Source organism: Lancefieldella sp. (assembly GCF_057237245.1).
Genome location: NZ_DBHHJM010000001.1, coordinates 346,030 through 402,833, shown reverse-complemented (window position 1 = coordinate 402,833; position 56,804 = coordinate 346,030). Strand labels below are relative to the sequence as shown.

The 56,804-nt window shown below is 53.8% G+C and carries 52 protein-coding genes (1 of these 52 running past the window's edge); 30 read left to right on the top strand and 22 right to left on the bottom strand.

All coding sequences use genetic code 11. The annotated features are described in order from the left end of the window. Nucleotides 1-100: 100 nt before the first annotated feature. From ACO5GU_RS01915 to ACO5GU_RS01895, 5 genes are all read right to left on the bottom strand, one after another. Complete coding sequence (locus tag ACO5GU_RS01915; RefSeq protein WP_484929841.1) at nucleotides 101-1,021, bottom strand: nucleotidyl transferase AbiEii/AbiGii toxin family protein; 921 nt, start codon at nucleotides 1,019-1,021, stop codon at nucleotides 101-103. Then, complete coding sequence (locus ACO5GU_RS01910; RefSeq protein ID WP_484929825.1) at nucleotides 1,018-1,851, bottom strand: type IV toxin-antitoxin system AbiEi family antitoxin domain-containing protein; 834 nt, start codon at nucleotides 1,849-1,851, stop codon at nucleotides 1,018-1,020. The genes ACO5GU_RS01915 and ACO5GU_RS01910 overlap by 4 nt, the downstream gene beginning before the upstream one ends. A 4-nt stretch (nucleotides 1,852-1,855) precedes the next feature. Next, a complete protein-coding gene (locus ACO5GU_RS01905; RefSeq protein WP_484929823.1) occupies nucleotides 1,856-2,272 on the bottom strand; it encodes a tyrosine-type recombinase/integrase in 417 nt (138 codons plus the stop codon). A gap of 28 nt (nucleotides 2,273-2,300) precedes the next feature. Further along, nucleotides 2,301-2,828 (bottom strand): hypothetical protein, encoded by a 528-nt coding sequence (locus tag ACO5GU_RS01900; RefSeq protein ID WP_484929821.1) that lies wholly within the window; start codon nucleotides 2,826-2,828, stop codon nucleotides 2,301-2,303. 334 nt (nucleotides 2,829-3,162) lie between these two features. Beyond that, nucleotides 3,163-3,849 carry an alpha/beta hydrolase gene (locus ACO5GU_RS01895; RefSeq protein ID WP_484929819.1) on the bottom strand — a complete coding sequence of 229 codons (687 nt, stop codon included), beginning with the start codon at nucleotides 3,847-3,849 and terminating at the stop codon, nucleotides 3,163-3,165. A 247-nt stretch (nucleotides 3,850-4,096) separates the two neighbouring features. Between ACO5GU_RS01895 and ACO5GU_RS01890 the strand changes: the two genes are divergently transcribed. From ACO5GU_RS01890 to ACO5GU_RS01880, 3 genes are all read left to right on the top strand, one after another. Continuing rightward, nucleotides 4,097-5,158: a FecCD family ABC transporter permease gene (locus tag ACO5GU_RS01890; protein WP_484929817.1), complete on the top strand. Its 1,062-nt coding sequence runs from the start codon at nucleotides 4,097-4,099 to the stop codon at nucleotides 5,156-5,158. Nucleotide 5,159: 1 nt separating this feature from the next. Then, a complete protein-coding gene (locus tag ACO5GU_RS01885; protein ID WP_484929815.1) occupies nucleotides 5,160-5,921 on the top strand; it encodes an ABC transporter ATP-binding protein in 762 nt (253 codons plus the stop codon). Nucleotides 5,922-6,006: 85 nt separating this feature from the next. Next, a complete protein-coding gene (locus ACO5GU_RS01880; protein WP_484929813.1) occupies nucleotides 6,007-7,023 on the top strand; it encodes an ABC transporter substrate-binding protein in 1,017 nt (338 codons plus the stop codon). 186 nt (nucleotides 7,024-7,209) lie between these two features. Here the strand turns inward: ACO5GU_RS01880 and ACO5GU_RS01875 are convergent, their stop codons facing one another. From ACO5GU_RS01875 to ACO5GU_RS01850, 6 genes are all read right to left on the bottom strand, one after another. Continuing rightward, nucleotides 7,210-8,694 (bottom strand): ABC transporter ATP-binding protein, encoded by a 1,485-nt coding sequence (locus ACO5GU_RS01875; RefSeq protein ID WP_484929811.1) that lies wholly within the window; start codon nucleotides 8,692-8,694, stop codon nucleotides 7,210-7,212. Nucleotides 8,695-8,698: 4 nt separating this feature from the next. After that, the gene (locus ACO5GU_RS01870; RefSeq protein ID WP_035436413.1) at nucleotides 8,699-9,451 is read right to left on the bottom strand and encodes an energy-coupling factor transporter transmembrane component T; all 753 of its coding nucleotides are present in this window, start codon (nucleotides 9,449-9,451) and stop codon (nucleotides 8,699-8,701) included. Further along, on the bottom strand, nucleotides 9,448-10,044 hold the full coding sequence (locus ACO5GU_RS01865) for an MptD family putative ECF transporter S component (RefSeq protein ID WP_484854649.1): 597 nt from the start codon (nucleotides 10,042-10,044) through the stop codon (nucleotides 9,448-9,450). Before ACO5GU_RS01865 ends, ACO5GU_RS01870 begins: the two co-directional genes overlap by 4 nt. A gap of 50 nt (nucleotides 10,045-10,094) precedes the next feature. Further along, nucleotides 10,095-11,858, bottom strand: a complete 1,764-nt coding sequence (locus ACO5GU_RS01860; protein WP_484929808.1) for an ABC transporter ATP-binding protein — start codon at nucleotides 11,856-11,858, stop codon at nucleotides 10,095-10,097. Then, nucleotides 11,855-13,699 carry an ABC transporter ATP-binding protein gene (locus tag ACO5GU_RS01855; RefSeq protein WP_484929806.1) on the bottom strand — a complete coding sequence of 615 codons (1,845 nt, stop codon included), beginning with the start codon at nucleotides 13,697-13,699 and terminating at the stop codon, nucleotides 11,855-11,857. The genes ACO5GU_RS01860 and ACO5GU_RS01855 overlap by 4 nt, the downstream gene beginning before the upstream one ends. Before the next feature lie 145 nt (nucleotides 13,700-13,844). After that, nucleotides 13,845-14,447: a TetR/AcrR family transcriptional regulator gene (locus ACO5GU_RS01850; RefSeq protein ID WP_484807622.1), complete on the bottom strand. Its 603-nt coding sequence runs from the start codon at nucleotides 14,445-14,447 to the stop codon at nucleotides 13,845-13,847. 671 nt (nucleotides 14,448-15,118) lie between these two features. Between ACO5GU_RS01850 and ACO5GU_RS01845 the strand changes: the two genes are divergently transcribed. The 4 genes from ACO5GU_RS01845 (at nucleotide 15,119) to ACO5GU_RS01830 (ending at nucleotide 19,875) form a co-directional block, all read left to right on the top strand. Beyond that, nucleotides 15,119-16,069 carry a TDT family transporter gene (locus ACO5GU_RS01845; protein WP_484929804.1) on the top strand — a complete coding sequence of 317 codons (951 nt, stop codon included), beginning with the start codon at nucleotides 15,119-15,121 and terminating at the stop codon, nucleotides 16,067-16,069. 357 nt (nucleotides 16,070-16,426) lie between these two features. Continuing rightward, a complete protein-coding gene (locus tag ACO5GU_RS01840; RefSeq protein WP_313995546.1) occupies nucleotides 16,427-16,801 on the top strand; it encodes a GntR family transcriptional regulator in 375 nt (124 codons plus the stop codon). A 14-nt stretch (nucleotides 16,802-16,815) separates the two neighbouring features. Continuing rightward, nucleotides 16,816-18,192: a hypothetical protein gene (locus ACO5GU_RS01835; RefSeq protein ID WP_484929802.1), complete on the top strand. Its 1,377-nt coding sequence runs from the start codon at nucleotides 16,816-16,818 to the stop codon at nucleotides 18,190-18,192. 357 nt (nucleotides 18,193-18,549) lie between these two features. Next, a complete protein-coding gene (locus ACO5GU_RS01830; protein WP_484929800.1) occupies nucleotides 18,550-19,875 on the top strand; it encodes an ATP-binding protein in 1,326 nt (441 codons plus the stop codon). A 37-nt stretch (nucleotides 19,876-19,912) separates the two neighbouring features. On the opposite strand, the gene ACO5GU_RS01825 is transcribed toward ACO5GU_RS01830, so the two are convergent. Both ACO5GU_RS01825 and ACO5GU_RS01820 read right to left on the bottom strand, forming a co-directional pair. Beyond that, complete coding sequence (locus ACO5GU_RS01825; protein WP_484854637.1) at nucleotides 19,913-20,980, bottom strand: hypothetical protein; 1,068 nt, start codon at nucleotides 20,978-20,980, stop codon at nucleotides 19,913-19,915. Beyond that, nucleotides 20,973-21,521, bottom strand: coding sequence for an RNA polymerase sigma factor (locus ACO5GU_RS01820; RefSeq protein ID WP_051479374.1), 549 nt, complete (start codon nucleotides 21,519-21,521; stop codon nucleotides 20,973-20,975). The genes ACO5GU_RS01825 and ACO5GU_RS01820 overlap by 8 nt, the downstream gene beginning before the upstream one ends. A 355-nt stretch (nucleotides 21,522-21,876) precedes the next feature. Between ACO5GU_RS01820 and ACO5GU_RS01815 the strand changes: the two genes are divergently transcribed. The 4 genes from ACO5GU_RS01815 to ACO5GU_RS01800 all read left to right on the top strand — a co-directional run bounded on the left by ACO5GU_RS01815 (nucleotide 21,877) and on the right by ACO5GU_RS01800 (nucleotide 23,539). Further along, nucleotides 21,877-22,155, top strand: a complete 279-nt coding sequence (locus tag ACO5GU_RS01815) for a hypothetical protein (protein WP_484893350.1) — start codon at nucleotides 21,877-21,879, stop codon at nucleotides 22,153-22,155. Between the two features lie 73 nt (nucleotides 22,156-22,228). Further along, nucleotides 22,229-22,540, top strand: coding sequence for a GrpB family protein (locus tag ACO5GU_RS01810; protein ID WP_484893352.1), 312 nt, complete (start codon nucleotides 22,229-22,231; stop codon nucleotides 22,538-22,540). Next, the gene (locus tag ACO5GU_RS01805) at nucleotides 22,537-22,878 is read left to right on the top strand and encodes a GrpB family protein (RefSeq protein WP_484929798.1); all 342 of its coding nucleotides are present in this window, start codon (nucleotides 22,537-22,539) and stop codon (nucleotides 22,876-22,878) included. The genes ACO5GU_RS01810 and ACO5GU_RS01805 overlap by 4 nt, the downstream gene beginning before the upstream one ends. A gap of 4 nt (nucleotides 22,879-22,882) precedes the next feature. After that, nucleotides 22,883-23,539, top strand: a complete 657-nt coding sequence (locus ACO5GU_RS01800; RefSeq protein ID WP_484929796.1) for a DUF1648 domain-containing protein — start codon at nucleotides 22,883-22,885, stop codon at nucleotides 23,537-23,539. A 92-nt stretch (nucleotides 23,540-23,631) separates the two neighbouring features. On the opposite strand, the gene ACO5GU_RS01795 is transcribed toward ACO5GU_RS01800, so the two are convergent. Next, nucleotides 23,632-24,180 (bottom strand): hypothetical protein, encoded by a 549-nt coding sequence (locus ACO5GU_RS01795; RefSeq protein ID WP_484893358.1) that lies wholly within the window; start codon nucleotides 24,178-24,180, stop codon nucleotides 23,632-23,634. Further along, on the bottom strand, nucleotides 24,158-24,334 hold the full coding sequence (locus tag ACO5GU_RS01790) for a hypothetical protein (RefSeq protein ID WP_484929794.1): 177 nt from the start codon (nucleotides 24,332-24,334) through the stop codon (nucleotides 24,158-24,160). The genes ACO5GU_RS01795 and ACO5GU_RS01790 overlap by 23 nt, the downstream gene beginning before the upstream one ends. A gap of 609 nt (nucleotides 24,335-24,943) precedes the next feature. On the opposite strand from ACO5GU_RS01790, the gene ACO5GU_RS01785 reads away from it, so the two are divergent. The 10 genes from ACO5GU_RS01785 to ACO5GU_RS01740 all read left to right on the top strand — a co-directional run bounded on the left by ACO5GU_RS01785 (nucleotide 24,944) and on the right by ACO5GU_RS01740 (nucleotide 36,132). Further along, nucleotides 24,944-25,690, top strand: a complete 747-nt coding sequence (locus ACO5GU_RS01785) for an MptD family putative ECF transporter S component (protein WP_484929792.1) — start codon at nucleotides 24,944-24,946, stop codon at nucleotides 25,688-25,690. Continuing rightward, complete coding sequence (locus ACO5GU_RS01780; protein ID WP_484929790.1) at nucleotides 25,687-26,376, top strand: energy-coupling factor transporter transmembrane component T; 690 nt, start codon at nucleotides 25,687-25,689, stop codon at nucleotides 26,374-26,376. The genes ACO5GU_RS01785 and ACO5GU_RS01780 overlap by 4 nt, the downstream gene beginning before the upstream one ends. A gap of 122 nt (nucleotides 26,377-26,498) precedes the next feature. Next, a complete protein-coding gene (locus ACO5GU_RS01775) occupies nucleotides 26,499-27,857 on the top strand; it encodes an ABC transporter ATP-binding protein (protein WP_484929788.1) in 1,359 nt (452 codons plus the stop codon). An 11-nt stretch (nucleotides 27,858-27,868) separates the two neighbouring features. Further along, a complete protein-coding gene (locus ACO5GU_RS01770) occupies nucleotides 27,869-28,846 on the top strand; it encodes a helix-turn-helix domain-containing protein (RefSeq protein ID WP_278775270.1) in 978 nt (325 codons plus the stop codon). A 4-nt stretch (nucleotides 28,847-28,850) separates the two neighbouring features. Next, the gene (locus ACO5GU_RS01765; protein ID WP_484929786.1) at nucleotides 28,851-30,818 is read left to right on the top strand and encodes an ABC transporter ATP-binding protein; all 1,968 of its coding nucleotides are present in this window, start codon (nucleotides 28,851-28,853) and stop codon (nucleotides 30,816-30,818) included. Further along, a complete protein-coding gene (locus ACO5GU_RS01760; RefSeq protein ID WP_484929784.1) occupies nucleotides 30,815-32,563 on the top strand; it encodes an ABC transporter ATP-binding protein in 1,749 nt (582 codons plus the stop codon). Before ACO5GU_RS01765 ends, ACO5GU_RS01760 begins: the two co-directional genes overlap by 4 nt. A 153-nt stretch (nucleotides 32,564-32,716) precedes the next feature. Then, on the top strand, nucleotides 32,717-34,510 hold the full coding sequence (pepF, locus tag ACO5GU_RS01755) for an oligoendopeptidase F (RefSeq protein WP_484929782.1): 1,794 nt from the start codon (nucleotides 32,717-32,719) through the stop codon (nucleotides 34,508-34,510). Between the two features lie 32 nt (nucleotides 34,511-34,542). Beyond that, nucleotides 34,543-34,911, top strand: a complete 369-nt coding sequence (locus ACO5GU_RS01750) for a VOC family protein (RefSeq protein WP_035427021.1) — start codon at nucleotides 34,543-34,545, stop codon at nucleotides 34,909-34,911. 2 nt (nucleotides 34,912-34,913) lie between these two features. Next, complete coding sequence (locus tag ACO5GU_RS01745; protein ID WP_484929780.1) at nucleotides 34,914-35,483, top strand: GAF domain-containing protein; 570 nt, start codon at nucleotides 34,914-34,916, stop codon at nucleotides 35,481-35,483. A 100-nt stretch (nucleotides 35,484-35,583) separates the two neighbouring features. Continuing rightward, nucleotides 35,584-36,132, top strand: a complete 549-nt coding sequence (locus ACO5GU_RS01740; RefSeq protein ID WP_484929778.1) for an NADPH-dependent FMN reductase — start codon at nucleotides 35,584-35,586, stop codon at nucleotides 36,130-36,132. Nucleotides 36,133-36,490: 358 nt separating this feature from the next. Here ACO5GU_RS01740 and pbp4b read toward each other — a convergent pair whose 3' ends face one another. Then, nucleotides 36,491-38,488, bottom strand: a complete 1,998-nt coding sequence (gene pbp4b, locus ACO5GU_RS01735; RefSeq protein ID WP_484929777.1) for a penicillin binding protein PBP4B — start codon at nucleotides 38,486-38,488, stop codon at nucleotides 36,491-36,493. Between the two features lie 487 nt (nucleotides 38,489-38,975). Here pbp4b and ACO5GU_RS01730 point away from each other — a divergent pair, with 487 nt between their 5' ends. The 4 genes from ACO5GU_RS01730 (at nucleotide 38,976) to ACO5GU_RS01715 (ending at nucleotide 43,808) form a co-directional block, all read left to right on the top strand. Further along, nucleotides 38,976-39,890: a MurR/RpiR family transcriptional regulator gene (locus tag ACO5GU_RS01730; RefSeq protein WP_484846479.1), complete on the top strand. Its 915-nt coding sequence runs from the start codon at nucleotides 38,976-38,978 to the stop codon at nucleotides 39,888-39,890. A 25-nt stretch (nucleotides 39,891-39,915) separates the two neighbouring features. Then, complete coding sequence (gene murQ / locus ACO5GU_RS01725; protein ID WP_484881169.1) at nucleotides 39,916-40,806, top strand: N-acetylmuramic acid 6-phosphate etherase; 891 nt, start codon at nucleotides 39,916-39,918, stop codon at nucleotides 40,804-40,806. Nucleotides 40,807-41,075: 269 nt separating this feature from the next. After that, a complete protein-coding gene (locus tag ACO5GU_RS01720; protein ID WP_484804687.1) occupies nucleotides 41,076-42,563 on the top strand; it encodes a PTS transporter subunit EIIC in 1,488 nt (495 codons plus the stop codon). 189 nt (nucleotides 42,564-42,752) lie between these two features. Continuing rightward, nucleotides 42,753-43,808 carry a MupG family TIM beta-alpha barrel fold protein gene (locus tag ACO5GU_RS01715; protein ID WP_484929774.1) on the top strand — a complete coding sequence of 352 codons (1,056 nt, stop codon included), beginning with the start codon at nucleotides 42,753-42,755 and terminating at the stop codon, nucleotides 43,806-43,808. Between the two features lie 653 nt (nucleotides 43,809-44,461). Here the strand turns inward: ACO5GU_RS01715 and ACO5GU_RS01710 are convergent. The 3 genes from ACO5GU_RS01710 to mgtA form a co-directional block, all read right to left on the bottom strand. Further along, nucleotides 44,462-45,169, bottom strand: coding sequence for an NAD(P)H-dependent oxidoreductase (locus ACO5GU_RS01710; RefSeq protein WP_314018755.1), 708 nt, complete (start codon nucleotides 45,167-45,169; stop codon nucleotides 44,462-44,464). A 155-nt stretch (nucleotides 45,170-45,324) separates the two neighbouring features. After that, complete coding sequence (locus ACO5GU_RS01705; protein WP_484929772.1) at nucleotides 45,325-46,146, bottom strand: nitroreductase family protein; 822 nt, start codon at nucleotides 46,144-46,146, stop codon at nucleotides 45,325-45,327. Further along, nucleotides 46,118-49,045, bottom strand: a complete 2,928-nt coding sequence (gene mgtA / locus ACO5GU_RS01700) for a magnesium-translocating P-type ATPase (RefSeq protein WP_484929770.1) — start codon at nucleotides 49,043-49,045, stop codon at nucleotides 46,118-46,120. Before mgtA ends, ACO5GU_RS01705 begins: the two co-directional genes overlap by 29 nt. 590 nt (nucleotides 49,046-49,635) lie before the next feature. Here mgtA and ACO5GU_RS01695 point away from each other — a divergent pair. Next, nucleotides 49,636-50,556, top strand: a complete 921-nt coding sequence (locus ACO5GU_RS01695; RefSeq protein ID WP_484929768.1) for a ribokinase — start codon at nucleotides 49,636-49,638, stop codon at nucleotides 50,554-50,556. Between the two features lie 70 nt (nucleotides 50,557-50,626). Next, nucleotides 50,627-51,613 carry a ribonucleoside hydrolase RihC gene (gene rihC, locus ACO5GU_RS01690; protein WP_484929766.1) on the top strand — a complete coding sequence of 329 codons (987 nt, stop codon included), beginning with the start codon at nucleotides 50,627-50,629 and terminating at the stop codon, nucleotides 51,611-51,613. Nucleotides 51,614-51,720: 107 nt separating this feature from the next. Here rihC and ACO5GU_RS01685 read toward each other — a convergent pair whose 3' ends face one another. The 3 genes from ACO5GU_RS01685 to ACO5GU_RS01675 all read right to left on the bottom strand — a co-directional run bounded on the left by ACO5GU_RS01685 (nucleotide 51,721) and on the right by ACO5GU_RS01675 (nucleotide 55,688). After that, a complete protein-coding gene (locus tag ACO5GU_RS01685; RefSeq protein WP_484929764.1) occupies nucleotides 51,721-52,695 on the bottom strand; it encodes an AEC family transporter in 975 nt (324 codons plus the stop codon). 1 nt (nucleotide 52,696) lies between these two features. Then, the gene (locus ACO5GU_RS01680) at nucleotides 52,697-54,337 is read right to left on the bottom strand and encodes a malolactic enzyme (protein WP_484929762.1); all 1,641 of its coding nucleotides are present in this window, start codon (nucleotides 54,335-54,337) and stop codon (nucleotides 52,697-52,699) included. Nucleotides 54,338-54,968: 631 nt separating this feature from the next. After that, nucleotides 54,969-55,688 carry a spermidine synthase gene (locus ACO5GU_RS01675; protein WP_484926461.1) on the bottom strand — a complete coding sequence of 240 codons (720 nt, stop codon included), beginning with the start codon at nucleotides 55,686-55,688 and terminating at the stop codon, nucleotides 54,969-54,971. 207 nt (nucleotides 55,689-55,895) lie between these two features. Between ACO5GU_RS01675 and tatA the strand changes: the two genes are divergently transcribed. The 3 genes from tatA to lysS all read left to right on the top strand — a co-directional run. Continuing rightward, nucleotides 55,896-56,105 carry a twin-arginine translocase TatA/TatE family subunit gene (gene tatA / locus ACO5GU_RS01670; RefSeq protein ID WP_484814313.1) on the top strand — a complete coding sequence of 70 codons (210 nt, stop codon included), beginning with the start codon at nucleotides 55,896-55,898 and terminating at the stop codon, nucleotides 56,103-56,105. Nucleotides 56,106-56,154: 49 nt separating this feature from the next. Then, the gene (gene greA / locus ACO5GU_RS01665) at nucleotides 56,155-56,634 is read left to right on the top strand and encodes a transcription elongation factor GreA (protein WP_035426995.1); all 480 of its coding nucleotides are present in this window, start codon (nucleotides 56,155-56,157) and stop codon (nucleotides 56,632-56,634) included. A gap of 66 nt (nucleotides 56,635-56,700) precedes the next feature. After that, nucleotides 56,701-56,804 carry the 5' portion of a lysine--tRNA ligase gene (lysS, locus tag ACO5GU_RS01660; protein ID WP_484847863.1) on the top strand. 1,477 nt of this gene lie beyond the right edge of the window, so 104 of the gene's 1,581 nt are visible here — the first part of the coding sequence; the start codon lies at nucleotides 56,701-56,703; the stop codon falls past the right edge of the window.

Genomic DNA, 56,804 nt, shown 5'->3' with positions numbered 1-56,804 from the left:
GCGGATAAAGAAGATCGCCAGTGTGCATGTTCAAAAGTAGGGGCCAGGTGGGTTTACTGGTTAGAGTTAATTGCATTCAACGGATGCGGATCTGGTCACGCTACCTCTGCATCTTCCTGAGGTTCTCGACCTTCCACAGCGCTTCGGGGTTCACGGCAGCGGCCTTGGCCATTGACTCGTCTGGGAAGATGAGCTCTGGGCGGTAGTCTCCATCTGCAAGGAGCTCAAGATATTCGCGTTCTCCGTCCGTCCTGGGCAGGACCCACTGCACTATGAAGCTCTTGGCGTTATTCATAAGCCCCTCAAGGGTCGGGCGTTCGGTCGAGGAACGCAGCATCGGATAGAGCTGGTCCGCGAGCTCGGAGAACCTGTTCGCAAAGCGTTGTTCCCTGCCTTCGAACGGCTTTGGGAAGCATGCGGAGAGCGAGGCGTAGTAGAGCGCGAGCTGGTGCGTCCTTTCCTGTTCACTGGGTTCGAGCGACTCGTAGACGCCCTGCAGGTTGGAGATGTCGTAGAGGTCGCGGACCTTTATGCGGTCGAAGAACGCCTTCACCTTGCTGGCGGCGAGCTCGGCGTCCGCGAACGTGCGGACCTTTGCGCCTGGCCTCATGGACGTCTCGCGTATGACGGGTGGAAGGATGGGCGAGCGGTTCATGTAGATGCAGTCGATCTTCACGTGGTCGACTTCCCAGTCCCCGTGATAGCGCAGCAGGAAGGTGCGTCCAGCATGCCCGCCCGGATGAGCCTCCACCGTGTAGTCTAGCGCCTGCGCCACGGCTTCTATGCCCGCCTCAACGCGCGGCCTGTCGGCGAGCATATCCTCCTGTGAGACGCTGCCTATGTAGGAAACGTCGATATCAACCGAGAGCCTCGGTACGTCGAGCATGAAGAGGTTGATGGCCGTGCCTCCGTGGAGCGCCAGTTTGCCCTTGAGGGCGGGATGGCGCTCCATTTCGTCTAGGAGGTCAAGCAGACGTTCAACCTTGTCAACGGTCCTTGGCTCGAACTCGTCGGTGCTCATGATATCCACGAGAGGACCTCCTCTTCCATCTCGGGAAGGTACAGCTTCCAGCGAGGGCTCCAGCCCCTGTTCTCTTTCGCCTTAGGGTCGAGTTTGGACGGGCCATTTCCGAGTCTCGCTTCGAGCGACAGGAGCGTCTCGTCAGCCACGCCCCAGTCTGCTTGCTTTGCCTCGAGGAGCCAGCCCGTGCGGGCGACAACGGCTGCAGGCGCACTGCCGAGGGTCTCGAGCAGAACATTGACATCTAGGTAAGGAAACGCCGAACAGGACCGTACGGCCTCCTCAACGCCGCCGACCCTCCCGGGGTATGTGAAGCAGTCGACGAGAGTCTGCTCTCGCGTGGTCACACTAACCGTCCCATACGACTTTGAGTGCATGGTCTGCGTCTGCGGGTTATCGTCGAGGTCGTACGGGATGTAGCGGACGCCCCCGTACTCGAACAGCGAACGTACCTTTGCGGACCTGAACGAGCACTCGAAACCGACGTTGTGGGCGACGCCGTGGGCGACGAGGGCGGAGTGGTACGAGATTACGACCTCTGGGTCGACTGTCCTAGCCACAAGGAACGGGTCGGGTGTCTCGCCGGTAAACCTGCCGGTCTTGGACACGTAGATACCGCGGCGCACGCGCTCCACCTCGCCTGACTTGACGGCGCGCTGCAGCTGAGTGTGCGCGGCCTCCCCCGCCGCTATGACGTAGATGTCCTCCGTCGTGAACGCCTGGTGCGATGCTATGTAGTCTTTGAACTTCATACAGACGAAGTATAGTGGAAACGGGTACAAAATGTAACCGTTTTTATGTATTATGAACTGTAAATCAACACTATTCATCTGTTCACATCCAACGCGAGACGGCGCGGAAGAGCCAGCGCACGAAGCGCCAGACGAGCCTAAAGACGCCCATGTCCCGCCTCTTTCTCTTTCTCATCTGTGGTGGCGAGCATCGCCTTGAGCTGGTCCACCGAGAAGCTGAGCGCGCCACGCGCTCTGCGTCGCGGCGCCTGGCGGAGAGCATCGTGTCCAGGTGCTTGGTGAGGGGAATCGTCCGGGCGGAGCTCCCGGTCTTGGGCTCCTTCTGGTAGAAGCCGCCGGGGCCGTTCCCCAGGGCATGTATGACGGTTATGGTGCCGTCGTTGGAGAGGTCCGACCACCTGAGAGCGCAGACCTCGCCGTGCCTCATGCCTGTGTTGAGGGCTATCTCTACCGCGGAGCCCAGGGGCTGCGGCTCTGCCTGTATGGCGAGGCACAGCATTCGCGTGCGCTCCTCGCGCGAGAGGGCGTTAATGGGCGTTTTCACGCGCTTGGGCGGCTTGCAGAAGTCGCAGGGGGTTCTTCGTTATGAAGTCCTGCGCCACGGTCCACTTAAGTGCCTGCTTGAGCAGGCGAAAGGCCTTAGAGCAGTTCTTGGGCGCGTAGCCGTCTGCGCTCATGTCGTGCATCCACCCGGATACGTCCGGTATTGAGAGCTCTACGAGCTTCACGCTGCCGAGGTAGTGGTAGATGACGCGGGTCTCCGCGCGGTAGACGTGCACGATGGAGAGCTCGATGGTGCCTGAGTCCTCCTTGTGGAGTATGAACGAGGCCATGAAGTCGCGCAGGGAGACGTTGGAGGACGATGCCCTCCAGAGCTCAAGCTCCACGATGAGGGTGTTGCGCGCCCGCTCCGCCTGCCTCTGCGTCTTGGCGACGAGGGTGTGGTAGGCCCTGACCACCTCTCCGGTTACGGGGTTGGTGTGCGAGAGGCTGCATTCCCACTGGTCCGTGTTGCGCCTCCGCCTGAGAGACCTGCTTGTGTACCTGGTATCCATGTCTCCTCCTAATGAGTTTTCAACAGCCATTTGTGATCACCATTTTGACCACCAAACCGAAGATGGAGACATGGGAGCTGGAGATTTTGGAGAAGCGGGAGATTTTGGAGAAGCGGGAGATTTTGGAGAAGCGGGAGATTAGAAAAACCACAGTTCAGACGTATATCGGCTGTGCTGTGGATTGGTTAGATTTGCAGTGAAACGGCCTCTGACTCGCTCATAACCCGAAGGTCGTAGGTTCAGATCCTGCCCCCGCGACCATAAGAATTTCAAACCCGCCTCGGCGGGTTTTTTGTTAGCAATTAACGCTGCTCTTACACAGGAAAGCGTCTCTCTACGCGTCAAACCCAAAGTTCAGCAATCGTTGCAACCTCAGCTCAAGACCATTGTGATGATCGTAAGAATCCAGCAAACGTTGATAATTCGGAGCAGCAGGCGCCAGCTTCTCAACCAGTGCATCTGTTGTCTTTCTCACTGAGCGCAGGGGCTCAGGATGGTTTTTACCTTCGTTTTCTCCGCTTGCAATGCACCAGCGAATGTCCGAACGCACACAGCTCGTATCAAAAGTTTCAACAAAATCGGGAAACCACGTACTTGGGCTAGCCAGAAGATACTGGTCAAAGTGGCAGGTTGTCTGCATCTCAAAGAGGCTGCACAGACCCGACAAAGAATAACCTAGCAAGGTAAGAGGACACGTATCCTCTTCGGTATGAGTAGCTAGAGCAGCGTATTTCTCGACAGCTGGAAGTACGACATCAGAAAGAAACTCTCTTCCAAATCCTCCAAAATTTGGAGCCTCAGTCCGCACGCTTGATGCTGGCCAAGGGGAATAGCAGTCTTGATTAGACGGCGCAGTAATGACAAGGCATTGGGGGAGCTTGGTCGCGTCAAGTTTCCCGGAAGCAAGAAGCGCAGCTATCTTTGGCATCAGCAGGGAACCATGGAGAACAACAAGAAGACCAGGAACCGCGGAGCGTTCTCCGATAGTGATTGTATTGTCTGGTAGAGCTGATAAATCCATGAAGTTCCTCGTCTGACCTCGTCTGTTATTGCCTGTTGGTGCCGACATCGTCTCGCAGGAGCCGCCTCGCGAAGAGCATCCCACAGAGGGATGTAGGTATTTTAAGCATTTCTCAACTCGAAGTCTTCTCACAACTCAAAATGTAAGATATAGTTAACTTTCAAAAAATTCCGCTGCTTCTGCGTAACGCGCATTGTGCGTTGTACGTTGTGCGCAAAAACGCAGCGTTACTTTAGAGGGGTATTGTATGATAAGAAAAGCCGGACCGTTCCGTCTTTTCATGGGAGTTCTCGTCGCAATTCTGGTGGCGAGTATTGTAATAACTTCAACGATGGGCGCCATCGGCGTGTCCTTGCAAGACGCATACGCCGTGCTGACACATCATCTTTTTGGCATGCCGCTACCGGAAGCCTTAGCTGCAGGAGGACCTGTCGAGAAGGTCGTTTGGTCGCTGCGCTTTCCCCGCATCATCTTAGGAGTGGTAGCCGGAGCTGGCCTCGCGCTAGCGGGTGTTGTCATGCAGGCGTCAGTTCAAAACACCTTGGCTGAACCGTATATTTTGGGCATTTCATCAGGAGCTTCGTGCGGAGCCACCTGTGCCATCATGCTTGGAGCCGGCGCGGTACACGTTGTGGGAATTTCTTCGGTACCGCTGTTCTCGTTTATTGGTTCAACAATAGCAACTGTCGGCGTTTTGTTGCTGGCGTCTACCGGCGGACATATGACGTCGTCAAAGCTTGTTCTCTCGGGCATGATTTTGAATGCCCTGTTCACAGCTCTTTCTAATTTCATTATTACAATCGCCGCTAATGCTGAGGGCATGATGGATTTGAAGTTTTGGACCATGGGCTCTTTGGCACGAGCAAGCTGGGGAAATGTTGGCGTTTCCGTTGTTGTAGTACTTCTCGTCAGTGTGTTTTTCTTAACGCAGTTCCGCTCACTCAACGTGCTTTTAATGGGAGACGAGGCTGCTACAACGCTTGGCCTCAATACTAATTTGTGCAGATGGGCATACTTGACCATTTCTGCGCTCATGGTTGGCACGCTTGTTTCATCAGTGGGAACCATCGGTTTTGTTGGTCTTATCATTCCGCATATTGCTCGCTCGTTTGTTGGGTCTGATCACCGAAGGCTGGTTCCAACTGCGCTGGTACTGGGAGCTATTTTTATTCTCTGGGCAGATGCCTGTGCTCGTACCGTCCTAGGCAATACCGAAGTTCCTATTGGCATTCTGACCGCTGTTGTAGGCGCGCCGTTCTTTGTCTACATCATGGTCGCCCGCAACTACAGCTTTAGGGATGGTGAGTAGTATGCGCCTTGAAGTGCAAAATGTGTCAGTCACCATCCATAACAAGCCAATTGTAAAGGACGTCTCACTCAACGTGGCAGATGGCGAGTTTGTGGGCATTCTGGGCCCCAATGGATCGGGCAAGTCCACGCTTCTGCGAGCAATTTATAGCCTTGGTCATCGCTATGACGGCCATATTTTGTGGGACGGACGCGACGCCACTGAGATATCACGTCGTGACTTTGCGCGCAAAGTTGCAGTTGTAAGCCAGTTTAACTCGCTGTCTTTTGACTTTACTGTTCGCGAGATTGTGTCGCTTGGGCGCAGCCCGCATCAGTCGGCGCTGTCAAAAGAAACCGACCACGACGAGGCAATCGTTTCCGACGTTATTCAGAAAGTTGGCCTTTCTCGCTTTGAAGACCGCTCGTTTGCCACGCTTTCAGGTGGCGAGAAACAACGTGTAATGCTGGCACGTGCGTTGGCACAAGAACCAGAGTTCCTGGTGCTTGATGAGCCTACTAATCACCTTGATATTACGTACCAGATTGATATTTTGCGCCTTGTTCGCAACCTTGGTATTAGCTGCTTAGCTGTTTTGCATGACATTGTGATGGCAGCTCATTATGTCGACCGCCTGTATTTCTTACAAGAGGGTTCCATTGTTTCTGAGGGAGCACCTGAGGACATTGTGACCCCTGAGCTGCTTGCTGATGTGTATGGCGTTGAGGGCATGGTCCGCCCGTCAACTGCTGGAAACGGCATCAGCATTGATTACGTGTATTAATCGCCTGTTGAGTATCAACAGATGAATGAAAGGATATCCTATGGATCCTCGTATAAGTTCAAATCTTTTTACCAGAAGGAATTTTTTGAGCATTGCGGCAGGATTTGCTGCAACTGCTGCTGGACTGGGTCTTACTGCGTGCAACAATGCAACGTCTAACCCATCCACTTCGACTACAGAAGAAAAGAAGTCGGCCAATACAAGCTATCCCGTATCGTTCAAGCTCTATGACGGTGACGGCAACGAGTTTGAGGCCAAGTTTGATAAGGCTCCTGAGAGCGTTGTTACCCTGACAGATTCTGCAGCCGAGATTCTGCTGCGTCTGGGCCTCGGCTCCAAGATTATTGGCACTATTAAGCCTGATGCGCCAATGCCTTCAGATATTGCTGACGAGTATGCGAAAATCAAGCAGCTGGGCGACAAGAAGAGCCTTTCTCGCGAGGTTGTTGTTGCCGCTAATCCAAACCTTATTGTGGGCCGCTCACGCCTCTTTACTTCAAAGGATCAGACTTCTCCAAAGGACTACGCTGACCTAGGCATTTCTGTCTATACACAGCTGGCATCTTCTGAGCAGGGCGATCCAACGCTTGCTGGAATTATCTCTGATATTAAGAATCTTGGATCTATTTTTGATGTTCAGAGCAATGCCGACACCTATACCGCCGACCTGCAGAAGCGCCTTGATGCCATTAACGAGCGCGTTAAAGCACACGAGAAAGATGCAAAGAAGACCGTGCTGGTTATGACCAACCTCAAGGACGGCACGTTTGGTCTCTTTGGCGGTAGCGAGAAGAGCCTTGAGTTTACTATCATCGACCAGCTTGGAGCTACTCCTGCGACAACTCAGTCTGCAAATGGCCTGACGTATGAGAATCTGATTAAGTTTAATCCTGACGTCATTATTTACGTCACCGCAGAGCGCAACAAGGCAACTGACGCCGTAGCTAAAGACACCCTTCTGGGCGAGAGTTCCCTGCAGAACGTCCCAGCTATTGCCAACAAGAGCATCGTTGAGATTCCATACTCAGAGTACATCGACTACTCACCACGCGCATTTGATTCTGCCGAGAAGATTCTTGAGGCTTTGTATCCTCAAAAATAGACGTATTTAAAGATACGGCACCGCAGAGACCAAGCAGGAACTTTGTTTCCTGCTTGGTCTTATTATTTTCGAGGCTTTAGCCTGTTGAGCGCGTGTTACGCGCGAAACACAAAACCACCCGCTATGCGGGTGGAGAATAATCTTTTGCTTTGCAAATTAAAATCCTTTCTTCTCAAATGCGAAGGGTCACCCTATTCCGAAGAACTCGCGCAGCCGCGCCACGCCACCCTTGTCGAGACCGTATTGGGCGGTGACCTTTCCGCCCTTCATCTCGGTAACCCTGTCGCAGGCGGCCAGCGCCAGCTCGAAGTCGTGCGTCACGACGAGGACGAAGGCCCCGGACGCGGCAAGCTCCCGCAGCAGCGTGGCCGTCTGCGCCATATGGGCGTAGTCGAGCCCGCTCGTCGGTTCGTCAAAGACCAGCACCTTCTTGCCGCAGAACATGGCAGCCGCTATGGCGCACCTCTGCTTCTGCCCTCCCGACAGCGTCAGGGGGTGGCGCCCCCTCACGTCGAGGAGGTCCAACTGACCTAGCACCGACTCCAAGCCTCGGGTACCAGGGTTGCTCGCCCCCAGGACGACCTCCTCCTCGACGCTATCACAGAAGAGCTGGTGGTTGGCCTCCTGCATCACTTCGTAGCTAAGGGGCAGCCTCTTTCTCGCGAAGAGCACGGCGCCGTCGATTTCGATGCTGCCTCGCTGTTCCCTGGCGAGCCCGCACACCACCGAGGCGAGGGTCGACTTGCCCGCACCGTTGTCTCCCACAATCGCCTCGACGCGACCCGACCCGAACTGCGCGTCGGGGACGGAGAGGGAGGGGGCGGCATGTCGTGAGTATGAGAAGACGAGGTCGGCGAGATGCATCTCGTGCATGGGCGTGTCTTTCACTGGGGCGACTGTCCTCGGGAGGTCGAATCCCTCCAGCTTCACGGGTCGTATGCCCGTCTCAAGGCGCTGGCTGCGGGTCAGCGAGGCGAGCTCGCCCATGGCGAAAACATCGGAAGCCTTCCCGCCGTCCAGGTAGACCGCGCGGTCGACTATGCCCTCGAGGTACCACGTGCGATGCTCGGCGATGAGGATCGTCTTGCCTTTCGACCTTAGTATGTCCAAGGTACGTCGCAGCTCCCTGATTGCGGGGAAGTCGAGGTTCGCCGATGGTTCGTCCAGTAGGAGCACCTCCGGGCCGGTAGCATAGACGCTCGCGATGGCAACGCGCTGCTTCTCACCCCCCGAGAGGTGGAAGATGTTGCGATTCATGAGTGCCGCGATACCCAAATCGGCTGCGGCTTCGTTCACCCTACGTGAGATCTCGGCACGCGGCATTCCACGGTTCTCGCAGCCGAAGGCCACCTCGCTTGTGGTGTCGAGGGTGTAGAATTGCGTGCGGGGATTTTGGAACACAGTCCCTACCTGGCGGGCCACCTTGTACTGAGGGCAGGTGGTGGGATCCATGCCGCCAACCCTCACGCGACCAGTAAGGTCACCGTCAAAGAACTCGGGTATCATGCCGTTCAACAGGCGGAGGACGGTTGACTTTCCGCAACCGCTCTTCCCGCACAGGAGCACGCATTCTCCCGCCTTCACGTCAAGCGACAGCGACGATAGGCTCGGGGATTCTGCTCCACGATAGGAGAAGCTGACGTTGGTGAGCGATATCATCGGCTGGCCCATCGTCTCAGAGCCCCTTCCCGGCAATGGCGAACGCCGCTGCCGCGGCCGTTCCCGCAGCTACAAGCGCCAGAGCTAACCAGTCCTGGGTGCGCAACCCAATCTGCGCCAGGCAGGTGTGAGGAGCTGGATCGTCCATGCCGCGGCAGAGAGCTGCAGCCGCGAGTTCGTCACTTATAGAAATCACGGAGGCGAAAAGCGGCACATAGATGTGGGCTATCGTCTGGATGGGATGGAACAGCCAGGATGAGAGGCCCGTTCCGATACCCCTCATCTTCATGGCGGACCTTATGGCGCGCCACTCCTCGCTAATAGTCGGGAAGCACCTGAAGGCCACCGATGTTGTGATTATGGCGCTCTTCGGTACCCCGCTTCCCCACAGGGCGGCCGCGAACTCGCTAACGCCGGTTGTCCCCACGGCCCAGTAAGCCACAAGCAGGCATGGCAGGACCTTGCGGACCGCCACTGCCAGGAATTGCACGAGGGAAAGCACGGCGCTTTGGCCCACCATGGGACCGATTAGCTGTTGGACGGCAACGAGCAGGGAAAAGACCGCGCAGTAGCGCAGGGCGGTGCTGGCCATGCCGCCGACTGCCACAATCAGGACGCAAACCAAAAAGACAGCGGCCTCGTAGGGCAGTGAGCGGCCGAGGAAGACGGCTATGTCGAGCAGGACGAGCAGGGTCGCCTTTGTTCGAGGGTCGAAGACAATGCCTCCGTTGTGACCCTGCTCCGTATATAGCTTTTCGAGGGGGTTCACAGGATTCCTGCCCGTCCGAGCTTGGCTGCGAGCAGCTTGCGCGCGATCAGCGAGCCCAAAATCGAGCTGATGACGATGGCGACCATCATGACCGGAAGCACCCAGTCGGGCGTGAGCGCATAGAGTGTCTCGCAGAAACTTGAGCTCATACCCCGCTCAAGGATGTCTTGGAAGAAGTAGTCGCGCATGAACCAGATGGGCACGAAGCCTCCGAGCAGGTTCCAGGAGAAGACGGCGTGGCTTGCGGCGTTCCATGCGAAGCTGCGATATTTTCCAGCACGTGCGATGAGCACCGCAACGATGCCCGCAGGGACCGAGACAGCAGGTGCGATGGGGATGTGTCCCGAGGCGATGAGGACGAGGCTCGGAAGGACAGCGGCGATGAAGATGGGCACGCCCGAGGGTGACCTGGCGAGCATTATGTGGAAGATGGGTGCCGCAAGTAGGGCGACGAGGGCGGGCATGAGCAGAAACAGAATCGGCACCGGCATGCACACGATCCCGATGATGACGTAGACGGCCAGGTAGAGCGCAATGAACACGCCTGCGGAAATAGCAGCCCTCGAGGATGTACTCTTCTTTTGTGGTTCCATGATGTTTCCTTTCTCTTGTGGTTGATGAACGCCGTTGTCTTCGGAGGATGTCATCGTGCGGGCGTGTCGCCGTTGCCGTGCGGGTGCTTTGCGCGCCAGGCGTCAAGATCTGTCTGGAGTCCCCACAGTTTCGCGTAGGTCCCTCCCTTGGCAAGCAGCGACTCGTGGGTGCCGCTCTCCGCGACGCGACCGCTGTCGATCACATATATGGCGTCGGCGCGCGTCACCGTGCGCAGCCGGTGCGCGATGGCGACAACAGTCCTGCCCTGTGCGAGCGTGCCCATAGCCGCCTGCACCTCGGCCTCGTTCTCCGAATCGAGTGCGCTTGTCGCCTCGTCCAGAAGGACGATAGGCGCGTCTTTGAGGAGGGCGCTGGCGATGGAGATACGCTGGCGTTCACCGCCCGAAAGAGTCGAGCCGCCCTCACCGATAACGGTATCGTAGCCGTTGGGCAGTTCCATTATGAAGTCGTGGCAGCGTGCCGCCTTGGCCGCCTGAACGACCTCCTCGTGCGTTGCATTCGCGCGCCCGTAGCGGATGTTGGCCTCAATCGTGTCCTGAAACAGGTAGACATCCTGAAAGACAATCGACACCCGACTGAGCAGGTGCTCCGGGTTTATGGAGCGCTCGTCGAGCCCACCGAGCAGAACGTGCCCTGCTTGCGGGTCCCAAAAACGTGCGGCAAGCCTCAGAATCGTGCTTTTGCCTGAGCCAGAGGGTCCGACAAGTGCTGTCAGCTCCCCAGCCCTTATGTCCAGGCTCACGTTGTGAAGCACCTCGTTATCGTCGTAGCCGAACGACACGTGGTCAAAGGAGATGCTGCACTCCTCGGGGGCATCGGACTCGCCGGGCATCTCCGGCTCGCCCAAGAGAGACATAATCCGGCGGCCCGCCGCCGCACAGCGCTGCAATTCGGGCCAGCTCGTGAGGACCACGGCAAGAGGCTCGAAAGCTCGCGTGCCGACGAGGAGGAAGAGGGAGAACCCCGTGGGGTCGAGGGAGCCGCCGGCCAGCAGGTAGACGCCGGCGAGGGTCATGCATGCCAGACCGCTGCGTAGAATTGCCTCCGACACCGCGCCGAGCGAGCCAGTCGCGCTCTCGTTTGCCATGCAGGCATCTCGGTAGTCCTCACATGCCTTGGCGAGGGTCGTGAAGCTCGCGCCCTGCAGGTGATGGGCCTTGATGGCGCGCATGCCCCTCAGATACTCCTGGATTCGGGTTGTCTGCTCCACTCTCGTTGCGGCAAGGCGCCTCTCCGCGCGGTTCTGCAAGCCCTGTGCAACGGCGGTGATGGCGAGAGACAGGGGCAGTCCAACGAAGAGGGCGAGGCCCATGCGCCAGTCGAGCAGGCAGAGCGCCCCCGTCGTGACGAGCGCCACGATACCGGCGCTGATGGCCTGGGCGAGCAGGTGCGTCATGCCCGTCTCAACGAGCGAGAAGTCGTTCATCATCGTCGTAGCGATGCCGCCAGCACCCTTTCCCTCGAGTTTTCCTAGGGGCAGCTTGCGGATATGCTCGGCCAGGCTTGTGCGACCCTCAGCGCCGACAGCGTAGCCGCTACGGAAAGTCACCTTGCATGCGATGTTCTCGACCGCGAGGGCAAGGACGAAGCAGGCGGCCATGCCAGCCCACGCGAGCCAGAGTTCGGCGTTGCTCAGTCCGCCTGTGGCATAGAAGCCAAACATGCAGTCGACAATCAGCACCAGACAGATGAAGGGTAGAAACCATACAAGCTGGGCAATGGTGTTCCAGAATGCGGGTCTGGCTATGCGCCTCGGTTCTCCACAGGTTATTGCTTCGATAATGTCTCTCATAGCGACACCTCAGCTTTCTCTGTGCCAAGCTTCCAGTCGGCGGCTCTGTCGCCGGAGACCCACATATCTGCATAGGGCCCATCGACCCCTATGAGCTCGTCGTGTCTGCCCCGTTGCACAATCCGGCCCTTATCCATCACGATAATCTGGTTCGCCGACTGTACGGTCTCAAGTCTGTGGGCGATTGTCAGAACCGTTTTGCCTCTCGTCAGCTCCGCCAGAGCGCGGTGGATCGAGAACTGCGTCTGTGCGTCAGCGAAGGAACTGGCCTCGTCGAGGATGAGGATAGGGGCGCTTTTGAGGATTGCCCGCGCTATAGCCACGCGCTGCCGCTCACCTCCCGACAGGCGGACACCATCTGCGCCGACGACGGTGTCGATTCCCTTCGGTAGCCGCGCGAGGAATTCGTCGCACTGGGCCGCCGAAGCCGCTGCGGCTATTTGATCCTCGGTCGCGCTGGGCAGTCCCATGGCGATGTTATCCCGGATGGTTCCTGCAAATAGGAAGCTGTCCTGGAAAACGAAGGCAACGATGTCCATGAGCGCATCGGTCCCCAGCTCGCGCACATCGACTCCCCCTATGCGGACCATTCCTTCATCCACATCCCAGAAGCGGCCGACTAGCTCGGCGATTGTGGACTTACCGGCGCCCGAAGGACCCACGATGGCACAAGTGCTGCCGGGCTCTACAGCGAACGACACCCCATCTACCGCGGGATTCTCGGCACCTGGATAGGAGAAGGTCACATGGTCGAATGCAATGCCCGCATCTTGGGGAGTCGCCCGGACATCCTGCGAAACCTGTCCTTGCGGCTCCAGATCAAGCACTGCACACACACGCCCAACCGCCTCGTTGACCGTGTTCACGCTCTCGGCGAACATGCGCAATTTGAGTACTGGCGAGGAGGCGGCGGGACCGACCACGAGGGCGAAGACGCAGACGGCTGCGAGCGCGACGTCCGAGGGGTTGCCGAGGAACAGCGCTATCGCAACTGGGGCTGCGAAAGTCGCGACCGAAAGTGTGAAGACGCGGAAACGCACGTAGCCCGGGCGGATCTGGTCGGTCATGCCTACAGTGAAGTCCCGGTAGGCCTCGGTGTCGTCCTTGAAGCCGCGAAAGGACGCCGTGGTCTGGCCGAACGCTTTGATGGCGGGCATCCCCTCGACGTACTGGATCGACGACGAGTTGATTCGTTCAAGGACATCGAAGTTCTTCTTGATCGCGCCCGTCTTCATGACCTTGGCCATCGCCTGCAGCTGACAGGCGATTCCAATGACAATTGGCGCAAGGCAGGCCAAGGCAAGCCAGACATTCGCGGCGAACATCAGGACGAAGAGGACGATGAGCGTGGCGAGAGCGCTCGCGAGGTCGGGCACCTGGTGGGCGAGGAATGCCTCGACCTGCTCGACATCCGCATCCATCACCTGCTCGACCTGCCCTATGGACGAGGAGTCGAGGTAGCCCATCGGGAGGCGTCCCACATGCTCTGCGACCGCGATGCGTATGTCGCAGACCGTGCGGTAGGCGTGCGCATGCGCGGCGATTCCAGCGATCCAGGAGGCTGCAGTTCCAGACAGAAGCCCCGCGAGGCCGACGGCTCCCCACCATAGCATGGAGCCCGCCTCGGGGGCTGAGCCAGATGATACACCTGCCATTAGAGAGGTTATGACCCGCCATGAGGCTAGATAGGGCACGAGCTGCAGCACTGACCCGATACAGCCGAGCGCAATGCCGCACACGAGAAACCCCTTCCCTCGCTCAGAGAGGGCCAGCAGCCTGGCCATGCCCTGCTTCTTTTTCAAGTTTTTACCTGGGTCTTCCAGGTCTGTCTCGTCCTCCATGGACCCGTGCTCCTTTCACTGCTATCGGAACGAATTCGTTCCGTTTTTCTCTTAAATGCACTGACGGGAGCATCCATTTGGATGCTCCCGTCATCAGCCCATTTTTGCACGCCGCTCAGAGCGGCGATTTTGCAACCTGCCTACATCAATAAAACAGCTTCTGCGCTATCTCGAATGCCTCCTGAGGAGAACGCTGCTCACACTCTGGTGCAAAACGCCCGTCGTACATGACGCCCCAGAGCCCGTACAGCATGAACAGCGCGCAGGCCTGCGCATTGCTCTCGTTTACGCCGAGACGGTTCTTGAGCTTGCCTGTCTGTATCCCTTCCAGCATGAGCTTGGTGTAGGGGCCTGCCATACGATCGATCATCTGGACCATGTCCCAGAGTTTGTAAGAGGCGTCGGGAACTGACTCACCCGGCTCGGGGTCGAAGGAGCGGACATATTCGTTGACGTCATCCGTTACGAGACTGCGCAGAGCGGCGATTCTTTCGTCGAACGGCCGGCCCTCGTCCTCCATGACTGCGCACTTGCGGTCCATGCGCTCCGAGATGAAGTCCTCCATAACGGCCACGTAGACGTCCTGCTTCGACTTGAAGTAGTAGTAGAACATGCCAGGAGCGCCGTTCACGGCATCCAGGATGTCGCGCACCGATGTACTCTCGTAGCCCTTCTCCGCGAAGAGCCTCGCTGCCGCATCCACGAGCTCCTTGCGTCGCTCTGCAGGTTTTTTGCTGTTCTTTCTCAAGCAATGCTCCGATTCCTTGTCCCATACCGATGGGTTTTTAATATCAGAACGAATGTCGGTCTAATATTAACCTTATCTAACTTTGATGTCAACGATAACGCAGTCGAGAGGAGGCCGATCACTGCGATTTGAGTCGTGTTATGCCCGAAGGCGGCCCATAGACGGGGAGACCGTCTTCGCTCTATGAGGGTGAAGAACGACGACGTAGGGCATGCCTTTGACGCATGATCTCCAATTTCGCCGTGAATCTAAATTCCCGGATTTCATGGCGGCAAAAGGGCGGCCGTCCTTTCGACGCGACATCCGGAGACTCGAGTGGCGCATCGGGTTCGATTCGATAGTCGGGGCGTGTGGAGGCCTCGGCGTTCGCTGTGGCGTTGCGTTTGGTTTCGGATTGAGAGGGTCGCTCTGCCACCACGCCGATCGTCTCGACGGGAGGTCGGCCCATGCGGTCGCCCTTAGCCTTCGAGCTCGGGGCAGGGCAGATTGCAGGTACATCGCATAAGGAAGACCCGCCAGTGTACATGCTCGGAAGCAGAAGCCAGGCGGGTTTTTGTTTGCTAATTACTACAACGCATAGATATATATCTGCTACTGAGTTCGCTTCCATGAAAAAATATCTATTATTGAAAGAAATAAAAAGAGATTCCTAAACAGATAGAAGAGTCCTTATGAACTATGTCCAAAAAGTTCCTGTTGCTATTTGTGGTGTTGCATTAGGTTTTGCGGCACTTGGAAATCTATTTAAGACTTCTTTTGAAGGTCTTTATCTTGCCTGCGGCATACTCTCTATTGCTCTTTTAGCTCTCTATACCTTCAAATTTATGGTGTCTACAAAAGTTGTGTTACGAGAGCTCTCTGATCCGATCGGACTTTCAGTTGCCGCAACGTATCCGATGGCAGTTATGCTGATTTCGGTGTATATGAAGGCCGATATTGGTGATGCAGCACAATTATTTTGGTTTGCAGGAATTGCGTTACACATCCTGTGCATAGCTCTATTTACTTCTCGATATATTGCAAAATTTAATTGGGAGAATGTGCACGCCAGCTGGTTCATTGTGTATGTGGGCATTGTTGTTGCAAGTGTTACAGCACCAGCGTTTAACTTTGAAACAAGTGTTGGTACGGTTGCATTTTGGTTTGGATTTATCTGCCTTGTGGTGCTTTTTATAGTTGTGAGCATACGGTATGTTAAATATGGGCCGGTGCCTGATTCTGCTGAGTCGCTCGCTTGTATTTATGCGGCTCCAACAAGTCTTTGTGTTGCAGGATATATTCAATCTATTTCGTCAAAGTTTGTACCGTTTCTTTTGGTTATGCTGGCAATCGCTTCACTTATTTATGTAGTTTCTTTTGTGTGGTGCATCAGGTGTCTTACAAAACCATTCTTTCCCAGTCACGCCGCGTTTACTTTTCCCTTTGTAATTTGTGTCGTTGCGCGTACGCAGACGTCGGCATACCTGACGGAACTTGGCCAGCCTCTCCAATGGCTCGATGGAATAGCTACTGTTGAAACGGTGCTTGCAGCAGGGCTTTGCATTGTTGTGCTTGTACGGCTACTTGTATTTGTGCGCGATCAGACTTTGTCTAAAGCGAGATCTATGAGTAGCTTGAGGTAACGTTTTTCATTTTGTTTGTTTAGAGTTTCGTGACGGAGCGCGCAACGCGGATGCGGGCGCGGATGTCCGCCACCCAGGAGTAGCCGCCCTTCTCGGCGATCTCTTGCTTCTTGCCATCCGGTCAATTTCTGCGCCGAGGAGTTGAGCGCTCGTGTCGAAGACGAGCTCTTAATGGGAGGGCATGGCCGGACCCCGATTCTACCAAGGCAGATCTACTGTAGGTACAGATCATACAATGGAAAATGATGCGATGATGGAAGCGGCTTGGACTGTGCTTTCCTCTGCGCTTGTAGCTTTGTCTATTATGTATTATTGTGAGTAATACATACGATACAGACATCGTTGGAGGCTCACACCATGCTTCTGCAGCTGGACTTCTCAACCGCAACACCCATCTACCAGCAGATCCGCGATCAGATCGTGCGTGGCATCGCCGAAGGCGAGCTTGCGCCTGGCGAGCGCCTGCCGACCGTGCGGGCGCTCGCATCGGAGTGCGGCGTCAACGCCATGACGGTGAGCAAGGCCTATCAGCTTCTCAAGCAGGAGGGACACGTGCTCGGCGACCGGAGGGGTGGCACCTTCGTGTGCGAGCCCGATGGCAGCTCGGACCCCGATTCCGGCATCATGGACGCGCTGCGGATGCGCCTGGCTGAGCTGGTGGCCGGTGGGATGTCAGGCAAAGAGGTTCTCGCGCTCTGCGAGCACCTGCTGGATGAGATTGCGTATCGCTAGAAGTAAGGAAGTTTATGATGAGCACTGCGACTATCCTATGGCTCTCCTGCAGCTGGACTCCACTCCTCATATGGTGGACGCTCAGGAACAGCGCGCGCTTCAAGAAGAACATTGTCGTCGGCGTCACTTTCCCGCGCGAGGCGCGGGAAGACGTGCAGGTAAAGGCGTTTCTTACCAGCTACCGTCACCTGCAGCTCGCGTGCGCTATCGTGCTCGTGGCTGCGGCACTTGGCGGTGCGGCGACAGGAACGGTACGAGCGTGGGCCGGGTCGAGCATGTTCTGCTGGAGCGTCTGGATACTTGTGGTCTGTATCGTGCCCGAGGTAATCTACGCGCTCACCAACCGCAGGCTCGCGGCCCTGAAGGACGAGCGCGGCTGGCGGCCCAGAGGCGCCGCGGCCCAGCGCGTGACGGTGGCCGATATTGGGGCGGCCGCGCAGTCGTACCCGCGCGTCTCGAGCATATGGTTTGTCCTCATCTGCGCGGCGAGCCTGGTCCCCGTCCTGCTCGACCGTGACAACGTAGTAATCTACCTGCTGTTTGCCGCATGTGTGCTCATGATGTGGGCAATCTTCCGTTGGTGTTACCGCAATCGCAGCGAGGTGGTGGACGACAACACCGCCCTCACGCAGACGCTCACGCGCATACGCCGGCGCGCCTGGGCGAGGGTGTTCCTTGTCGCGGCTGCGTCTTTTGCATTCATGAGCTGGGCGCAGCTCCTCTTCCAGGGTTCAACCAATCTGTACTTTATCGGTATGATGCTTCCCTGCACGGTCCTTGGAATCGTGGCGTTTGCAACCGAGATGCGCGTGCGCAGCCTGCAGGAGCGTCTTACAAAGGCCAGCGGCGAGGGCTTCTACGTGGACGAGGACGATCACTGGATCTTTGGCATCTTCTACTATAACCCCGACGATGCTGAGCTCATAGTGAACGAGCGCGTGGGCATCAACACGTCGATCAACCTGGCACGGCCAGCGGGAAAGGCGATTGTAGTGGCCCTCGCTTGCTCGCTGCTCTGCCTGCCCGTGACGGGAGCGTTCATGGCGGAGGAATTTGGAACTCCTGTGACGCTTGAGTTGAGCGAGCAGACGATTCGGGCACACCACTTGCTCACAACCTATGAGATTGACATGGCCGACGTGGTGTCTGTGGAGCTTGTTGACCAACTTCCCCAGATGACGCGCACGTTTGGCGGCGCGAGTGAAACCTTCCTTGAAGGTAACTTCTCAAGTGACGCGTACGGATCGCTCAAGGTGTGCCTGGACCCCGAGGTCGGCCCCTGGCTCCTCGTGCGGACGAGGAGCGGCACAACCTACCTTCTGGGCGCGAGCGACACGGCGCAGACCGAGACCGTTTATGAGGAAGTCCCCTCGGCCTTAGTCGATGCATAGTGTGACCTCTCGCGCCTAAACTCGTCGGTGTACTTGTTGTTGCCCATGCCTTGCCTCGCTTTCTCGGTTGTCTGAGCATATACGATTCCTGGGTTTTGAATCTGGGATGCCCGTGTCCGAAAAAACGATACAGGTCACTCTGACCCTAATTACGCCCCGTGGTGAGACAACATCGCGGACCACCGGGAGGACGTGGACTAGGGGTGCAGGGTGTAAAAAACGCGACCGAGAGACTGTCCTAGTGTGCGAAAAACGCAATAAAACCACTATAAAATGATGTAAAAAACGCAACTGAAAGCGTATCATAGAGTGTGAAAAACGCATTTCACTTGTTAATTACTATGGGGAGATGAAATCATGCTCAAACGCAAGGCATACCAAAGGCTGGAGGATTGGAAACGATACAAGACGAAGCAGGCACTTCTCGTCAAAGGAGCCCGACAGGTAGGAAAGACGACCCTTGTCAGGCAGTTTGCCGCAGACAACTATGGGATCCTCGCCGAGGTGAACTTCTTCGACAACAAGACTGCCAAAGAGACGGTCATGAGGGCGATTGATGCTGATGACCTGCTTCTACGTCTTTCCGTGCTCAGCGGGAAAGAACTGGAGGCCGGAAAGACCCTCGTCTTCCTCGACGAGATCCAGGAGTGTGGTGCGGACCTGCTCACCTGGATCAAGATGCTCCTTGAACGGACCGACTATGACTACATCCTCTCGGGCTCCCTGCTTGGGCTTGAGGTATCCAATATTTCCTCCCTTCCCGTTGGTTTTTTGCAGGAAGTAACCTTGTATCCCCTTGATTTTGAGGAGTTTTGCTGGGCAAGTGGGATAGGCAAGACGGCATTGGAAGCTGTTTCTGCCTGTATAAAATCCCTTACCCCTGTGCCTGATTATCTGCATGATAAGCTTACGGATACCTTTTACCGGTATCTTTTGGTAGGCGGTATGCCTGACGTTGTGCAGGCCTTTGTGGACAACAACGACCTCTTGCGAGCCCGTAATCTGCAGAGGGGAATTGTGAACATGTACGAGATGGACATGGCCAAGTATGTATCGGATACGCTTGAGGCGCGCCAGGTACAAATGGTATACGAGTCCATACCTTCTCAGTTGAATTCCGAAAACAAGCGCTTCAAATATGCAAGGCTGGGGAAGAGTCTGAGGTTTGCCAACCTTGAGTTCGCGTTCGACTGGCTTGAGCACGTAGGGGTCGCTCTTCCGGCGTTCCGAGTCAATGAGCCGACGTTTCCCCTTGCCGCCCATGAGGACCGAAACATGCTGAAGCTTTACGCAAATGACGTCGGCCTGCTTACCGCCCAAATGATGGGGGATGTCGATATCGATATCCTCAATAGAAGGTCAAGCATAAACTTTGGGTCGATATTTGAGAATGTGGCAGCCCAGGAATTCAAGGCGTGTGGAAGGGAACTGCGCTACTATAATTCCTCCAAGATAGGCGAGGTTGATTTTGTGCTTCAGGGGCAACAAGGAGGCATCGACCTCTGTGAGATAAAGAGTGGTAAGAACTATCGACGCCACAGCGCGCTTGACAATCTCCTAACAACAAAAAACTACAGCTTCGAACATGTCTACGTATTTCATGACGGCAATGTGGATACTCCAGGAGCTTTCGAAGGTGTTACGTATCTCCCTATTTATATGATGGGTATGGCACTGGGCTGACGCAGGAACTGGCTGACCAAGAACCAATTTGTGGTCTCTATTTCACTTCAGCGATGGCATAAAGATGTGGCGCGCTTTCGAGAAGCCCTTCCAGTTGAGCTTTTGCCTCCTGGTTATTCGGGTTTTTGGCGAGAGTAACATTTGCTCGGATGGACGAGTCAAGCCACTCTGTATAGAGCTGCTCAAAGTTGTCAACGGGCGTGATGACATAGGATTTTGTCTGGGTACTTCCATCCGCAAATGTAACAGTTGCCACGAAGGCCGTCTTAGCGAGGGTCTCAGAGAAGCGCTTCTCAAGGGCGACTTGCAAACGGTTATGGTCCTTCTCGTATTGCCATAGTTCTTCGTCGGACGATGTGTCGGTGACCTGAAAAAGCCGATCGCTAAGGGCTTGGATTGTGCCGTCATCGACAAATGAAGCCCTTATGCTGCGGGTCAGGTTCTTCTCGTCATTCTGCTGAAAGTCCCCCACGGTGAAATCCAAGCCGCTTTCGCCTGCGGGACCGTCTTCTGCCTGGTCCTTTACGAGGGAATCGAAGTAGATATGAGTATCGGTATACGTGTTGTCGTTGGGCAGACTGGCGTAGTCTCCCTCAAGAGAATAGGTGAGACTTGCAACGTTTCTTGTTGAGCACGAGAGGTCGATATCATGGGTAACTGACCATACTGAATGGTCCCCGCCACTGAAAGACCCTAGTGCGCTGAGGGTTTCTGTCGGCAGGGGCACCACTGCCCCGCTCTCGTCCGGTGTTTCTTGGGCGAAAGCCTTGAGGGTGAAGAAATTCCCGCCTGAGGAACCCCCAAAGATCCCAAGCCCCACAAAGACTGCTCCCGCTGCTGCGGCTATGCCGCCGACATAGAAAAATCTGCGTCGGGTCATCGTCAGTTTGTGCTGTGGTGGGGAATCAGCCTGCATTGATAGCCCGTGCTGTGGTACGTGTCGAGAAGCATCTGTCTCGGCAGAGACCTTGGCATCGATTGCACGAGCTTCTCGCAATACCTTTTCTCTTACGGTGTAGGGGAGCTTGGCTTCCTTGGAAATCATTTTAAGCTCATCCATTGGGTTGGGGCTGTGGTGTGAACTGGTATGAGTCGGCTTATGCATAGCTATCCTCCTGTCTCAAGTTGGAAGTTTCTTCAAGTAGCGACCGTATCTGCCTGCGGGCGCGATACAGCCTTGTGCGGACGGTCGTCGGCGAGCACCCCAAGATGTGGGCGATCTCATGTGTCGGATAATCCTCGATATAGTGGAGAAGCACGACTTCCCTCAGTTTTTCGGGCAACTGCCCGATGGCCTGCCACAAGGCATTTGCCTCAAGCCTTCCGAGCACCTCGTCCATTACCTCGTTTGCGGGATATACCGCCCGGGCATCTGTCATCTGGGGTGACGGCCCATTTTGTGAGGTCTCTAGCGTGTCTGTTGCATCTATGGCCTCGACCCGGCTGTTCCAGGGTGCCCGATGCAGCTCGTGACATCTGTTGATGGTCACCCGCAGCAGCCACGCCTTGAGATGTTCTTCACTCGAGAAGACCGTGTTGCTGGTAAGTAGTCTGATGAATACATCCTGTGCGACGTCTTGTGCGTCTGCGACCGAGCGGGTCTGGTTGAGCGCCACGAGATAGACGGTCCCGCCCCATCTGTCCATCGCCTGTCGGATGAACTCCTCGCTGCTGCTGTCATTGCGAAGGTTGCTGTCGGCATGAAGACTGTCGATGGTGTGGCCGTCCTTTCTTGCCCTATTGCCTCCGCCTTGCTTTCGAGTCTCGATGATAATCGCCTCCCCTTACCTTTAATATGCGCGAAAAGAGGGAAACGTTCCATTACATGAACAAGATATTTCGCAAATTGACTAGTGTAGACTGGCGTATAGGGATGCCATCGGGATGCCATCGGAAAGCGTGGCATCAGAACTTCATGGCATGAGGTATGAGGCATTGAGATATAGGGGCGACAAGATATACGGTATTGGGTTTGGTCGTCCTTTCGAGGGGGAGACATGTATGGATAAGGAACCGTCTTGGGAGACTCCTCGCAGGGCTCACTTTACCCATGAAGAGGACGTGGCATTTCTCCGCAGGGCAAACATCGGTCGTGTGGTCTTTGCCATGACAGAGCGTGACCTTCTTGCCATGACGGGAAGCAGTGAGCAAAACCCCACTATGGATACGCCCGCTCGGAGCATCTTTGCCTCAAGTCAAAAGGACATTGAGGTCATAGGGCCATTTCCAGAACTGATTGAAGAAGCGACAGCCTTTCATACAGGCTATTGGGGTAAATAGGGCAGTAAGGTACAGTCGGAGCATTTTTATCACGATTGTCACAAGGAACTTTTATGACAGGGAGGGAAGGGACGTGCCAAAAAAGCTTGAAGAAATGAGCTTGGAAGAGTTATGGCACCTGTTTCCTATCTTCCTCGTGGAACACAAGGATGAGTGGGATGTCTGGTATCGCGACGAGAGACAAAATCTTGAGACGCTTCTGCTTGGCAAAAAGGTGAAAAGAATCTCGCATATCGGCAGCACCTCAATTCCTGGTATCTGGGCAAAAGATATCGTTGATATCTTAGTTGAGGTTGCAGATACGGCTACGTTAGATGCCGCACGGAAGGAGCTTATGGATAACGGCTGGCTTCTCATGAGCAATGATGCGATCGGGCTTCATTGAACAAAGGTTATACCGAAGAGGGATTTGCCGATAGGGTCTTCCACCTTCATCTGCGTCTTACCGGGGATAACGATGAGCTCTATTTCCGCGATTACCTGCGCGACCATCCTGAAGATGCCGAGAAGTACCAGCGTCTGAAACTCTCACTTTGGAAGAAGTTTGAGTACAACAGGGATGCCTACACGGATGCGAAGGGCGACTTCATCAAGCGCTGCACCAATCTTTCGCATCTTTCCTATGGCGACAGATATAATGTGATAAGGGGAGGGGACTCAAGACCGCCTTTGTCTTCCCGAGTGACAGCGTGTAAAGGTCCGTCCAGACAGTTTTTGGCATGAGGAGATGGCAAAGCTGATGAAGGGCGATAAAGGGTATTTCGATAAGGCCATGAGTTTGCTGGCGGTTTTTCTTGGGATACTGCCTGCGGTTGTTCTGCTTGTCTTGTGGAATTTGATTCCCCAATCGATACCCGCCCATTGGTTTGGGGATTCTGTTGACCGGTGGGGGCAGAAATGGGAGCTTCTCATCCTTCCGGTGATCTGTCTGGCAATTGGCCTCTTACTGACCTTTTTCTCGGTAAGGCGAAATGCAGAGGACTCAAACGATAAAGAAAGAAAATATGGGATTGCCTCTTTGATGGTTACCTTGTTTACGTTTTCCGCTCTTTCTCTTGTGCATATCTATCTGTCTCTACAGTCGGAAGGATCTGTGGCGTCCAAGTTCGATGGCGCAACATTGTTCTACGTGATAGACGGTCTGGTCTGCATCCTCTTGGGAATCGTTTTCCCTGCAACTCCTATGAGCATGTCTTCTAGGGCACCGAGACGATTCAGCGGTAAATACGCCAAAGGCCTCCTTATCTCAGCGGGGGTGGTGATCCTTCTGTTCTGCGGGACCGGTCTTCTGAGAGGATATGCTGCCTTGCTGCTGATGTTTGCAATGATTATTGTACCTGCGGTGCTCATCTCAGTCTCTTCTTACCGCAATCAGAAAGTGTGACGAGGGGTGTGTCTAAGGGGCCGAAGAGCAGTCCGAAGACAGGTTCGAAGAAGGGGTTCAAAGAGAAGTCCGAAGACGGGCAGCAATACCGGCTAGTTGTACGACCTATCCGACTGGAGGGCTTCAAGAAGTAAGTCGTACTTGGTGTCCAACTCCTTTTCTCGGCAGGTAAACAGATAGATCTGGACGTTTTGCCTGTACTTCATATCCGCGTAGAGATCAGGGTTTCCCTGTTTTGAGAGCGCTCCTTCAATACCGTCTCCGATGTTTACGGTTTTTCCGATGTAGATACCAAGATAGTCGGTCAGGTCCTTGTCAAAGTCGAATTTTGCGTATGTCGCGACGACGAAGCAGCCGGGAGATGGGTAAGTGTCAGAGTCAGACACCTCCTGCTTCTTGTCGGCTTCTCGGCGCTTCAAGGAGTCTATGGCGCTGACTTGGGAATCTGCATGCAACAAGAGGCTTTGCTGAACCTCCTTAATAGCCCTATGGATCATTCCCTCGTCAAAAGTGTCTTTGGGGGAGTTGGGAAAGAGCTTTTTTATTGGTGTAGAAGCCGTATCAGAAGCATCTGACGAGACTGGGGAAGTTCCATCCGCCGCTTGTTCTGAGCCATTCTTAGAAAGTGCTGAAAAAGCCACTTTGAGAGAGTTTTTTCAGGAGCTTTTCTATCTCTGGGTTAAGGACGACTTCCAGCGTTTTTGAGGCAGCAATTATTTCCGCCGCAACACCGACAAGTTGAATGGCCAGTTTATTACCCTTGAGAAATTTACTTATTGTCTTTAGCTTAACCATGCGCCTCCAATATAAAAACGTAGAGTAAAGGGTATCTGTGTCACTGCCGTCTGTAAAGCACTTCTATATAGGGGCATTCAACGAGCAGATATGCACCCATTGTACTTCTCGCGAGAATATACAAAGAATAGAGCCGGAGGTATCCTGGCGGTTGTATTGACAGTGCCGTTCAAGGTCAAGTTCAGATTTGTGCCCTTCTCGCCAAAGGTTTTCCGAAATCCGCTAAAATACCGCGACCATTAGGTATTTTCACGGCGAGAAGTGCCTCGAAAAGGGCCAAATCTACCTAATGGTCGGCATTTCCTAGCGGCGGATACCTAATGGTCGTGATTCTTTAGCAGTCTTGGGTAGCCGCCACCTTCTAGCAACCTTTGAGAGCAAATAGTGACTTCCGCCACGAGTATCCGACGAAACATTGATGGCCAAATGGAACAATTATGGCCGAATAGAGCATCTAAGGCTCAGGATTTGTTTTAGCATGGAGTGAAGTTAGTTGTATCTAACATCAGGGCTATAGAGCTATAGGGACTATAGACCCTGCTATAGATTCTGCTACAGGTTCATGTCGTAAAGAACACGTGAGTTGACGTGTTCGGAAAGGATAGCTCCATGTCTCACACTCCTAACGGTAACGTGGACACTGCGGCCGCCCAGAGCACTGCAGCCACCCAGAGCACCACGCGCCCCCAAAGTACCCCGTCTGCCCAGAGCACCACAGCCACCCAAGGCAGCGCCGGATACGACGCCAAGCAAAACGTCGATCGAAACACCGGAAAGATGCTCAAGGGCCGCGACCTCATCACCACGGGCATCTTCTTCGCCCTGTACTTCATCCTCACGATGATTCCGATGTTCATTTCGGGTATCTCACCATTCATCTGGGTGCTCTTCCCCGGCCTCGCGGCGATTCTCGGCAGCATTCCGTTTATGCTGCTTTGCGCCCGCGTACAGAAGCCGGGAGCCATTCTCATCATGGGTACGGTCATGGCGATCTTCTGTGCCATGATGGGCTATTTCATCCTGGCGTTCGGCCTGTTCTTCGGTGGCGCACTTGTTGCAGAAGCCATCCGTTGGGCCACCGGATACAGGAGTTGGTGGGGCAATGCCGTGGCCTTCATGTTTTTCTCGCTTGGATGGATGTCATCGCCTCTGCCGATGTGGCTCTTCCACGACCAGTTCATGGTCAAGATCAGCGGCATGGGTATGCAGGCAGAATATGTCGCGGCATGCGAGGCGGTGGCCGCTCCGCCCTTCATGGTGCTGTGCATTGGTTTCACCCTTGTTGGCGCAGTCATCGGGGTATTCCTCACCAGGGCCCTTTTCAAGAAGCATTTTCTCAAAGCAGGTCTTGCATGATGAAGCGGAGGGGAGAAGGGCTTCTTGCTCTCGATCCTCGGACCCAGATGGGGCTTGTCATCACGACGACGCTCGTCGCGTTTGTTCCCAAGCCATTTTGGCTTGAGGTCGCTACTGTGGTTTGGCTGGCACTGTTGCAGGCGCTCTGTGGGCATCCTTGGATGGCCGTCGGCTATCTTGCGGGTTTTGCTGCCGTAATCTGGCTGCTCGACTATGCGTTTGCCTTTGAGGCCGCGGCATTTCTCGGCATGTTCGCCTTCTGTTTCACTCTCTGGAGAAGGACGTTTGCGGCGGTCATGGCGGCTTCGCTGCTTGCGAGGGAGAATTCCGTCCATCGTATAGTTGCGGCGATGAGAAGGCTTTCCGTTCCCGAAGCCGTGTTGGTTCCCTTTGCGACGGGGCTTCGCTATCTTCCCACGTTTCGACAGGAGGCAAGCCATATCCGTGACGCCATGCGTCTCAGGGATGTTCCTCTGTCTGAGAAGGCAGAGGCATTTGTGGTGCCGCTCATGATGTCGGCGACGACTACGGCGGACGAGCTCTCTCGTGCGGCAGTCTGCCGCGGCATTGAGAATCCCGCCCCACGTGCCGATACCGAGCGATTGCATATGGGGATTGCGGATTGGGCTGTGCTTACCGTAGGGCTTGCGGTCTGTCTATACACACTTTTCGGAGGCGCACGATGAACATCATTGAGATGGACCGTGTGACTTGCATGGCTCAAGGCGAGCCGCAAGCCACGCCTCAGGATATGCCGCAAACCACGGCGCAAGGTACTGTACGATGCATCCCGCAAGGCGAGAAGATCTTGGATGATGTCTCCCTTGACGTCCGCCAGGGAGAATGCGTGCTTCTGTGCGGGCCTTCGGGTATGGGCAAGACGACACTGATAAAATGCATCAACGGGCTCATTCCGTCCTTTGAGTTGGGGATAGGGCTCGTTGGGGCGGTGAGGGTCTGTGGCCTTGTGCCCGGAACCTGTGAGACGTATGAACTCGCAAAACGTGTGGGGTCGGTATTTCAAAACCCCAAATCGCAGTTCTATCACTTGACTTCGGACGACGAGCTTGTCTTCGGTCTTGAGAATGCCGGCGTCGATGTGGGGCGCATTGAGAGGCGTCGTTCAGAGGTGGTCTCGGAGATGGGCATTCAAAGGCTCCTTCACAGGGATGTCTCAAAGATGAGTGGGGGAGAGAAACAGGCATTGGCCTTTGCATCGGTTGCCGTGGCGGACCCAGATGTCTATGTACTCGACGAGCCGACCGCCAACCTCGATGCTGCCGCCATCAACGTGCTCCGGCGTCAGATTGCCGGCGTGGTCGCATTGGGGAAGACCGTCATCGTCGCCGAGCATCGCCTGGCGTTCTTGCACGGCATCATCGACAGGGCCGTGCTTCTTGAGGATGGCCGCATAAAGCGGAGTATGTCTTCTAGAGAGCTCATGGGGCTCTCGGAGAAAGAGCGCGCCTCGCTTGGTCTCAGGATTGTCGATCCGGCCTCCCTCCCAGCCTTTTCCGTTGAGCGGCCGGTCAGTTTTTCCGCCGCGCCTAAAAAGCGCGGGGTGTCCCTCCGCAACTTCACGGTCCTCCGTCATGGCGAGCCTGTATTCAGCCCCCTTAACCTCGATATCTGTCCTGGTGAGATTGTAGGTCTTGTCGGTGCTAACGGTTCTGGCAAGTCAACGCTCCTGCGGGGCTTGGCGGGCCTTGAGCGCAGGACGGGCGGGGGGTTCTTTTTAGATGCCGCCGAAGTGCCCCGCCGTCAAAGGCGCAAGGTCTGTTCGATGGTCATGCAAGACGTCAACCACCAGCTCTTTAGCGACAGCGTGTGGGGAGATTGCGAGCTGTCGTGTCCCGATGCGGGGAAGATCGGGGAGGTTTTGGGGGCCCTCGACCTTCTCGCCCTCTCCGACAGACATCCCATGTCGCTTTCGGGAGGGCAGAGGCAGCGGCTTGCCATGGCAGATGCCATACTTGCCGGTCGACCCGTCGTCTTGCTCGACGAGCCGACAAGCGGCCTGGATCTTAGGCACATGATCGAGGCAGGTGTGCTGATCAAAGGAATCGCCGCCCAAGGAGCCTGCGTCATCGTGACCACGCATGATGTCGAGTTCTTGGTGCGGACCTGCGATCGCGTATACAGCCTCGAGCAAGAATCGAATTCGTAAAGCGAGGCATCATGTCGGACGATATGAAGCGGTTTTTACGCGGTGTTGAGCACGATGCCGACATCTCCGTCTCAACTGAGGACGGCTGGCAGGTTGTCGATGTCAGAAATGAGACTGGAGAGGGCAGGATGCTGTTCACAAGCGTTCTCCCTGGGGTCTACTTTACGTACAACGATTTCGATATGGCGGGGTGCACCACGGACTTTGCAGCTCCGGAAGGCCGTTATCTGGGCATCAATCATTGCTCTGCGGGACGCATTGAGCAGAGGATGCCGGGCGGCGTATTCTCATATATCTCGACGGGCGACCTTAAGATCTCCGACTTCGCGAACCATGCCGGCATCTATGTCTTCCCGACCGAGCACTACCGTGGAGTTACTTTCAACTTTGATATAGAGATCTGTGAGGATTCTCTTCCGCGCTTGCTTGACGGGTTCCCGGGGAGTCCCCGTATGCTTCGCGAGAAGTTCTGTCGGAAGCATCCTCCTTACGTGCTGCACGATTTCCAGCCTGCCGAGAGGCTCCTCGCAAGCCTCTATGGGACCAAACCTGCGTTTCTCAGGCCTTATGCCCAGATTAAGGCCCTCGAGCTGCTCCTGCTCCTTGCAGATGTCGACTATAGCGAGGGTTCCCAGCACATCGACTATTTTGAGAGCGTCCGGGTCGAGAAGGTCAAGAGGGCGCGCGACATCATGATCGCCGACCTTTCGGTTGCGCATACCGTACGTGAACTAGCGCAGGAAGTGGGGCTCTCCCTGACCGGGTTCAAGGATTGCTTCAAGGGGGTCTATGGTATGCCGCCGTATGGCTATCTTAAGTCATGCCGGATGGAGAGGGCTTCCGAACTGCTCCTTTCGGGAGACCTCCCCATTGCAGACATTGCCGGCATAGTCGGGTATGACAGTCCGTCCAAGTTTGCGTCGGCATTCAAGGAGTCCATGGGGCTGACACCAACAGCCTATAGGCTCCATGAGGGAAAGAGAGGGTGAGGTTATGGCAGACAAGAAAACCCAGGTAGATGAGAAGGGCCAAATCGGCCAGACGGGCGAGAAGGGCCGGATGGGCCAAAAGGGCCAGACAGGCGGTAACCCGAGGTCTGTCGACCATACGCACAAAGATACGTCCGGTTGGCTTAAGACTTTGCTCTCCTATGTATCGCGCTGTCGGGGACGCATGATAGTCGCGGAGGCCGCATCGGTCATAAGTGTCTTCTCGGGCCTCGTCCCGTTTTATGCCGTCTATCGGATCATCGATCTTGTCGTCGTGAGTGTCGGGGGCACATTTGCATGGGATGCCGTGTTTGGATGGGCTGCGCTTGCAGGCATAGGATATCTAGCCAAACAGCTCCTCTTTGCCGTCTCCACTATGAACTCGCATATCGGCGCCTATACAATCCTGGCTGGGTTACGCGATGATATTGCAGAGAGACTCATGGGTGCCTCGCTGGGAACGGCACAGGCGACCTCTGTCGGTGAACTCAAGGACGTCATCGTCGACCGTATCGAGCAGATCGAAGTTCCCCTTGCGCATATGGTCCCGGAGCTCTCCGCCAACATGCTTTTGGCCGTCGCCATTGCCGTCTGGCTTGTCCTTATCGACTGGCGCCTTGCACTGGCGGCCGTTGCCATCGTGCCAATCACCCTTCTGGTGATGGCCCTTGGCATGCAGAGCTATTACAAGATGTACGGCGGCTATATGGCCGAGCAGGATCACGTCAACTCCGTTGTGGTCGAATATATCGAGGGCATCCGTGTGGTCAAGGCATTCAACCAAGCTACAAGTTCCTACGAGAAGTTTGCACAGGCCGTTCGGGGCTTTTGCGATTATACGGTGGCATGGATGAGGACATCGAGGGTGTCGATGGGGCTTGCCCTCTCGCTCCTGCCGACGACGCTTTTAGGTGTGGTGCCTATGGGTATCGCGCTTTATCTGGGAGGGTCCCTTACTGTGGCGCAGTTTGCACTTGCATGTGTCCTCGCGATGGCGATCGTGATACCCGTCACCTATTTGGGGACGAGTTTCAATGAGATGAACCTCATGTCGTATGTCATTGCCGATGCACAGGCCTTTCTCAAGCTCCCCGAGCTCTCCCAACCCACCGAAGCCGCTGTGGTACATGGGTATGGCGTGCGCCTCTCCCACGTCCGTTTCTCCTACGACGGGAAGACCGAGGTACTCCACGATATCTCCTTCGATGCGCCAGCCGGGACGTTTACGGCACTTGTCGGCCCCAGCGGTTCAGGCAAGTCCACGATGGCACGGCTTATCGCCCGCCATTGGGATGTCGGGGAGGGCGGCGTCTCCATCGGTGGCACAGATGTGAGGGACATGCCTCTCTTCCAGCTCTCCTCGCTGGTGAGTTACGTGTCTCAAGACGACTTCCTGCTTGACGGGACCTTGCGCGAGAACGTTGCCTTAGGTAAGCCCGGTGCTTCTGACGATGAGGTGGGCGCGGCGGCGGCCGCGGCAAGCTGCGACGAGTTCGTCAACCGCCTGCCTTACGGTTGGGATACGCCTGCGGGAGAGGCGGGTCACGCACTTTCCGGCGGGGAGCGTCAACGCATTTGCATCGCCCGTGCAATCTTGAAGGACGCACCCGTTGTGGTGTTCGACGAGGCCACGGCCTTTGCAGACCCCGAGAACGAGGCACACATCCAGCGTTCTGTCGCCCGTCTCGCGGAAGGAAAGACGCTCATTGTCATTGCACACCGCCTGTCGACGATCGTCTCGGCGGACAACATCTGTGTAGTTGATGATGGGCGCATCGTTGCGCAGGGGACCCATGAAGAACTTCTCGAGAGGTGCCCCCTCTATGCACGGATGTGGAGTGCCCATATCGGTGCCGGTACATGGGCGGCTGGATCTCACGGGGAATCCAGCGGGGGATCTCCTGAGGAGCTTTATGGAAGATCTCACGGGGAATCCCACGGGGAGTCCCAGAGGGAAGGTGACGTACGATGATCAGGTCGTTCAAACGTATCATGGCATGGGTCGGCAGTCGAAAAGGCCGTGTCTATGCAGGCTTTCTACTTTCTGTCGTCATTGCCGTTGCCACCGCCTCACCGACGTTCATAGCGGCTTGGGTCCTTGGCAGCCTTGTCGCAGACGCACGCGGGGAGGCGCCCATAGACTCCCAGCTCATATGGGTCTCTCTTCTCGCCATAGCGGCCTGTGTTGTCATCAGGTTCATATTTACCGTGATCAAATCCCATATTCAAGAGAGTGTCGGCTACGAGACTGCGGCGGACGAGCGCCTCGCCGTCGGCGATGTGCTCAAGCGTGTGCCCCTCGGGTATTTCCAGCAGATGAAGATCGGCGACATCCTTACCGGCGTCACCACCAACCTCAACATGCTCGAACTTGAGGGAGTACGGCGGATCGACGGGGCTCTGGAAGGGTATGTCTCGGCCGCCATCATCACGCTCTGGCTTTTTAGGGCGAGCCCTCTTTGTGGGGCGATCTCGCTCTTTGCGATTCTTCTGGTCTCATTTACCCTGATTGCCGTGAACCGGGCCGCAGCCCGTCTCACACCTGCTGCCAAGACGGCGACAGAGCGCCTGTCTGGTGCAGTCGTCGAACTGTACCGTGGCCTTGGGACGGCAAAATCATACGGGACGAATAGGTCTGTACTGCGACCTTATACATCCTCGGTTGACGATCTTCGCCGTGCTCGCATTGACATCGAGCTTGGGTACACGCCCCCTAACGTCACCCATAAGCTCATACTTGAGGTGGCGTCCGTCACCCTTGTCGTTGCGGCGGTCTCTGCGCTTGTCGCAGGGAGTCTCCAGTTGTGGGAGTTTTTCGGTATCGCGCTCTTCTCGGCAACAATCTTTGGCTCCATTGAGCGCCTGACCGACTCCGCCCACATATTTGCCGACCTCAGTGATTCCCTTGACCGCATCGAAGCCATTGAGGATGCCGAGTTTATCGATGCCGACGGCAGCGATGTCAAACTGGACTCATACGGCATCGGATTCGACAAGGTCTGCTTTTCCTACGGGGAGCGAGAGGTCCTCCACGACGTCACGTTTGACATACCCCAGGGGACGACCTGCGCCATCGTGGGTCCAAGCGGTTCAGGGAAGACCACGATATCCAGCCTTATGGCGCGCTTCTACGACGTCGATAGCGGGGCGGTGCGTGTCGGCGGCCACGACGTCCGTGAATTCACGGTGGACAGCCTGTTGAGGAATTTCTCGATGGTGTTCCAAGATGTCTACCTGTTCAATGACACTCTGGAGGCCAACATTGCGTTTGGGACTGCCGGCGCAACGCATGAGCAGGTGGTCGAAGCTGCCAAACGCGCACGGTGTCACGATTTTATTAGCGCCCTGCCCAACGGTTATGACACGATTGTGGGCGAGGGAGGCGCAAGCCTTTCCGGGGGAGAGCGCCAGCGCATCTCGATTGCTCGGGCGTTGCTCAAGGATGCCCCTATCGTGGTGCTTGACGAGGCGACGGCTTCGATCGATCCGGAGAACGAACAGCTTATCCAACAGGCACTTACGGAACTTACGCGCGAGAAGACCGTGGTGGTCATAGCACACAGGCTTGCGACTATCGTACATGCCGACCAGATCCTTGTGGTAGAGGATGGTACCGTCGTCCAGAGGGGGACCCATGAGGAGCTTCTCGCGCAAGAAGGTGTGTACCGGCGCTTCGTTGAGGCACGTGCCGAGGCGGAAGGGTGGAAGATAGGATAGTTGCAGGCCGTCAGGGAAGTTCAGGCATTGCAACACGTCCGTTTGACGATTTGTATCAAATGGGTTCATTTTTTCTTGTTATCAGCATGAAATTGACGTGTATGTGGGACACTACATAACAGCACATACTGACCGGTCAAGAAAGGAAGGCTCATGGCATACGAGTCTCGCGAAGAAATTGACAGCAAATATAAGTGGGACCTGTCCTCGATGTTTCCTAGTGATGAGGCATTTGAGGCTGGACTCGAGGAGCTTAAGGCTTACTGCCCAAAGCTGCTTGCGTTTAAGGGCAAGATTTCCACCTCCGCACAGGCTCTTCTGGAGTTTCTGCAGCTTGAGGACCAGATGAACCTTCTGCTCTACAAGATTATCAACTACGCCGAGCGCAAGAGCGACGAGGATACCCGCGTTGCTAAGTACCAGGCATACGTCGCAAACGCTACCAGCGCATATACCCAGGTTGGCGAGGCAACTTCTTGGTTTGCCGCAGAGCTTCTGGCTATTCCAGCAGAATCTGTCGAGAAGTTCTATGCAGAGGTTCCAGTTCTTGAGTTTTATCGTCGTAAGCTCAACAAGATCTTGAACCAGCGTGAGCACACCCTTTCTGCTGAGGAAGAGGCTCTTTTGGCACGCGCTGAAGAGCTTGCTGTTCAGCCAACCAATATCTTCTCCATGTTTGATGACGCGGATCTTACCTTCGATGACGCAGTTGATTCTGAGGGTAAGACCCATAAGCTGACCAGCGGTTCATTTGTTCCTCTGCTGATGGATGCTGACCGCGTCCTGCGCGAGTCTGCATTCAAGCAACTCTACAGCCGCTTTTGCGAGTTCCGCAACACTTCCGCTGCAATTTTGACCAGCCAAGTTAAGAACCTGCAGTTCTTCTCGTCATCTAGAAAGTATGCAAGTTCCCTTGAGGCTGCTCTTGCAGAGAATGAGATTCCTGTTGAGGTTTACAACAACCTTATTGATGCTGTTCACCAGAATTTCCCAGCGTTCTACAAGTACGTTGACCTGCGTAAGCGCGTCATGGGCTTGGATGAGCTGCACTTCTGGGACGTCTACACTCCTCTTGTCGACGATGTTGACATGAAGTTCACCTACGAGGAGGCTTGCGACCTTATTGTTAAGGCGCTGGCACCTATGGGCGAGGAGTACGTCAGTCTGGTCAAGAAGGGTCTGGAGAGCCGTTGGGTTGACGTGTATGAAACCCCAGGTAAGCGCTCCGGTGCTTATTCCGCAGGTGGTAAGGGCATGAACCCCGTTATGCTCCTCAACTTCCAGGGCGGCCTTGACGACGTCTACACCCTCATTCACGAGATGGGCCACTCCCTGCACACGTATTTCTCGTCCCACAACCAGGAGATTACCTACTCTGACTACTCCATCTTTGTTGCAGAGGTTGCATCCACCTGCAACGAGGCGCTGCTCTCGCATTACCTGCTTGTGCACGAGACCGATCCTGCCCGTCACGCGTACATCCTCAACCACTTCCTTGAGGGTTTCCGCGGCACCATCTATCGCCAGTGCATGTTTGCCGAGTTTGAGCGTGACATCAGCCAGATGAACGCTGACGGCGTTGCTCTGAACGCCGAGGTTCTCTCTGAGCGCTACGGCAAGCTTTGCGCAGAGTACTTTGGACCTGGCATTGAGCTGGACGAAGAGATCAAGCTAGAGTGGTCGCGCATCCCTCACTTCTACTACAACTTCTACGTTTATCAGTACTGCATTGGTTTCTCGGCAGCTATTGCCCTGTCTCAGCGCATCCTTTCTGAGGGCGAGCCTGCGGTCAAGGACTACATCGGCTACCTGTCCGGCGGTTGCTCCAAGACCCCAATCGAGCTGCTCCGCGGCGCTGGCGTTGACATGGCCACTCCAGACCCCGTTAACGCTGCGCTTAAGTACTTCGGCGAGCTTGTCGATCAGCTTGAGCAGGAGCTCAACTAAGCGCGAGTTAGGCGTACAACAAAGGAGGATTTATGCAGGCACGATTTGTTCACCGCTGCACCCACGTTTTGGATAACGAGAAAACCGTTGAGTTCTACAAGAAGGCTCTGGGATTTCGTGTTGACCGCGTTAAAGGACCAGAGGACGGCTCTTGGACCAACACGTTTTTGGTAAACGATTGGTCTCCATTTGAGCTAGAGCTCACCTGGAACCGCGGTTGGGTAGACCCTTACGATAACGGTGGAAAAGACACTCACATTGCGTTCCGCGTTGACGATTTTGATGCGTTCCACGCGCTTCACGAGGAGATGGGCTGTATCGTTAAAGAGAACCCAAAGATGGGCCTCTACTTTATCGCAGACCCTGATGGCTGCTGGATTGAGATTTTGCCAGAGAAGTAACCATGACAGACTACGGTTTACTTGCAAAACAGACTGTCTCGCTTGCCGAAGTTGACGCTCACTGGCTACCGGTGTTGTCTAACGCCGCAGCTCTTCTGTGGGACGCGCTCGACGACGTCAACTGGGTGGGGTTCTACCTGGTAGATTCTGTGACGGTGTCGGGAGCGGAGCCGGACGTAGCCCCGGATGCGGAGCTGGACGCGGGTTCGGGCGTGGAACCGGACGCGGCCCCGAGCGCCCACGAGCCGCGCACTCCCGAGCTGCGCCTAGGACCGTTCCAGGGCAAAGTTGCCTGCGTGCGCATTCCCTTTGGTCGGGGAGTGTGTGGTACGGCTGCGGAAACAAAGACGAGCCAGCTGGTAGAGGACGTGCATCAGTTCCCAGGACATATTGCGTGCGACTCTGCATCAAACTCTGAGGTGGTTGTTCCTATCTTCAAGGATGGCCAGGTAGTTGGCGTGCTGGATATTGATAGTCCGAGCGTGGCTCGATTCACCCAGGAAGACCTCGCAGGTCTTGAGCAGGTGGTAAAAGTGCTTGAGAGCTGTGCGAATTTCTCGGACTTCTGTTAACTACGACTACAGAGTTATCATTTGGGTACACAAATCATGTACGGGCAGATTTGCTCGTGCATGATTTTTATTTACACAGCATTCACGGAGAGGTCTGCTTATGAAGAAAATTGTATTTATCATCGGTTCTGGCCGAAAGAATTCGTTCAATAAGACGCTGAGTCAGGTTGCAGCAAAGGCCCTGGAGGGCAAGGCGGAGATTGAGGTCGTTGACGTTTTGGACGTCCCTCTGCTCAACCAGGACGAAGAATTCCCAGCTCCTGAAGGTGTCCAAAAAGTCAGGGATGCGGTTATGGCCGCCGACGGCGTGTGGCTCTTTACCCCGGAGTACAACTACAGTATTCCCGGCACTGTCAAGAATATCCTGGATTGGCTGAGCCGTCCGCTCACCTCCGATTATAAGAAGAAGTCCGAGACCGCCATTGCTGGCAAGGTTGTCACTGCAAGTGGCGTTGGTGGCCGAAACAAAACTGCAGGATCGCTCGCCGTGGTTAAGCAGCAGTTCCTGGCTCTGCGCACCAAGCCGGTTGAGCCGTTCAATGGCTTTTCGCTTCCTGTTACTGCTTGGACTGAGGGAACTTGGGAGCCAGAGCCCGAGGTTCACGAGGTAATTGCTCAGCAAGCAGAGGATTTTCTCGCCGCACTGTAAGTTGCGAGCCCGGCGAACGCACCTGCAAGCTCGTGACCGCAAAGCGTGCCTGATTTCTGCAAAGAATCTGTAAATTCTGCCTGAAAACGTTAAAGAAACTGTGGATTTGCCTGATTTTGACAAAGAATCGGTGGCTCAAATACAGATTCTTTGCACTTTTCAGGCTCGCGGCGCGCCCGACCCGCGCACTCGAAAGCCCAGCGTGCGCGCACGCACAAAAAGAGCCCGGATGCCGCGCAATAGCATCCGGGCTTTGGTGTGTCTAGACGGAGGAGAGGGCCGTTGCTAGACAAGATGTGTATCGTACCTTGTTCGTGTACTGCGTTTATTCCCGCTTCGCAGCTTGTTTACACGAGCTTTACTTACCAACAAACTCCGAGATGGTCTTGTACAGGTCGCTTGCCTGGAAGTCCTTGATAACCTTGGAATCTTTCCTCTGGTCGCAGACCTCAAGCAGTGCCTTCAGGGAAGCCTTATCGGGGTCAGTCTGATAATCTGCCTCGGCCTGAATGAGCTTGTACTTGGCAATGACCATGTCCATGAGCTTGGCGTTGTTGCCTTCGGCGTTTGCGTCGTCAAGGCCATCAAATGCCAGCGTAGAAACAACGCCGTAGCCGCCGGTCAGGAAGTGGTTGCCCACAAAGTCGTTAGGGTTGACCTTGTTGTCGATGACAGGCGAGTTCTTGGTATTGGTGAGCAGCACCAAGCTGGTGTTGTTGTAGACGTCAATGACGGTAAGCGTGCCGGTCCAGCCTGTGTGGCCAACGGTTTCAGCGTTTGCAATTGGCGAGAAGGCCCACTGGTAGCCAATGTGACCCTTACGCCTCCAGCCCAAACCGTAGGTAACGTTGGTGTCCTTTGGCTTGATGAACTGGTCGTGAACGTCCTCGCTGAAGAGCATGGTGTTGCCATAGCCACCACGGTTCATAACGGTCTGGACAAGAACAGCCAGGTCGGAAGCGTTGGCAAATAGACCAGCGTGACCAGAGATTCCACCCATTGCGTAGTAGGCCTTCTCGTCATGGACCGTACCCTGAATAGTATCGGTACGCATGTTGTCAAAGGTAATCAGGCCGTCGCGGGTGTTGCCGTTAAGCTCGGTAGCTGCGATTCCGTCAGCCTTGAAGCCGTTGTCCAGTGGGTTGAACGTGACGTTCTTGAGTCCCAGTGGCTCATAGAGAGCTTCCTTAACATACTGGTCAAGGCGCTTATTGGTGATCTTCTCGATGATAAAACCAAGGAGCATGTAGTCTACGTCGGAATAGGCAGTCTTGGTACCTGGGACGTACTGCAGAGGAGTCTCGATAATCTTCTGCAGAATCTCGTCGCGATTCTGAGAGTACAGCTTCTGGTTTGCGTTTGGCTGTGGATCGTCAGGCTTCTCTGGGTTGTAGTTGCGGTTGTGGTACTGAGGATCTGGTGGGAATCCAGCCTGGTGCTCTAGGATTTCACGAACGGTGAGCTCGTTCTTGCCCAGGATCTTATCGCCCTCCTGGTCCTTGAAGTCTGGAATGTACTCCTGAACCTTCTTGGAAACGTCCAGCTGACCGTCGGTAACCAGCTTCTCAATTGCCAGGTTAGTGGCATACATCTTTGTGTTAGAAGCCAGGTCGTAGAGGGTATTGTCGTCAACAGCCTTGCCATCTTTGATGCGAGAGCCGTCTTTGTTGTAAGAATTGACGTTACCGTAGTTGGTCTTCTTGATAACCTTGCCGTACCTGGTAACAACCAGCTGGGCAGAGGTGAAGCCGTTGGCAATCTCTGCGTTGATAATCTGGTCAATCAGCTTGAAGTTGTCGTTGTCGGCGTAATCTTTGGTGCCGTCAATAAGCGTTGGGTAGCCAATCTTGACCTCAAAGGTTGCCTGGGTCTCTTTAACGGTGCTGACCTGCAGGCGGTTATCGCCGTTGACGGTTACGTCAGAGATGTCAATCTGGTTCCAGGAAGAGCCGTCAAGTTTGTCGGTTGGAACCTGGTGACCGTTTACAAAGAATGCAAAGCTCTGAGGCTCGGAGCTCTTTACATAGACGGTGCCCTGACCAGCAAAGCAAACAAAGCTGTTGAGCTGGTTGGTAACAAGTGAGTCGTCAAAGGCCTCGTTGTCGTTAAGAACAGGGAAGACCTTCTCGTACTGGAAGGTTCCGTCTACAGAGTCAACTTTCTTTGCGGTTCCCTTAGCAGCAGTTGCGCCACCCTTTGTCTGGCAGGCGGTGAGGCCAAGACCTGCTAGAGCGGCTAGACCAAGAGCACTTCTGCTCAGAAATTGCCTTCTGGTCTGTCCAGCAGGGGAGCCTGCGTTAGATGAGTGCTCAGAGTAAGCGTTTTGATTCTGGTGCAAATCTTCGTTGGTGCGCATATCGTCTCCTTCGGTTTTGCCTTAGGTGAAACACCTGCTATCTCAATTGGCTGAGATAATTTGCGCTTATGATGACGTGCGTTTCATCAAAATTGCAGCTAGTTTGCCCAAGATGAAATAATGGGTACGTTAACGTACTGCGAGTGGTATCAAAAAAGCTGTCAATGGTATCTAAATTTGAATTTTTTAGGCAAAGATGAAATATTTTAATCAGGTTTTACGTGGTCAAATGTCTACTCGGTAGTAAAAGTTTTTATGAAGTGATAGTAATGTGCCTAACATAAAGCAAGATTTTTACGACAATTGTCCCTGCATTACGCTGGGAAAACATGAGTAGTCGCGCATGCAATGCACATGGAGCGCGCTTGTACTTGCGCATGCAATACTACCGTTTACGGCACTGCCTACTTTACAGATGAAATTTTTATGGCATCGTGAAACAATATAGTCAAACGTTTTAGTCAACTGGACGGCCGGAGGTGATTGCGTGAGAGGTGTTCGTCTACGTCTGGAAGAGTATCGCAAGAATGCTAGTTCAGCTGAACGCGATATTGTCGACTATATTCTGTCGGATCCAGAGGCGGCAGTTGGTCAATCAATCCATAAACTAGCAGCTCAAACGTATACATCTGCATCAACGGTTGTCAGGCTTTGCAAGAAGCTTGGCTGCGGTGGCTATAAAGAGTTCCAGCAGGCGCTCATTTACGAACTGGCAGTAAGTAACAAAAGCAACGATATTGCTGTCGGCGGCGTTATCGCAGGTGACACCACTGATGTGATCATCGAAAAAGTTACTGCAAAGAACATTTCTTCGCTGGAGCTTACCAGGCAATTGCTTGACGCTCAGGTTGTTGACTCAGTTGTTTCACTCATGATGCAAGCTCATTCCATCTGCCTCTTTGGTATGGGAGCTTCGCTTCTGGTTGCAAGAGATCTGCAGCTCAAACTTATGCGCCTTAACATCAACTGCAATTTGAGCGACGATTACCACTCTCAGATGCTCTACGCCAAAAACATGGGACGAGAAGATCTTGCTATTGTGGTCAGCTACTCAGGCCTTACGCGAGAAGCCATTGAGTGTGCCTGGATTGCAAAGGCAAACGGCGCCAAGGTGGTTGCCATCACTCGCGGCGGCATTGATTCAGAGCTCATTCACCGTTCCGACTACGTTTTAGGCGTTGCAGAGACTGAGCACATCATGAGAAGCGGTGCCATGTCTTCAAGAATTGCCCAGCTCAACGTTGTAGATGCGCTCTTTGCAGCCTATGTAAATAGAAATTACGAGAAGAGCGTTAAGCGTTTCTCGACAAACTATATTGGCAAGTTGGATTCAGCCGAGCATGTCAATACGCTTTCTTCTGATCAAGATTTGCCTGGTATAGCCAACGACGTTATTGCGTAAAAATCACAACACAGAAGGTGAAAACGTGATTGATTTAACAAAGCTTGTCACCGAGACAAGAAACCCCAACACCATGGACCTGGATCAGATGACCCCGCTTGAGCTGGTCAGCGTTATGAACCAGGAAGATCTCAACGTGGTAGCTGGCGTAAAAGAGGTGCTTCCGCAGGTTGCACAGGCAATCGAGTGGGCAGTTTCCTCGCTTGAGGCCGGAGGCAGAATCGTCTACTTTGGCGCGGGAACTTCCGGTCGCCTGGGCGTTTTGGACGCAGTTGAGTGCCCACCTACCTTTGGTGTTTCTCCTGACGTGGTTGTTGGTCTTATCGCCGGTGGCGAGAAGGCCTTTGTACGCGCAGTTGAGGGCGCAGAGGACTCTCTTGAGCTTTGCGAAGAGGAGTTCAAGAAGATTGGTCTGAACAAGAACGATATTGCTATTGGAATTGCAGCTAGCGGCCGTACTCCTTACGTAATTGGTGGCCTGCGCTATGCTCGTTCTTTGGGCTGCAAGACCGTTGCTATTGCCTGCAATAAGGGCTCTGAGGTGGGCAAAGAGGCAGAGCTTGCCATTGAGCCTTCTTGTGGACCTGAGGTGCTCACAGGCTCCACGCGTCTTAAGTCCGGTACCGCTCAGAAGATGATTCTGAACATGATTTCTACCGGTTCTATGGTTGGTGTGGGCAAGGCATATCAGAACCTCATGGTTGACGTGCAGCAGACTAACAAGAAGCTGGTAGTTCGTGCACAGAACATCACCATGGCGGCAACGGGTTGTACTCGTGAAGAGGCAGCTCAGGCACTTGAGCAAGCTGATGGTAATGCAAAGCTTGCTATTGTCATGCTGCTGACCAAGATGTCTGTAGAAGAGGCAAAAGCCAAACTTGAGGCTGCTCATGGTCATGTCAGAGGTGCTCTGTAGTAACTACTGTAGGAACCGCGGTAGGAACAAATGACACAAGCGTGAGCATTTTGTTCCGGCCGCATCGGTCAGTGGTATCAGCGTGACGTGAAAATGGTTGCAAAGTTTTTGAAAAACGCTTAATTTACCTGCAGTAACAGGGAGTTCAAATTAGGTCAAAACATGAAACAATGAACCACAGGTATGGATTGTTATACCGTCAAGTTCATTTTTTATGTATTCTTGATAAGTATTTGTTGCAACATCGCAACGAGAGAAAGAAGGAAAGTATGGATTACACCAAGCTTTCAGAACAGATTCTTGCTGCCGTCGGTGGCAAAGAAAATGTTCAGAGCAACATGGTCTGCATGACCAGGCTCCGCATTAAGACCGCAGATCCTGCAAAAGTTGACTCTGAGGCTATCAAGGCTATTGATGGCGTTATGGGTCTGGTCGAGGATGCAGAGTACCTTGAGGTTGTTCTTGGTCCTGGCGTTGTCAACAAGGTTATTGTTGAGTTCTCCAAGCTTACCGGCGTTGCTGCTGGTGACGCATCTGAGGACGACGTTGTTTCCGCAGCTAAGGACAACAAGGCAGCTCAGAAGGCTAAGTATGAGAACAAGCCTGTTCAGCGCTTCCTCAAGAAGATTGCTAACATCTTTGTTCCACTGCTTCCTGGCATCATTTCTGCAGGTCTGATCAACGGTATCATCAACGTTATCAACTTCTCCACTGGTAAGGCTTATGCCAACGAGTGGTGGTTCGCAGCTATCTGGACCATGGGTTGGGCGCTTTTCGCTTACCTGCCAGTTCTTGCTGGCGAGAACGCTGCCAAGGAGTTTGGCGGTTCTCGCGTTCTTGGTGCTATGGCTGGTGCACTCTCCATTGCTAACGCTGGTATGCCTCTTCTTGCTTCCAAGACTGTTGACGGCGTTGCAACTCGTCTGGTTCACCTTCCATTCAGCCTCCCAACTGTTGCTTTCAAGGAGGGCGCATTTATCGTCGCTTCTTCTGACCTGTTCAACGCAGCAGCAGGCGGCATGATTGGTGCAATCATCTGCGCAATCTTCTTCGCATTCCTGGAGAAGAACCTGCACAAGGTTATGCCAAGCGTTCTTGACACCTTCCTGACTCCACTTTGCACCGTTATCATCGGTGTTATTGGTTCTGTCCTGATTCTTCAGCCTGCAGGCGCATGGCTCACTCAGGCAATCTTCTTTGTCCTTCAGTTCTTCTATGACAAGCTGGGCGTCTTTGGTGCTTACCTGCTTGGTTCTACCTTCTTACCATTGGTTTCCGTTGGTCTTCACCAGGCACTTACCCCAATCCACGTTATGCTTAACAACCCAGAGGGCCCAACTCAGGGTATCAACTACCTGCTTCCTCTGCTGATGATGGCAGGCGGCGGCCAGGTTGGTGCTGGTCTTGCAATCCTCTTCAAGACCAAAAACAAGCGCGTCAAGAAGTACCTCACCGAGTCCATCCCAGTTGGTATGCTCGGCATTGGCGAGCCTCTTATGTACGCAGTTACCCTGCCTCTTGGTAAGCCATTCATCACCGCATGCCTTGGCTCCGGTGTTGGCTCCGTAATTGCTTACCTCTTCCACCTTGGTACCGTTTCCCAGGGCGTCTCCGGCCTCTTTGGTCTGCTGATTGTCCAGCCTGGTAACCAGGTCTTCTACCTGCTTGCAATGCTTCTTGCTTACGCTGCAGGCTTCGCACTTACTTGGTTCTTCGGCGTTGACGAGGATCGTATTAACGACGTCTTCGGCGAGTAAAAACCACACGTTTTAGAAACGTTTATCCCTCTTCTTAGGTATCCTAGGAAGAGGGATTTTTTCTCGCCCGGCGTTCGACTGGCTGCCCGTCAGGCTTCTCGCCCGGCGTCCTGACTAGCTGCCTGACCAGCTTCTCGATTGGCGAGAAACCCGTCTTCTAGAAGCGTTTGCAATTTACTTGGAGGATTTATGCGCACCGGAATTTCACTGTATTTTGCCAGCGGATACGAGGCTAATGCTGAGGTTGTGGCAAAAGCGCAGGCAGCCGGATGCCACTATGCATTCACTTCTCTACAGATTCCCGAGGAAGAGGGGATTGATTATCGCACTGAGGCTCGTAAGCTCTTGGAACTTTGCAGGAAGGCAGAAATCAACCTCATTGCCGATGTTTCTCCTGCAACTCTTTCTAAACTTGGCGTTCAGAAGTTTGACGAACTTGCTGAGCTGGGCATTACGTATGTGCGTCTTGACTTTGGGTTTGATGCGGCAGAGACCGTTGAGCTTTCTCGCAAGTTCCATGTGGTCTTTAACGCTTCGACCATCATCAAGGATGACATTTCCGCATGGCGAGCAGCTGGTGCCGACTTCACTCGTTTTGCCGCCTGCCACAATTACTATCCCAAGAGCTACACGGGCCTTTCGCTGGAGCGCGTCGCACAGATTAACGCACGCCTTTCGGCGCTTGGATTCCAGATTTTCTCGTTTGTTCCTGGCGAGATTTTCCGCGGTCCTCTCTACGAGGGACTGCCAACTGTCGAGGAACATCGTGGGCTTTCTGGTGATGCGCTTGTTCAGGGAATGCTTGCGCTTTATGATGCAGACTCTGACGTGGTACTCATTGGTGACCCAGATGTTACTGAGGCTACGTGGAAGCGCATTGGTCAGCTTGAGCAGAATTGTATCGAGCTAAAAGCCGAGTTAAAACCTGATTTTGAGTATCTGTATGACCGCTTGCAGACCGATCGGCCTGATTCCAGCTCGTACATTATCCGTTCACAGGAGTCCAGACTCTGGAAAGATGCTCCAGTGTACGACGCGAAGCCTTCTACCTGGGAGACTGTTGCTACTGGCGCCATTTTGGTGAGTAGTAAAGCATATGGTCGCTATGCAGGGGAACTTTCGATTGCTCGAGGCCTGTTGGAGCTTGATGCTCGCGATAACGTCGCAGGAAACATCTGCGAAGAAGACCGAGCATTCTTGCCGTACATCCACTCTGGCCGCGGCTTTAGGTTTATCCGCAGGTAATTAGCCGCTTTCTGCTAGTTGAGTTGCTCGTGCGAGCGCGCCATATGCGCCGTGGTTACGCGGTGGCAAGTATGGCGCGCCAGAGCGCGTTGGTCGCACGGGGTGCACGAGGCGCACGCGGGCGCTCGAGGTGCACGAGGTGCACGAGGACACCTCGACGTGCATAAAGACTGCCTAATATTCACAAAAACTAATCAAAAAATTGATATGTCATTTAGAGGGTACTGTTTTGGGTAAAAAACCCGTTTAGTTGGAAATAAATTTTTGATTTTATCATTTTGGCATTTACGTTTAAGCAGTTCAGAAATAATGTGAATGCACATGAAAAATTCGTCCAATTAAAAGAGCTGGTAAAACGCTTGCATAGAAGTTTGTCAATCCTGTATACCCCAACTAAACGCATTTTTTACCACTTCGCACTGAAATGGGCCATTTTTGGATCAGAGAAAGTCATTTCGCACCAAAAAGGCCAGTTGGCGCCAAAATGGCATGCGACCAAACTATGTGCAACCGTGTTTCGCACGAACAATAAGCTTCCTAAATAGCAAAGACTTTCCCACTCAACAAAGAATTGCCTGCTAAACAGACTACCTCCCATTTCCTCGGTGTCGGGAAATAGGAGGCAGCTTAAAAGGTAATGACACTTACAGCCTTTACAACCTGACGATAACATCCTCGGCTGGCTGGCGACGCTTCTGGACAGGATCCATATCACGATAGCCCAGGCTAAGCATGCAGGAAACGCCAAAGTCGTTGTACTGGCCGCCGTCGAGAAGACCCTCTTCTTCCAAAATCTTATCGACAGCCTCGCGGTTGAAGCCCTCGATTGGACAGCTATCAACACCAATCATAGCGGCCATAGTGAGCATGTTCGAAAGCGCAATGTAGGTCTGCTTGCAAGCCCAGTCAAAGGTGGCGCGTTCGTTACCTACCAGGTTAAACATGTTCTCCTGGAAGTTTTTGAAAGCAGCCGCATAGGTTGGTTCAAAGTCTGCAGGAAGCTGCTTGATGTCGTGCATCATGTGCTTGACGTAAGCAGACTCTGCATTGACGTTCTTGCGAGCAAGAAGAATAACCAGGTAGTGAGCGCCGTTAAGGGATGCGCGAGCACCATAGCATGGCTCGTAAAGTTTCTCTTTAAGGCGAAGTGACTGCTCAGAGGCCTGATCCTCTCGCAGATTAACAACCAGGAAGCGCCAAGGCTCTAGACCGTAAGAGCTTGGTGCCAAACGACCAGCCTCAAGGATTACCTCAAGGTCCTCGTCAGAGACGTTCTTGGTAGGGTCGTACTTTTTAGTTGCAAGTCTCCACTGGTAGGACGAGAGAACTTTGTTTGCAACGTGTTGTGCGGAACAGGCCATACGTGGTCCTTTCTTGTTGGTGGTGCTCTGGTGAGCTGGAGGTACGCTGTTGGACGGCGGTGAGCTGGGAGGTGCGGTGAACCGGGATCGTTGTCCAGGAATGCGACACTCGGGAACATGACGTTTGTGAGCTGGGAGGCGCTATGTGCGGAAGGCTACTCAGAAACGATAAAGCGACCAGGCTGTCCAAGCTCCCACGTACCCTTGAGGTCGGCGGCAAGCTCAAAGTGCAGCTTGGAAATGCCCAGGTCGTAGTCTTGGACAAGGTGGCGCTGGTTAGGCATAGACGCGCTTACCACGCCATCTGTCAGGTCAAATACAACGGGAAGCTTGTTGATGGCGGTCGGGCATGCCAAAACCGCATTAATACCGCGGTTAAACCACTCGGGCATCTGCTCTGGCTCAGTTGGCTGGCCGTTTGCCGTCATAATCTGCGCAGGCTTCTTGGTGCGCAGGCGAATTGCGGTACGAATGCCCTCCTGCTTGAGCGGAATCTTCTCCGGAGCATATCCGATAGAAATAATAATGCCCAGCTTAAGGCCGTTGTACTCGTCGCGAGCCAGGGTCTTCCAGTCCATGGTCTCGGCAATCCAGCATGAACCAATGCCCAGCTGGGTGGCGAGAAGTACGATCTTCTCGCCATAGTAGCCGATGAGTTCACGGGCAATTGCGTCTTCACAATAACCTGCTACGTAGTGGTAAATGGGACCGACAATAGACCTGTTCTTCATGTGGACGGAAGTGCCGTCCTCAAGGTGAGGGCCCTCGATGGTAAGGATTGCGGGGTGATCAGGCGCTTTCTCTGCCATCTGGGCATTTGCGACGTCAATGGCTTCCTGGAGCTGAGAAAGTTTCTCTTGCTCAATAGGCTTTTGGTCGTACGCGCGCAGAGATATGCGCTGGTCCATAGCTTCTTTTACGTCCATCGTGGTCCTTCCTAGAGCAAGGTTAAAGCAGCGAGCCAAATCGCTTAACATAGAGGCTCTTAATTATGGTGATAAGAACCATATACCCGCTCATGAGTGTAGTTAGCCATCCAAAGAATGATAAAGGTAGAGCAACAAGACTCAAGGGCTGGGCGAACACCGACAGATACGGAAGAGCACTGACCACAATGATTCCCGCGGTGGTTAGAGCAAGCAGCGATGCCGATGGCATACTCTGAACAAACGGAATCTTGTTGGTTCTGAGTGCGTGGAGAACAAAGGTCTGGGTCCACATGGATTCTATGAACCAGCCTGTCTGGAAAGACAGAATAAAGAGTGCCTGAGCTGCGGTATTTCCGGCTGCGGTAAGTTCAGCCCAGGTTCCTCCTGCAAGCGCAGGGGAGACTATAAAGAACATGAGCGCAAAGGTCAGTACATCAAAGATTGAACTGACTGGTCCGATCCAAAGCATAAAGTTTGTAATCGAATGAGCGTCCCAAGAGCGAGGGCTTGAAAGGAACGAATCGTCAACGTTATCCCAAGGAATCGCAATGCAGGTAACGGTGTACGCAAGACCTAAAAGGAGCAGCTGGAGGGCGCTCATAGGCAAGAACGGCAGGAAGAAGCTGGCCACCAAAACGGACAGCACGTTACCAAAGTTGGAGCTTGCGGTTGCCTTGATGTACTTGATGGTGTTGCCGTAGGTTCTGCGACCCTCTTCGACACCGTGTTCAAGTACCAGCAGATCTTTCTGCAGCAAGATGATGTCTGCGGACTCTTTTGCCACGTCAACGGCGGTATCGACGGAGATTCCTACGTCGGAAGAGCGCATGGCGGCAGCGTCGTTAATGCCGTCGCCCATGAAGCCGACCACGTGGTTGTTGGACCTGAGCGCAGAGACAACGCGAGCCTTTTGCATAGGGGAAAGCTTTGCAAAAAGCTGGGTCTTCTCGACACGCTCTTTGAGCTGCTCATCGTTGAGATTCTCTACGTCGCTTCCAAGTAAGAGCTCGTCAACGTGGATGCCCACCTTCTTGCAGACGGCGGCTGCGACGCCTTCGTTGTCACCGGTGAGTACCTTGACCTGCACGCCTCTCTGGTTGAGCTTGGCAATTGCCTCGCGAGCGCTCTCTTTTGGTGGATCCAGGAAGGCCAGGTAGCCAATAAGCACCATGTCGCGCTCATCGTCTACGCCAAACTCGCCGACGCCGCGAGGGTCGCTCTTCTGAGCAACGCCAACCACGCGCATACCCTCCTGATTGAGCTGGTAGACGCGGTCCATAACGCTCTTGCGCTGGGTGGGAGTCAGCGGCTTAATCTCGGAGTCCAGGTCAACATAGGAGCAGGCGTTCAAGACTTCCTCGACGGCGCCCTTGGTGATCATTTGCGTCTTGTCAGTTTTAGTGTTTCTCACCACAACGCTCATGCGGCGACGTTCAAAGTCAAACGGGACCTCGTCGATTTTCTCGTACTCAATGCTTAGCAGGTTGGTGGGCAGCTCATCGTTTGAGGTCTTGATGATTGCGTTGTCAATAAGGTTGCGAAGGCCGGTCTGGAAGTAGCTGTTCAGATACGCATGGCGGAGTACGCGGGGATCCTCTTCACCCAGAATGTTGAGGTGGCGCTCAAGCACAACCTCGTCTGCGGTGATGGTACCGGTCTTGTCGGTGCACAGGATGTCCATGGCGCCCAGGTTTTGGATAGCGGCCGGATTCTTGACAATAACGTCCTGCTTGGCCATTTGCGTTCCACCGCGAGAAAGGCAAGTGGTCACAATAACAGGCAGCATCTGAGGGGTAATGCCAACGGCAACAGAGACGCTGAAGAGCAGCGCGTCAAACCAGTCACCCTTGAGGAATCCGTTTGCAAAGAACACGATGGGGCACATGATCAGCATGAACGAGACAAGCACCTTGGAGACAGACTTGAGACCCTCGTCAAAGCTGGTCTCGCCGGCAGGCTGCTGGAGCAGCTCAGACATGGTGCCCACGTAGGATTTGTTGCCGGTTGCAACTACCACTACCGTTGCGCTTCCTGACTGAACCGTAGTGCCCGCGAACAGCAGGTTTGTGCACTCAGAGAGCGAGAGGGGATAGCGGGTGCCATCTGCACGGCGGCGAGCGTGTACTACACCAGCGGTTTTCTCGACAGGTTCTGATTCTCCGGTGAGCGCGGTTTCGTTGACAAAGAGGTCCTTGGCGTCCAGAACGCGGCAGTCCGCGGGGATCATGTCGCCCGAGGCAAGGCGGATGATGTCGCCAATAACTACCTGTTCAAAGGGGATTTCTTCTCCCAGCGCGGAAGCAAGCTTTGGCTCTTCAGGAGCTTCGGCCTCGTCGGCGGCGTCTTCGACATCGTCGGCGGCGTCTTCGACATCGTCGGCGGCTTCATCTGCGGCGTATTCGTCCTCGAAGTCTACGGCGGCATTTGCAGCGTCATCCGAGCCCTGGTCGACGGCCTGCTCAGTGCCCGTGTCATCAAAGTCGATAGGACGGCGGATAACTCTTGTGGTGGAGGTTACCATTTTGGAGAGCGCAGCCGCCGCTGAAGCTCCCTTTGAGCTCTGGACAAAGTCGATAATGCCGGAGATAAGCACCATTGCGGTAATGATGACGACGGTTGACGGGTCCTTCTCGCCATCCGCGGCAAGAGCCACATTAGTGATGTATGAAATGCCAGCGAGGGCAATCAAAATGAAGGTGAAAGGGCTTGCAAAGCTCTTGAGTAAGCGGATGATAAAGGGCTCCTCAGCGGCGCTGGTAATGACGTTTGGGCCGTCGAGGTCGTATTTTGCTTGCGCAATGTCAAGGGCAAGACCGTCCGGAGTGGTGTGGAATTTTCTACAGACGCTCTTCACCGAGTGAGTTGCGGCAAAGGTCAAGGACTGCCCAAGCTCTCCCGAGGTGGTCTGAGTTGTCTTTGGTTGGTCTGTGCGCTTCATGATTGCCATGTGCACCTCCGATGATTAGTGGGGACGAATGACTAACTGGTTGGTGTATGACGCAAACTGAAAGCGTTCTGTTATGTGCGAGATTTGAAACAGAATGGTCTGAAACCGGGCATAGATTTATATATCTACAGAATCAAAATAATTACAAACGAGCAGGTAAATCTGTAAATATATAAGTCAATAAGAGTTCTTTCAGTTTCAATTCAGTTGAAATCAAATCTAAAACTTTTTATGAGAGGTTTCTTTATATCCTATACGCACATGAACAGAATCATCGTCGGCTGTCATACGTAAGCCGCTACTTCGACCAGGCATATAAAGCACCTCCTTAAAATTAGGTGTTTTGCAAGAGCAACGTCACTTAAAAAATGAACGTCCGTCCACTCAAGCACTCTAAGAGTAGTTGGGTTGACGAGATTGGTCAAGTAATTACTATATACCCTATAAACAGGACATTTATTTAATACATACTGTCGAGAAGAACGTCGGGCTGCAACGTCGAGAAGTGCGTTTTACATCGCGGTGAGTGCCGAACCGAACTGTTGACCGGCAACGTTGAGCGCTGCACTCTTGCAAGAAAGGGACTTCACATGGGCAAAGTGATTGTATTTGGAAGCCTGAACATGGATATCTCCATCGAGGCTGATAAGATGCCTCAGCAGGGTGAGACCATCGGCGGCAAAAATCTTGTCACCAGTCCAGGTGGAAAGGGTGCCAACCAAGCAGTTGCTGCAGCTCGAATGGGTGCAGATGTCCACATGATTGGTGCTGTTGGTGCTGACTCTTTTGGACAGGACCTCAAGCAGTCACTTATTGGTTACGGAGTCAATGCGGAGCAGGTAGACGAGCTGTCTGGAGTCTCCACTGGTGTTGCCGTAATCGTGCGCGTTGCCGGCGATAATCGCATCATTTTGGACCATGGCGCTAATCACGCACGCACAGTTGACGACGTAAAAGTAGTGCTCGATCGCATTGCGGAGCCGGGTGACGTGTTCTTGACGCAGTTCGAGTGCGAGTTGTCGACCACGTTTGAGCTTATCAGGTACGCGCATGAGCTGGGGCTCTATACGATGGTAAACCCATCGCCCGCGGCTACCATGACCACCGGTCTTCTCGCCAGCGTGGACTTGCTCTGCCTGAACGAGATTGAGTTTGCGGACCTGTTTGGCGAGGGCAAGATTAGCCCGCTGGCAGAGCCCGAGGCTGCGGTGCAGAAGGTGCTTGAAAGCGGCGTGGCAACTGCGGTGTTGACGCTGGGGTCCAAGGGTTCGATTACTGCCGACGCACACGGCGTTTACCAGCAGGAATGCTATCGCGTGGACACCGTGGACACTACCTGCGCGGGAGACACGTTTATGGGCACGCTTGCCGCGTTCCAGGCGTCGGGGCAGCTAGAGGGCCACGGCATCAAGCAGGCGCTTGACGTGGCCGCGAAGGCTGCGGCACTTGCCACTACTAAGGTTGGTGCTCAGCAATCAATTCCAACGTATCAGCAGGTAGTTGAGTTTTAGGTTAAAATTACCGTGATTGTTGCTTCATAACTCGCAGTCTATACGCAGTTCAAACGCACAAAGGAGACTTATGACAACGCTTTCAACTAAGACGCGCGTCATCATTGACACGGATCCCGGCATTGACGACGCCATTGCGCTGGGATTTGCCTTGGCCGCAAAGGCGCTGGATGTCAAGCTTATTACTACCGTCAGCGGAAATGTTGGCATCGAGAACGTCACCAATAACGCTCTCAAGCTGCTCAAATTCTGGAATCAGCATGTGCCTGTTGCGCGAGGCGCTGCCGAGCCTCTGCTCAGAAAACCGATGGACGCAAGTGACGTCCACGGCGCCTCCGGAATGAGGGGCTACGAATTTGACGGCATTCAACCGGACTGCCTGCTCGAAGAAACTGCACTTGAAGCACAACATCGTGTCATCATGGAGGGTGCTTCGGCTGGCGAGAAAACCACGCTGGTGACGCTTGGTCCTCTGACTAATATTGCACTGTTGCTGAAAGCATATCCACAGGTCAAAGAGCATATCGAGCGCATTGTTATGATGGGCGGCGCTCTGACCCGTGGAAACCTTGGCGTTATGTCCGAGTTTAATGTGGGTGTTGACCCCGAGGCAGCAAAAATTGTCTTCGCATCCGGCGTTCACGTGGCCATGGTTGGCCTTGAGGTGGGCGACGCTGCTCGCGTCATGCCCGAGGACATCGAGAACATCCAGAACTCCGGCAAGAGCGGCGACATGCTGGTCAAGCTGCTGCTCAACTACCGCGTTCACTACCAGGAGGAGGGCTTCAGCATGTACGACCCAACGGCCGTGGCCTACCTGCTGGCTCCTCAGATGTTCGAGACCAAAGACGTGTTTGTGGACGTTGAGTGCGCTGGAGGCTTAACCGCTGGCTGCACCGTCGTTGACCTGGCCGGATACCTTGGCGAGAAACCCAATGCAACCGTGTGCGTTGGAGTTGACCAAAAGGCATTCCGCACTTGGTTTGTCCACCAGATCCAAAAGTGCAACGTCCTCGACGGCTCCGCACCTGCAGTTGAAGGCGTGCTGCTGGACTAAATGCTGCTGAACTAACATCGTCGCTCCAAAACTTACAAGAAAAAAGCCTCTTCTCGCCGTTGAGAAGAGGCTTTGTTGTGCGTAAAAGTGCTGGTTGGAAGCGCAAATTAGCCAATGATAGTCATTACGATAGGAATGACAATCGCAAAGAGTACCGTTGAAGTTGCAACAACGTTAGTTGCAAATTTGACGTCAGCCTTACCCTCGTTTGCCAGAATTGGCAGAACGGTTAGCGCTGGAACTGCGGCCTGGATGATAAACGTTCTAGTTTCAAGTACGTTCTGTGTACCAAACACGCCGGTAAACGCCATGATTACGCCAACCATAATAAGCGGGGCAATAACAAATTTACCAATAAGCGTAATTGCCGTATCGCGGTCAATTCGAATGCTCGAGAGTCCCGTTTCCTGCAAAATAATGCCAATATAAATCAGAGAAAGTGGCGTTACTAGGTTGCCTAAATACGTAAGACCAGTGTTTACAACTGCTGGAACAGGGATGTTGAACACGAGAAAAACGAGGGCTACTAAGAAACCAAGCAATGGTGGTGGTAACAACTTGCTGATATTGAATTTGTGCTCAGCTGCGTTGTTTTTCTCGCCATCATTTTCTGTTGGCATTGGATCACCGTAAATGAAGAAGATTCCAATTGCCCAGGTAGAAATAGTGTTCATGATGTAGTACACCAAGAAGTACGGTACGGCATGCTCGCCAAAGAGCGCAAGATTAAGCGGCATACCAATGAAGATGGTGTTGGCATTTGCAAAGGTATTGAGCATCAAGCCTCGGCGACCTGGTTGGACGCGGAAAACGTTGATAACCAAAAATCCTACGACATAAGACAAAGCAAAGCTGACCGCTGCAATTAGCACCGAGGGACCAAGCTGAAGCAGCTGGTTGAGAGACAAGTTTTTTAGTACCGCTACAAAAATGGAGGAAGGAAGCGCCACATTCATAATCAGCTTAGATGCTTGACCTGCAAATGTATCGTTGAGCCAGTCAATCTTTCGCAGCACATAACCAAGCACAATAATCAAAATGATAGGCAGCACATTCTGTAATGATGTCAAAAAGACAGACATTCTATGCCTCTAACTCCTTGTAGACAGGGAACCACTTAAGGGCGTCAACTGCCTCTTTTGCATCGGCAATTGGCTCGCGGTTCAGACCCTGCCTAATTGCCTCCCCTGCAACGCCAACAGCAATACGCTCGGAGAACTCGGTAATCTTGGAGACTGGAGGAAGAATTGCCGCACCGGGTTTTGTGGTGTCGACGATTCCACCAAGCGAGTGAGCTGCCAGCGAAATCATCTGGTCTGTGAGTAGGCGAGCCTTTGCGGCGAGGGTTCCCAGTCCAAGACCTGGATAAATCAGAGCGTTGTTAGCCTGACCAATCTGGTAGGTTACGCCGTTGAGCTCGACGTCGTCTGAAGGGACTCCGCAGGCTACAAGCGCGCGACCGTCTGTCCAGGTCAGCAGGTCTTGGGCGGTTGCTTCCGCAAGTTTAGTTGGGTTGGACAGAGGGAAGACCATGGGGCGCTCGCAATGAGCTGCCATTTCGCGAATAATCTCTTCGGTGAACGCTCCATGAACGGTAGAGGTTCCAACCATGATTGTTGGGTGAACCGTCTTTACAACGGCTGCGAGGTTGGTGAGCTCGTCAGCGTTTGCGAACTCAGAACGCTTGCGAGCAAATGGCTTCTGCTGTGGAGTGAGGTTGTCCATATCGTCGAAGAGTAGACCCTGACGATCTACCAGGTAGAAGCGCTTTCGAGCCTCTTCACGGTCCATTCCCTGGTCCACAAATTCCTGAAGCACACGCTCAGCGATGCCGCAACCAGCAGTTCCTGCGCCAAAGCAGAGATATACCTGGTCGACGAGTTTCTCGCCAGAAATATTGAGGCCGCCGAGGATGCCTGCAAGGGTAACAATACCAGTACCCTCGACGTCGTCGTTGAAGACAGGGTAGGTGTTCTTGTAGCGGTCCAGGATTGCTGCAGCGTGCGAGCGGCCGAAGTCCTCGAAGTGCAGGTAGAGGTTAGGGAAGAGCTTCTCGACAGTGGTTACAAAGTTGTCAATGAATGCGTTATAGCGATCTTCATCAACACGCTTGTGGCGTTCACCCAGGTATAGTGGGTCATCGAGAAGTTCCTGGCGATTGGTACCAGCGTCAATGACAACAGGCATAATGCGGTTAGGGTCAACACCAGCTGCGGCGGTGTAAACCATGAGCTTGCCAACGGAAATTTCGACGCCGTTAGTGCCCCAGTCGCCGATGCCCAGAATTGCCTCTGCGTCGGTGACGACAATCAGGTCGATGTCTCTACCTGCGGCTGCGTTCTTCAGCGAGGTCTCAAGGTCCTCAGGACGATCAACTGATAGGAAACATGCATACTGTGGATCGACATAGCGCTGAGAATACTGCTCAATATCCGGAGCAATAGTTGGATCGTAGACGATAGGCATGAACTCTTCAACGTGCTTGGAGAACAGGTTATAGAACAGCGTGCGGTTCTCGGAGAAAAGCCTCATGAGATAGTGACGCTTTGTCTCGAGGTCAGGATACTGCTGGAAAAGCACGTATGCCTGCTCAGCTTGCTCCTCAATGGTCTGGATGTTAGGAGGAAGAAGGCCTACCAGGCCATATTTCTGTCGCTCCTCCTGCGTAAAAGCGGTTCCCTTGTTCAAAAAAGGATCATTCAGTAGTTCAAAACCCGTCTTCATGATGCCTCCTTAGTGCATCAGCTGTAATAATTGCCGTATTTGGATCAGATAGAATATGTTTTCTATCTGCGATAACAATACCCATATTCTGTTACGTATTTACGAGAATTAGAATAAATCTTCGGGTTTTGGAAAAATATTTTCTCATCAAACATATATGTTCAACTGCGCATATATAAATTTGGTTAAACTGACAAGGTGATGTTTTCTAATCCCAAGGTGATGTTTTCAAATCCGTTTGAAAGAATCGTTTTAACGGAGAAATGTAAGACAGAATTAATGTCAACTGCGGTTTTGCTGAGCGCTTGTCATGCAAGTGGTAAAAAATGCGTTTAGTTGGAATATGCAGTCGCGACTAGTTTTTATGCAGGCCATCTACCTGCGGTTTTGTTACGGATAAAAATAGCAAAATCTGGACACTTTTTGCTACCTGCGCAAATGCAAGTCAGGAATTTCCGTGATTGCGATTTGACTTCCAACTAAACGGATTTTTTACCCAAAAGAGGGGTCAAATTTTGGTGAGTCAAATTTTTGATACAAAACTCCGCATAAAGAAGGTGGAATATGCAATTTTCTCGGGTGATTGGATGTTGCTCGGTCAATTGGATAGTAGCCGGCTCTCAAAGCGACGTTATTTCACCACAACAGCGCCTTCGGGAAGTGCGATATCCGCATCAGTTGCAATTAAAAGGTTGTTACCTGGTGTTTTAGGAGTATCGGGCCACTCGGGCACATACGCGACGTGTGCAAACTCCTGCGCAAACACGTCCGAAACCTGTGAAAGCAGCGCAGAACCGCGACCTTCCAGCGGACAGCGAACATCGGCCAGATACACCCCGTCAGCTGCAAGTTTTTCTTTGACCGTTTGTGCACCAGCCGCTGTTCCCAGGGGTCCAAGAGATTTTCGACCAGCAAACACCTCGTTTACCAGCACGTTAATGCTGCTAGCATCTGCATCCTGCAGAACCTTCCAGGCGTCGTCCTCGACAATACGCAGCTCACTTGAAGCCGCAGCTAGAGCCTCGTCCAGAAAGAAATGCTCGCGCGCAAGCGAGACTATCTTCGGATCAATCTCGATCGCATCAATAACGCCGCCTTTCATGTGCGTGGCCAGGTGCTTTGGCAGCGAGAAACCTCCGCCGCCCATGACTACAACGTGACCTCGAGCAGACACCTGCTGGATGACCTTCGCCATCATGCGGTGATAGTGGATGCAGAGCTCAAAGCGCAGCTCAGGCGCAATGTAGCTCACGGACTGGAAGGTGCCGTTAACGTTGAGCAGCCTAATGGGCGTACCGTCGGCGTCCTCGGAGTCAAAAATCATCGTGAGGCCAAATTTGGTACGCGTCACAAAAACGCCTCGAGTGCGTAGAATTAACAGAAATAGCTGGTAAATACCAATAACGGCAAGACCCGCTACGGTCGACCAGATAAAAAATGTCCAAAAATCATGTAAGACCATGTTAATTCCTTGTTAGTAAGGTTTCCCTCGGTTATACTAGCCGATACGGCGTTTTTTCTGAACGCTTTTACAGGAAAAGATTTTCTGGGGGTTTATATGATTTTAGGACTTGGTATTCCTGAGCTTCTGATTATTGTTGTCGTTGTTATGGTCATCTTTGGACCTAAGAACCTTCCAAAGCTCGGCAAGGCTGTCGGCGAGACCGTCAAGAGCGTTCGTGAGGGCATGGAGTCTGAGACCAAGGAAGAAACCAAGGAGCCAGAGGCTGAGCTCGTTGAGGACGAAGAGTCCAAAAAGGCTGAGTAACCCCATCTCACACGTATAGACTGACTGACCCATCAACAGAAAGAACACGATGGACACTACTAAAGAGATTGTACTTACCCCAGAAGGCCGTCAGAAGCTTGTCGATGAACTGGCTTATCGTGAGGGCGAGAAACACGACGAGATTGTTGAGCGCATCAAAGAGGCTCGTGGTTTTGGTGACCTTTCTGAGAACTCCGAGTATGACGCTGCAAAAGAAGAGCAGTCTCACAACGAGTCCCGCATCAACGAGATTCGCCAGATTCTCTCTGTCGCAAAGGTTGTCGAGGGCGGCAGCAAGCGCAACGTCACCGTTGCAATCGGCACAACCGTCGAGCTTGCTGATGCAAAAGGCAAGACAACTAAATATGTAATTGTTGGTACTACTGAGACTAACTCCCTTGAGCACAAGATCTCTAACGAGTCCCCAGCTGGCGAGGCTCTTATTGGTCATAAGAAGGGCGACGAGGTTGAGTTCACCACGCCAAACGGCAAGGTGAAGAAGTACACCATTACCTCTATTACTCGCTAGACTGGCACAAAAGATTTTGGTCGCCCCGTGTCCGTCTGGCGCGGGGCGTTTTTACGTGGAGGATACATGTCCGAAGTAGAGAACAACATCGCTGGTAGCTCGGCCGCCGCTGACGCAACCGCCGCCGAGAACGTCGACGCAACCGAGGTCACCCCAGAGGCTTCCATCAA

What these genes read in the sequence shown, in the direction of transcription:
- ACO5GU_RS01825 (WP_484854637.1), bottom strand. Translation starts at nt 20,980, where the DNA reads ATGCATAAGCCGACTCATACCAGTTCACACCACAGCCCCAACCCAATG.
- ACO5GU_RS01895 (WP_484929819.1), bottom strand. Translation starts at nt 3,849, where the DNA reads ATGGATTTATCAGCTCTACCAGACAATACAATCACTATCGGAGAACGC.
- ACO5GU_RS01680 (WP_484929762.1), bottom strand. Translation starts at nt 54,337, where the DNA reads ATGAAGACGGGTTTTGAACTACTGAATGATCCTTTTTTGAACAAGGGA.
- ACO5GU_RS01780 (WP_484929790.1), top strand. Translation starts at nt 25,687, where the DNA reads ATGATGAAGCGGAGGGGAGAAGGGCTTCTTGCTCTCGATCCTCGGACC.
- ACO5GU_RS01910 (WP_484929825.1), bottom strand. Translation starts at nt 1,851, where the DNA reads ATGAATAGTGTTGATTTACAGTTCATAATACATAAAAACGGTTACATT.
- ACO5GU_RS01715 (WP_484929774.1), top strand. Translation starts at nt 42,753, where the DNA reads ATGCGCACCGGAATTTCACTGTATTTTGCCAGCGGATACGAGGCTAAT.
- ACO5GU_RS01685 (WP_484929764.1), bottom strand. Translation starts at nt 52,695, where the DNA reads ATGTCTGTCTTTTTGACATCATTACAGAATGTGCTGCCTATCATTTTG.
- ACO5GU_RS01820 (WP_051479374.1), bottom strand. Translation starts at nt 21,521, where the DNA reads ATGGACAGATGGGGCGGGACCGTCTATCTCGTGGCGCTCAACCAGACC.
- ACO5GU_RS01720 (WP_484804687.1), top strand. Translation starts at nt 41,076, where the DNA reads ATGGATTACACCAAGCTTTCAGAACAGATTCTTGCTGCCGTCGGTGGC.
- tatA (WP_484814313.1), top strand. Translation starts at nt 55,896, where the DNA reads ATGATTTTAGGACTTGGTATTCCTGAGCTTCTGATTATTGTTGTCGTT.
- ACO5GU_RS01800 (WP_484929796.1), top strand. Translation starts at nt 22,883, where the DNA reads ATGGCAAAGCTGATGAAGGGCGATAAAGGGTATTTCGATAAGGCCATG.
- ACO5GU_RS01885 (WP_484929815.1), top strand. Translation starts at nt 5,160, where the DNA reads ATGCGCCTTGAAGTGCAAAATGTGTCAGTCACCATCCATAACAAGCCA.
- ACO5GU_RS01875 (WP_484929811.1), bottom strand. Translation starts at nt 8,694, where the DNA reads ATGGGCCAGCCGATGATATCGCTCACCAACGTCAGCTTCTCCTATCGT.
- ACO5GU_RS01845 (WP_484929804.1), top strand. Translation starts at nt 15,119, where the DNA reads ATGAACTATGTCCAAAAAGTTCCTGTTGCTATTTGTGGTGTTGCATTA.
- ACO5GU_RS01790 (WP_484929794.1), bottom strand. Translation starts at nt 24,334, where the DNA reads ATGGTTAAGCTAAAGACAATAAGTAAATTTCTCAAGGGTAATAAACTG.
- ACO5GU_RS01900 (WP_484929821.1), bottom strand. Translation starts at nt 2,828, where the DNA reads ATGGATACCAGGTACACAAGCAGGTCTCTCAGGCGGAGGCGCAACACG.
- ACO5GU_RS01915 (WP_484929841.1), bottom strand. Translation starts at nt 1,021, where the DNA reads ATGAGCACCGACGAGTTCGAGCCAAGGACCGTTGACAAGGTTGAACGT.
- ACO5GU_RS01760 (WP_484929784.1), top strand. Translation starts at nt 30,815, where the DNA reads ATGATCAGGTCGTTCAAACGTATCATGGCATGGGTCGGCAGTCGAAAA.
- ACO5GU_RS01830 (WP_484929800.1), top strand. Translation starts at nt 18,550, where the DNA reads ATGCTCAAACGCAAGGCATACCAAAGGCTGGAGGATTGGAAACGATAC.
- ACO5GU_RS01765 (WP_484929786.1), top strand. Translation starts at nt 28,851, where the DNA reads ATGGCAGACAAGAAAACCCAGGTAGATGAGAAGGGCCAAATCGGCCAG.
- ACO5GU_RS01695 (WP_484929768.1), top strand. Translation starts at nt 49,636, where the DNA reads ATGGGCAAAGTGATTGTATTTGGAAGCCTGAACATGGATATCTCCATC.
- ACO5GU_RS01865 (WP_484854649.1), bottom strand. Translation starts at nt 10,044, where the DNA reads ATGGAACCACAAAAGAAGAGTACATCCTCGAGGGCTGCTATTTCCGCA.
- ACO5GU_RS01855 (WP_484929806.1), bottom strand. Translation starts at nt 13,699, where the DNA reads ATGGAGGACGAGACAGACCTGGAAGACCCAGGTAAAAACTTGAAAAAG.
- ACO5GU_RS01740 (WP_484929778.1), top strand. Translation starts at nt 35,584, where the DNA reads ATGAAGAAAATTGTATTTATCATCGGTTCTGGCCGAAAGAATTCGTTC.
- pbp4b (WP_484929777.1), bottom strand. Translation starts at nt 38,488, where the DNA reads ATGCGCACCAACGAAGATTTGCACCAGAATCAAAACGCTTACTCTGAG.
- rihC (WP_484929766.1), top strand. Translation starts at nt 50,627, where the DNA reads ATGACAACGCTTTCAACTAAGACGCGCGTCATCATTGACACGGATCCC.
- ACO5GU_RS01705 (WP_484929772.1), bottom strand. Translation starts at nt 46,146, where the DNA reads ATGTTAAGCGATTTGGCTCGCTGCTTTAACCTTGCTCTAGGAAGGACC.
- ACO5GU_RS01785 (WP_484929792.1), top strand. Translation starts at nt 24,944, where the DNA reads ATGTCTCACACTCCTAACGGTAACGTGGACACTGCGGCCGCCCAGAGC.
- ACO5GU_RS01860 (WP_484929808.1), bottom strand. Translation starts at nt 11,858, where the DNA reads ATGAGAGACATTATCGAAGCAATAACCTGTGGAGAACCGAGGCGCATA.
- ACO5GU_RS01750 (WP_035427021.1), top strand. Translation starts at nt 34,543, where the DNA reads ATGCAGGCACGATTTGTTCACCGCTGCACCCACGTTTTGGATAACGAG.
- ACO5GU_RS01840 (WP_313995546.1), top strand. Translation starts at nt 16,427, where the DNA reads ATGCTTCTGCAGCTGGACTTCTCAACCGCAACACCCATCTACCAGCAG.
- ACO5GU_RS01890 (WP_484929817.1), top strand. Translation starts at nt 4,097, where the DNA reads ATGATAAGAAAAGCCGGACCGTTCCGTCTTTTCATGGGAGTTCTCGTC.
- ACO5GU_RS01745 (WP_484929780.1), top strand. Translation starts at nt 34,914, where the DNA reads ATGACAGACTACGGTTTACTTGCAAAACAGACTGTCTCGCTTGCCGAA.
- ACO5GU_RS01710 (WP_314018755.1), bottom strand. Translation starts at nt 45,169, where the DNA reads ATGGCCTGTTCCGCACAACACGTTGCAAACAAAGTTCTCTCGTCCTAC.
- ACO5GU_RS01835 (WP_484929802.1), top strand. Translation starts at nt 16,816, where the DNA reads ATGATGAGCACTGCGACTATCCTATGGCTCTCCTGCAGCTGGACTCCA.
- pepF (WP_484929782.1), top strand. Translation starts at nt 32,717, where the DNA reads ATGGCATACGAGTCTCGCGAAGAAATTGACAGCAAATATAAGTGGGAC.
- greA (WP_035426995.1), top strand. Translation starts at nt 56,155, where the DNA reads ATGGACACTACTAAAGAGATTGTACTTACCCCAGAAGGCCGTCAGAAG.
- ACO5GU_RS01815 (WP_484893350.1), top strand. Translation starts at nt 21,877, where the DNA reads ATGGATAAGGAACCGTCTTGGGAGACTCCTCGCAGGGCTCACTTTACC.
- ACO5GU_RS01770 (WP_278775270.1), top strand. Translation starts at nt 27,869, where the DNA reads ATGTCGGACGATATGAAGCGGTTTTTACGCGGTGTTGAGCACGATGCC.
- ACO5GU_RS01905 (WP_484929823.1), bottom strand. Translation starts at nt 2,272, where the DNA reads ATGCTGTGCCTCGCCATACAGGCAGAGCCGCAGCCCCTGGGCTCCGCG.
- mgtA (WP_484929770.1), bottom strand. Translation starts at nt 49,045, where the DNA reads ATGGCAATCATGAAGCGCACAGACCAACCAAAGACAACTCAGACCACC.